The organism is Deinococcus arcticus (assembly GCF_003028415.1).
GTDB classification, from domain to species: domain Bacteria; phylum Deinococcota; class Deinococci; order Deinococcales; family Deinococcaceae; genus Deinococcus; species Deinococcus arcticus.
In genome coordinates, this window is record NZ_PYSV01000004.1 from 110,332 (window position 1) to 164,560 (window position 54,229).

The 54,229-nt window shown below is 70.2% G+C and carries 56 protein-coding genes, 2 tRNA genes and 1 other RNA gene (2 of these 59 running past the window's edge); 38 read left to right on the forward strand and 21 right to left on the reverse strand.

Annotated features, from left to right (window positions below):
- The 5 genes from C8263_RS05615 to C8263_RS05635 all read left to right on the forward strand — a co-directional run.
- Positions 1–612, forward strand: the 3' portion of a protein-coding gene (locus C8263_RS05615) for an SPFH domain-containing protein (RefSeq protein ID WP_107137141.1). Its footprint begins 297 nt before the window's first position; 612 of the gene's 909 nt are visible here — the last part of the coding sequence; its start codon lies off the left edge, out of view; the stop codon is at positions 610–612.
- Positions 612–794: a type II toxin-antitoxin system antitoxin gene (locus C8263_RS05620; RefSeq protein WP_107137142.1), complete on the forward strand. Its 183-nt coding sequence runs from the start codon at positions 612–614 to the stop codon at positions 792–794. Before C8263_RS05615 ends, C8263_RS05620 begins: the two co-directional genes overlap by 1 nt.
- A 119-nt stretch (positions 795–913) precedes the next feature.
- The gene (locus C8263_RS05625) at positions 914–1,525 is read left to right on the forward strand and encodes a deoxynucleoside kinase (protein WP_107137143.1); all 612 of its coding nucleotides are present in this window, start codon (positions 914–916) and stop codon (positions 1,523–1,525) included.
- A gap of 163 nt (positions 1,526–1,688) precedes the next feature.
- Positions 1,689–2,312 carry a deoxynucleoside kinase gene (locus C8263_RS05630; protein ID WP_107137299.1) on the forward strand — a complete coding sequence of 208 codons (624 nt, stop codon included), beginning with the start codon at positions 1,689–1,691 and terminating at the stop codon, positions 2,310–2,312.
- A 43-nt stretch (positions 2,313–2,355) separates the two neighbouring features.
- Entirely contained in the window at positions 2,356–2,991 is a 636-nt protein-coding gene (locus C8263_RS05635; protein ID WP_107137144.1) for a hypothetical protein, read from the forward strand.
- A 12-nt stretch (positions 2,992–3,003) separates the two neighbouring features.
- Here the strand turns inward: C8263_RS05635 and C8263_RS05640 are convergent, their stop codons facing one another.
- Positions 3,004–6,291, reverse strand: coding sequence for an ATP-binding protein (locus C8263_RS05640; RefSeq protein ID WP_107137145.1), 3,288 nt, complete (start codon positions 6,289–6,291; stop codon positions 3,004–3,006).
- 101 nt (positions 6,292–6,392) lie between these two features.
- Between C8263_RS05640 and C8263_RS05645 the strand changes: the two genes are divergently transcribed.
- From C8263_RS05645 to C8263_RS05670, 6 genes are all read left to right on the forward strand, one after another.
- Positions 6,393–7,859, forward strand: coding sequence for a UDP-N-acetylmuramoyl-L-alanyl-D-glutamate--2,6-diaminopimelate ligase (locus tag C8263_RS05645; RefSeq protein ID WP_107137146.1), 1,467 nt, complete (start codon positions 6,393–6,395; stop codon positions 7,857–7,859).
- A gap of 327 nt (positions 7,860–8,186) precedes the next feature.
- Entirely contained in the window at positions 8,187–10,235 is a 2,049-nt protein-coding gene (locus C8263_RS05650; protein WP_107137147.1) for a DUF3160 domain-containing protein, read from the forward strand.
- A 22-nt stretch (positions 10,236–10,257) separates the two neighbouring features.
- Positions 10,258–11,157, forward strand: a complete 900-nt coding sequence (locus C8263_RS05655; RefSeq protein WP_107137148.1) for a CapA family protein — start codon at positions 10,258–10,260, stop codon at positions 11,155–11,157.
- Positions 11,151–11,765, forward strand: a complete 615-nt coding sequence (locus tag C8263_RS05660; RefSeq protein WP_233218661.1) for a hypothetical protein — start codon at positions 11,151–11,153, stop codon at positions 11,763–11,765. Before C8263_RS05655 ends, C8263_RS05660 begins: the two co-directional genes overlap by 7 nt.
- Before the next feature lie 356 nt (positions 11,766–12,121).
- Positions 12,122–13,525 carry an RtcB family protein gene (locus C8263_RS05665; protein ID WP_107137149.1) on the forward strand — a complete coding sequence of 468 codons (1,404 nt, stop codon included), beginning with the start codon at positions 12,122–12,124 and terminating at the stop codon, positions 13,523–13,525.
- 306 nt (positions 13,526–13,831) lie between these two features.
- A complete protein-coding gene (locus C8263_RS05670) occupies positions 13,832–15,016 on the forward strand; it encodes a sugar ABC transporter substrate-binding protein (RefSeq protein WP_107137150.1) in 1,185 nt (394 codons plus the stop codon).
- A 339-nt stretch (positions 15,017–15,355) separates the two neighbouring features.
- Here the strand turns inward: C8263_RS05670 and C8263_RS05675 are convergent, their stop codons facing one another.
- Positions 15,356–16,012 (reverse strand): HAD-IA family hydrolase, encoded by a 657-nt coding sequence (locus C8263_RS05675; RefSeq protein WP_107137151.1) that lies wholly within the window; start codon positions 16,010–16,012, stop codon positions 15,356–15,358.
- Positions 16,013–16,098: 86 nt separating this feature from the next.
- Here C8263_RS05675 and C8263_RS05680 point away from each other — a divergent pair, with 86 nt between their 5' ends.
- Entirely contained in the window at positions 16,099–16,707 is a 609-nt protein-coding gene (locus tag C8263_RS05680) for a DedA family protein (RefSeq protein WP_107137152.1), read from the forward strand.
- Between the two features lie 108 nt (positions 16,708–16,815).
- Here the strand turns inward: C8263_RS05680 and C8263_RS05685 are convergent, their stop codons facing one another.
- Positions 16,816–19,038: an MMPL family transporter gene (locus C8263_RS05685; RefSeq protein ID WP_107137153.1), complete on the reverse strand. Its 2,223-nt coding sequence runs from the start codon at positions 19,036–19,038 to the stop codon at positions 16,816–16,818.
- A 144-nt stretch (positions 19,039–19,182) separates the two neighbouring features.
- Between C8263_RS05685 and C8263_RS05690 the strand changes: the two genes are divergently transcribed.
- Complete coding sequence (locus C8263_RS05690) at positions 19,183–19,560, forward strand: helix-turn-helix domain-containing protein (RefSeq protein ID WP_107137154.1); 378 nt, start codon at positions 19,183–19,185, stop codon at positions 19,558–19,560.
- Positions 19,561–19,605: 45 nt separating this feature from the next.
- On the opposite strand, the gene C8263_RS05695 is transcribed toward C8263_RS05690, so the two are convergent.
- Both C8263_RS05695 and C8263_RS05700 read right to left on the reverse strand, forming a co-directional pair.
- Entirely contained in the window at positions 19,606–19,797 is a 192-nt protein-coding gene (locus C8263_RS05695) for a hypothetical protein (RefSeq protein ID WP_146160602.1), read from the reverse strand.
- A gap of 49 nt (positions 19,798–19,846) precedes the next feature.
- Positions 19,847–20,626: an APH(3') family aminoglycoside O-phosphotransferase gene (locus C8263_RS05700; protein ID WP_408608039.1), complete on the reverse strand. Its 780-nt coding sequence runs from the start codon at positions 20,624–20,626 to the stop codon at positions 19,847–19,849.
- A gap of 157 nt (positions 20,627–20,783) precedes the next feature.
- Here C8263_RS05700 and C8263_RS05705 point away from each other — a divergent pair, with 157 nt between their 5' ends.
- The 4 genes from C8263_RS05705 (at position 20,784) to C8263_RS05720 (ending at position 23,735) form a co-directional block, all read left to right on the forward strand.
- Positions 20,784–21,491 (forward strand): YqhA family protein, encoded by a 708-nt coding sequence (locus tag C8263_RS05705; RefSeq protein WP_199188321.1) that lies wholly within the window; start codon positions 20,784–20,786, stop codon positions 21,489–21,491.
- A 194-nt stretch (positions 21,492–21,685) separates the two neighbouring features.
- Positions 21,686–22,576: a hypothetical protein gene (locus C8263_RS05710; RefSeq protein WP_107137157.1), complete on the forward strand. Its 891-nt coding sequence runs from the start codon at positions 21,686–21,688 to the stop codon at positions 22,574–22,576.
- Complete coding sequence (locus tag C8263_RS05715; protein ID WP_107137158.1) at positions 22,573–22,935, forward strand: hypothetical protein; 363 nt, start codon at positions 22,573–22,575, stop codon at positions 22,933–22,935. Before C8263_RS05710 ends, C8263_RS05715 begins: the two co-directional genes overlap by 4 nt.
- 86 nt (positions 22,936–23,021) lie before the next feature.
- Positions 23,022–23,735 carry a CDP-alcohol phosphatidyltransferase family protein gene (locus C8263_RS05720; RefSeq protein ID WP_233218662.1) on the forward strand — a complete coding sequence of 238 codons (714 nt, stop codon included), beginning with the start codon at positions 23,022–23,024 and terminating at the stop codon, positions 23,733–23,735.
- A 26-nt stretch (positions 23,736–23,761) separates the two neighbouring features.
- Here C8263_RS05720 and C8263_RS05725 read toward each other — a convergent pair whose 3' ends face one another.
- A complete protein-coding gene (locus C8263_RS05725; RefSeq protein ID WP_233218663.1) occupies positions 23,762–24,433 on the reverse strand; it encodes a DUF2270 domain-containing protein in 672 nt (223 codons plus the stop codon).
- 239 nt (positions 24,434–24,672) lie between these two features.
- On the opposite strand from C8263_RS05725, the gene C8263_RS05730 reads away from it, so the two are divergent.
- Positions 24,673–26,037: a S8 family peptidase gene (locus C8263_RS05730; protein ID WP_107137161.1), complete on the forward strand. Its 1,365-nt coding sequence runs from the start codon at positions 24,673–24,675 to the stop codon at positions 26,035–26,037.
- 80 nt (positions 26,038–26,117) lie between these two features.
- Here the strand turns inward: C8263_RS05730 and C8263_RS05735 are convergent, their stop codons facing one another.
- From C8263_RS05735 to C8263_RS05745, 3 genes are all read right to left on the reverse strand, one after another.
- Positions 26,118–26,771, reverse strand: coding sequence for an MBL fold metallo-hydrolase (locus tag C8263_RS05735; RefSeq protein ID WP_107137162.1), 654 nt, complete (start codon positions 26,769–26,771; stop codon positions 26,118–26,120).
- Between the two features lie 197 nt (positions 26,772–26,968).
- Positions 26,969–27,904 carry a DNA polymerase III delta subunit-related protein gene (locus tag C8263_RS05740; protein WP_107137302.1) on the reverse strand — a complete coding sequence of 312 codons (936 nt, stop codon included), beginning with the start codon at positions 27,902–27,904 and terminating at the stop codon, positions 26,969–26,971.
- 205 nt (positions 27,905–28,109) lie between these two features.
- Positions 28,110–28,862, reverse strand: a complete 753-nt coding sequence (locus C8263_RS05745) for a metallophosphoesterase family protein (protein WP_107137163.1) — start codon at positions 28,860–28,862, stop codon at positions 28,110–28,112.
- A gap of 302 nt (positions 28,863–29,164) precedes the next feature.
- Here C8263_RS05745 and C8263_RS05750 point away from each other — a divergent pair, with 302 nt between their 5' ends.
- The 3 genes from C8263_RS05750 to C8263_RS05760 all read left to right on the forward strand — a co-directional run bounded on the left by C8263_RS05750 (position 29,165) and on the right by C8263_RS05760 (position 31,224).
- Entirely contained in the window at positions 29,165–29,659 is a 495-nt protein-coding gene (locus C8263_RS05750; RefSeq protein WP_233218664.1) for a YciE/YciF ferroxidase family protein, read from the forward strand.
- Between the two features lie 189 nt (positions 29,660–29,848).
- Complete coding sequence (locus tag C8263_RS05755; protein WP_107137164.1) at positions 29,849–30,052, forward strand: DUF2171 domain-containing protein; 204 nt, start codon at positions 29,849–29,851, stop codon at positions 30,050–30,052.
- A 5-nt stretch (positions 30,053–30,057) separates the two neighbouring features.
- Positions 30,058–31,224: a pyridoxal phosphate-dependent aminotransferase gene (locus C8263_RS05760; protein ID WP_107137165.1), complete on the forward strand. Its 1,167-nt coding sequence runs from the start codon at positions 30,058–30,060 to the stop codon at positions 31,222–31,224.
- A gap of 52 nt (positions 31,225–31,276) precedes the next feature.
- Here C8263_RS05760 and C8263_RS05765 read toward each other — a convergent pair.
- A tRNA-Pro gene (locus tag C8263_RS05765) sits at positions 31,277–31,353 on the reverse strand.
- 104 nt (positions 31,354–31,457) lie between these two features.
- On the opposite strand from C8263_RS05765, the gene C8263_RS05770 reads away from it, so the two are divergent.
- Entirely contained in the window at positions 31,458–32,693 is a 1,236-nt protein-coding gene (locus tag C8263_RS05770) for an aminopeptidase (protein ID WP_233218665.1), read from the forward strand.
- 77 nt (positions 32,694–32,770) lie between these two features.
- On the opposite strand, the gene C8263_RS05775 is transcribed toward C8263_RS05770, so the two are convergent.
- Positions 32,771–33,493: a carbonic anhydrase gene (locus C8263_RS05775; protein ID WP_233218666.1), complete on the reverse strand. Its 723-nt coding sequence runs from the start codon at positions 33,491–33,493 to the stop codon at positions 32,771–32,773.
- Positions 33,494–33,552: 59 nt separating this feature from the next.
- Between C8263_RS05775 and C8263_RS05780 the strand changes: the two genes are divergently transcribed.
- Together C8263_RS05780 and C8263_RS05785 are read left to right on the forward strand one after the other, a co-directional pair.
- On the forward strand, positions 33,553–33,918 hold the full coding sequence (locus tag C8263_RS05780) for a hypothetical protein (RefSeq protein WP_107137168.1): 366 nt from the start codon (positions 33,553–33,555) through the stop codon (positions 33,916–33,918).
- A gap of 77 nt (positions 33,919–33,995) precedes the next feature.
- Positions 33,996–34,181, forward strand: a complete 186-nt coding sequence (locus tag C8263_RS05785; RefSeq protein ID WP_107137169.1) for a hypothetical protein — start codon at positions 33,996–33,998, stop codon at positions 34,179–34,181.
- A gap of 75 nt (positions 34,182–34,256) precedes the next feature.
- On the opposite strand, the gene ffs is transcribed toward C8263_RS05785, so the two are convergent.
- Both ffs and C8263_RS05795 read right to left on the reverse strand, forming a co-directional pair.
- Positions 34,257–34,355: signal recognition particle sRNA small type (gene ffs, locus C8263_RS05790), an RNA gene on the reverse strand.
- A gap of 116 nt (positions 34,356–34,471) precedes the next feature.
- Positions 34,472–34,555: transfer RNA gene (locus C8263_RS05795), tRNA-Leu, on the reverse strand.
- Between the two features lie 181 nt (positions 34,556–34,736).
- On the opposite strand from C8263_RS05795, the gene rpsO reads away from it, so the two are divergent.
- Positions 34,737–35,012, forward strand: coding sequence for a 30S ribosomal protein S15 (gene rpsO, locus C8263_RS05800; RefSeq protein WP_107137170.1), 276 nt, complete (start codon positions 34,737–34,739; stop codon positions 35,010–35,012).
- A 67-nt stretch (positions 35,013–35,079) separates the two neighbouring features.
- Here rpsO and C8263_RS05805 read toward each other — a convergent pair whose 3' ends face one another.
- Positions 35,080–35,529 carry a gamma-glutamylcyclotransferase family protein gene (locus C8263_RS05805; protein ID WP_107137171.1) on the reverse strand — a complete coding sequence of 150 codons (450 nt, stop codon included), beginning with the start codon at positions 35,527–35,529 and terminating at the stop codon, positions 35,080–35,082.
- A 41-nt stretch (positions 35,530–35,570) separates the two neighbouring features.
- Between C8263_RS05805 and C8263_RS05810 the strand changes: the two genes are divergently transcribed.
- Complete coding sequence (locus C8263_RS05810) at positions 35,571–36,011, forward strand: NUDIX hydrolase (RefSeq protein WP_107137172.1); 441 nt, start codon at positions 35,571–35,573, stop codon at positions 36,009–36,011.
- Positions 36,012–36,027: 16 nt separating this feature from the next.
- Here the strand turns inward: C8263_RS05810 and C8263_RS05815 are convergent, their stop codons facing one another.
- Entirely contained in the window at positions 36,028–36,723 is a 696-nt protein-coding gene (locus C8263_RS05815) for an XRE family transcriptional regulator (protein WP_107137173.1), read from the reverse strand.
- Positions 36,724–36,858: 135 nt separating this feature from the next.
- Here C8263_RS05815 and C8263_RS05820 point away from each other — a divergent pair, with 135 nt between their 5' ends.
- The 6 genes from C8263_RS05820 to C8263_RS05845 all read left to right on the forward strand — a co-directional run bounded on the left by C8263_RS05820 (position 36,859) and on the right by C8263_RS05845 (position 44,216).
- Positions 36,859–37,215, forward strand: coding sequence for a hypothetical protein (locus tag C8263_RS05820; protein WP_146160603.1), 357 nt, complete (start codon positions 36,859–36,861; stop codon positions 37,213–37,215).
- 167 nt (positions 37,216–37,382) lie between these two features.
- A complete protein-coding gene (locus tag C8263_RS05825) occupies positions 37,383–38,504 on the forward strand; it encodes a S1C family serine protease (protein WP_233218667.1) in 1,122 nt (373 codons plus the stop codon).
- Between the two features lie 108 nt (positions 38,505–38,612).
- A complete protein-coding gene (locus tag C8263_RS05830) occupies positions 38,613–39,083 on the forward strand; it encodes a multidrug DMT transporter (protein ID WP_107137176.1) in 471 nt (156 codons plus the stop codon).
- A gap of 73 nt (positions 39,084–39,156) precedes the next feature.
- A complete protein-coding gene (locus C8263_RS05835) occupies positions 39,157–39,816 on the forward strand; it encodes a hypothetical protein (RefSeq protein WP_107137177.1) in 660 nt (219 codons plus the stop codon).
- A 79-nt stretch (positions 39,817–39,895) separates the two neighbouring features.
- Positions 39,896–42,343, forward strand: a complete 2,448-nt coding sequence (locus C8263_RS05840; protein ID WP_107137178.1) for a glutamine--tRNA ligase/YqeY domain fusion protein — start codon at positions 39,896–39,898, stop codon at positions 42,341–42,343.
- Positions 42,344–42,419: 76 nt separating this feature from the next.
- Positions 42,420–44,216: a WD40 repeat domain-containing protein gene (locus C8263_RS05845; protein WP_146160604.1), complete on the forward strand. Its 1,797-nt coding sequence runs from the start codon at positions 42,420–42,422 to the stop codon at positions 44,214–44,216.
- A 176-nt stretch (positions 44,217–44,392) separates the two neighbouring features.
- Here the strand turns inward: C8263_RS05845 and C8263_RS05850 are convergent, their stop codons facing one another.
- On the reverse strand, positions 44,393–45,817 hold the full coding sequence (locus C8263_RS05850) for a tetratricopeptide repeat protein (RefSeq protein WP_107137180.1): 1,425 nt from the start codon (positions 45,815–45,817) through the stop codon (positions 44,393–44,395).
- A gap of 83 nt (positions 45,818–45,900) precedes the next feature.
- On the opposite strand from C8263_RS05850, the gene C8263_RS05855 reads away from it, so the two are divergent.
- Entirely contained in the window at positions 45,901–46,371 is a 471-nt protein-coding gene (locus C8263_RS05855; protein ID WP_107137181.1) for a hypothetical protein, read from the forward strand.
- Positions 46,372–46,486: 115 nt separating this feature from the next.
- Complete coding sequence (gene ftsH / locus C8263_RS05860) at positions 46,487–48,358, forward strand: ATP-dependent zinc metalloprotease FtsH (protein ID WP_107137182.1); 1,872 nt, start codon at positions 46,487–46,489, stop codon at positions 48,356–48,358.
- Between the two features lie 229 nt (positions 48,359–48,587).
- Here the strand turns inward: ftsH and C8263_RS05865 are convergent, their stop codons facing one another.
- The 4 genes from C8263_RS05865 to C8263_RS05880 are packed head-to-tail and all read right to left on the reverse strand — an operon-like array spanning position 48,588 to position 50,497.
- The gene (locus tag C8263_RS05865; RefSeq protein WP_107137183.1) at positions 48,588–48,968 is read right to left on the reverse strand and encodes an ACT domain-containing protein; all 381 of its coding nucleotides are present in this window, start codon (positions 48,966–48,968) and stop codon (positions 48,588–48,590) included.
- 38 nt (positions 48,969–49,006) lie between these two features.
- A complete protein-coding gene (locus C8263_RS05870) occupies positions 49,007–49,528 on the reverse strand; it encodes a DinB family protein (protein WP_107137184.1) in 522 nt (173 codons plus the stop codon).
- Positions 49,529–49,532: 4 nt separating this feature from the next.
- Positions 49,533–50,015, reverse strand: coding sequence for a DinB family protein (locus tag C8263_RS05875; protein WP_107137185.1), 483 nt, complete (start codon positions 50,013–50,015; stop codon positions 49,533–49,535).
- Positions 50,015–50,497 (reverse strand): DinB family protein, encoded by a 483-nt coding sequence (locus C8263_RS05880; protein WP_107137186.1) that lies wholly within the window; start codon positions 50,495–50,497, stop codon positions 50,015–50,017. Before C8263_RS05880 ends, C8263_RS05875 begins: the two co-directional genes overlap by 1 nt.
- An 87-nt stretch (positions 50,498–50,584) precedes the next feature.
- Here C8263_RS05880 and C8263_RS05885 point away from each other — a divergent pair, with 87 nt between their 5' ends.
- The 3 genes from C8263_RS05885 (at position 50,585) to C8263_RS05895 (ending at position 53,387) form a co-directional block, all read left to right on the forward strand.
- On the forward strand, positions 50,585–51,550 hold the full coding sequence (locus tag C8263_RS05885) for a helix-turn-helix transcriptional regulator (RefSeq protein WP_107137187.1): 966 nt from the start codon (positions 50,585–50,587) through the stop codon (positions 51,548–51,550).
- A gap of 3 nt (positions 51,551–51,553) precedes the next feature.
- On the forward strand, positions 51,554–52,000 hold the full coding sequence (locus C8263_RS05890; RefSeq protein ID WP_107137188.1) for a (4Fe-4S)-binding protein: 447 nt from the start codon (positions 51,554–51,556) through the stop codon (positions 51,998–52,000).
- Positions 52,001–52,079: 79 nt separating this feature from the next.
- Positions 52,080–53,387 carry a thymidine phosphorylase gene (locus C8263_RS05895; protein WP_107137189.1) on the forward strand — a complete coding sequence of 436 codons (1,308 nt, stop codon included), beginning with the start codon at positions 52,080–52,082 and terminating at the stop codon, positions 53,385–53,387.
- A gap of 342 nt (positions 53,388–53,729) precedes the next feature.
- Here the strand turns inward: C8263_RS05895 and C8263_RS05900 are convergent, their stop codons facing one another.
- The gene (locus C8263_RS05900; protein WP_233218668.1) at positions 53,730–54,110 is read right to left on the reverse strand and encodes a cell division protein FtsB; all 381 of its coding nucleotides are present in this window, start codon (positions 54,108–54,110) and stop codon (positions 53,730–53,732) included.
- Between the two features lie 67 nt (positions 54,111–54,177).
- Between C8263_RS05900 and C8263_RS05905 the strand changes: the two genes are divergently transcribed.
- A protein-coding gene (locus tag C8263_RS05905) for an acyl-CoA thioesterase (protein ID WP_107137190.1) crosses the window boundary here: on the forward strand, positions 54,178–54,229 show its beginning. It continues 395 nt past the right edge of the window; the window shows 52 of its 447 coding nt (coding positions 1–52); its start codon is at positions 54,178–54,180; its stop codon lies off the right edge, out of view.

Here is a 54,229-nt window from a genome sequence, read left to right on the forward strand (position 1 = left end):
TACTGGACCAATCCGCTGACGGTGCGCAAAAGTGTGAGCCTGCGCATTCGCAACTTCAACAGTGAGCGGCTGAAGGTGAATGACGCGGGCGGCAGCCCCATCGAGATTGCAGCCGTGATCGTGTGGCGGGTGGTGGACACCGCGCGGGCCACCTTTGACGTGGAGGACTACGCCGAGTTTGTGGCCATTCAGGCCGAAACCGCGCTGCGCCACCTGGCCAGTCAGTACCCCTACGACGCCTACGAGGACGACCGCATGAGCCTGCGCGCCCACGCCGACGAGGTGGCCGAGGCGCTGGGCGGCGAGCTGGCCGCCCGGTTGCGGCACGCCGGGGTGGAGGTGCTCGAAGCGCGGCTGTCGCACCTGGCCTATTCGCCGGAAATTGCCGGCGCCATGCTGCAGCGCCAGCAGGCCGGCGCCGTGATCGCCGCGCGGGCCCAGATTGTGCAGGGGGCGGTGGGTATGGTGGAAATGGCCCTGCGCCAGCTGTCAGAGCAGGACATCGTGACGCTGGACGAGGAGCGCAAGGCCCAGATGGTGAGCAACCTGCTGGTGGTGCTGACCAGCGAACGCGGCACGCAGCCGGTGGTGAACGCCGGCAGCCTGTACTAGTGGCCCGCAAGAACTTTCCCCTGCGCATCAGCCCCGAGCTGTACGCCGCGCTGGAGCGCTGGGCCGCCGACGACCTGCGCAGCGTGAACGCCCAGATCGAGTACCTGCTGACCCGCGCGGCGCGCGAGGCCGGGCGCCTGAAACCCCCGGACCCGCCCCGGCATGAGCCCAAAGACGAGTGAACTTCTGCCCCCGCCGGCCACGTTGATGCAAGCGGGGGCCCTGCCTGTTCCCCCCACCCCCTGTCAAGGCCCTTCATCCACCCTTCACCTGGGGCGGGGGCGCTATGCTCTGGCCTGTCATGTACGTTGTCGTCGAAGGCCCCATCGGGGTGGGAAAAACAAGCCTCGCTGGGCGCCTGGCCGCGCGCTACAGCGCCGAGCTGAACCTGGAAGTGGTGGAAGAGAACCCCTTTCTGGCCAAGTTCTACGCGCAGCCCGAAGCCTACGCCTTTCAGGTGCAGGCGTTCTTTCTGCTCTCGCGCTTCAAGCAGCTCTCGGCGCTGTGGCAGCCCGGGCTCTACCGCGACTCGGTGGTCAGCGACTACCTGTTCGACAAGGATTTCATCTTTGCGGCCATGAACCTGCGCGACGCCGAGTTCGCGCTGTACGAGGACCTGTACGCGCACCTCTCGCCCCGGCTGCCCACCCCGGACCTCGTGGTGTACCTGCGCGCGGATACCGATGAGCTGCTGCGCCGCATCGCCCGGCGGGGCCGCCCCTTCGAGCAGGACATGAAGGCCGCGTATCTGGCCGAGCTGACCGCCCGCTACGACGAGTATTTCCGCACCTACGCCCACCCGCTGCTGACCATTGACGCCGCCGGGCTGGATTTCGTGAACAACCCCGAGGACGAAACGCGCATCCTCTCGCGCATCCACGAGGCCCTGCGCGCCGGGCAGGCGGCGGACTGATGGGGGGGAATGGGCGAAGGTTGATGGTTGATGGAAGCCCGCAGGTGGCCAGCGGTCCAGAGGTTCAGCGGTCCAGGCGCCGGCGGGCGGTGGCCTCGCCCGGCAGTGCTGCGCTGCCCCTACCCCCCACCCCCCAGCCCACACCCGCGTGCGGAGCGCGCTGATGTACCTCGCCATTTCCGGCAACATTGGCAGCGGCAAAAGCACCTTGACGCGCATGCTGGCCGGGCGCTACGGGCTGCGGCCAGTCTATGAGCCGTATGCGGACAACCCGTACCTGGAAGACTTCTACCAGGACATGCGGCGCTATTCCTTTCACTCGCAGGTGTATTTCCTGTCGCGGCGCTTGGAACAGCACCTGAACCTGGTGACGGGCGCGCGGTACGTGATTCAGGACCGCACGGTGTTTGAAGACGCCAACATCTTTGCGCGCAACCTCTTTGAAAGCGGCCAGATGGAAGCGCGCGACTGGGCCACCTACTGCGGGCTGTACGAGGGGGTGCTGCCGGCCCTGCGGGTGCCGGACCTGCTGATTCACATTGACGCCTCGCTGCCCACGCTGAAAAAACGCATTGCCCAGCGTGGGCGCACCTACGAGCAGGACATCCCGGACGATTATCTGGGGGGCCTGAACCGGCTGTACGAGAGCTGGGTGGCGGGGTTTGACGCCTGCCCGGTGGTGCGCGTGCCGGGCGATCAGCTGGATTTCGTGGCTGATCCACAGGCGTTTGAATGGGTATGCGCGCGGGTGCAGGGCCACGGCTTTGGCCTGCCGCTGCTGCGCTGAGGCGGGCAACGACTCTCATGACGCGGCGCGCTACCCTTCAGCCATGACTGGCCCGGTGCTGCTCCGCTCCGCGCTGCGTCTGACCCTCCTGGGCCTGACGCTGCTGGGCGGCGCGCAGGGGCGCAGCGCAGCCCCCGGCCCAGGCTGCCCCGAGCACTGGAGCGCCCTGAATCCGGCCGACCTGCGCGCGACGCGGGTGAGCGTGCGCCGCGCCCCCCTGACCGACGCCCGCGGTCAACCCGGGCCGCACAGCCTGTCCCAGGGGGAGGCGGTGCTGCAGGGCCCCGCCGTGGGGGGGCGGCGCTGCACCTACGTGCCGGGCGACGCCAGCCGCAGCGGATTTCTCAGGCCCGGCGACACCGAGCCGCTGCCCACCCCCACCGCGCCGGAGAACGGCACCTGGGAGCGCGACGCCAACGCCGGCTTGACCGTGACGGGCAAGCCGGGCAGCCTGATGCTGACCGGCACTGGCCTGTTTGCCACGGCCAGCGGCGGCGTGAACGTGAGCCATCTGAACGGCCCGCTGCGCCGGGGTGAGAGCGCGCGGCGCTGGGTGTACAGCGACGGCGACTGCACCCTGACCCTGTGGCCGGTGGGCCCATGGCTGCTGGTGCAGGACAACCTCAAATGCGCGGGGGCGAACGTGACCTTCGCGGGACTGTACCGCCACGTGCGCTGAGCGCCCGCTTCATTACCCGGCAGCGGCGGCCAGCTCGGGCGGCACCTCGCCCAGCGCGGCCTGAAACAGCGTCTGCACGCGGCGCAGGGTGCGGGCGTGGGCCTCGCGGTCGCCCAGGCGCCCAAAGGCGTTCAGCAGGGCGCAGGTGGCCTCTACATCCAGGGGATCGTGGGCCAGCAGGCGGCGCAGGTGGGGCAGGCCGCCCAGGGGATCGCGGGCGGTCAGGCGCAGCACTGCGGCCCGCCAGCGGTCGTGCAGGGCGGCGCGCAGTTCGGCGGCGGCCGGCAGGTCCACATCGTTCAGGAAGGGGCCGGTGTACAGGGCCGCGGCCCGGGCGTCCTGGCCGCCGTGCAGGGCGGCCAGAAATTCGTCCAGATCGGCCTGCACCGCAGCCAGGGCATACCCCTGGGGCGTGCGGGTCAGGGCCGCCGCGTCGCCCAGCGCTTCGCGCAGCCGGGTGCGGGTCTTGCGAAAATTGGCCTCGGCGCCCGCCTCGTCGGCCTCGGGCCACAGCGCCAGGGCCAGGGCCTCGCGCCCCAGGGCCGGGTGGGCCGCGCCGCCGTAATGGGCACACACCAGCAGCGCCAGCAGTTCCTTGACCTTGCGGGCCCGCCAGGGCCGTGCGCCGCCGGGCTGCTCCACCCCCACGTTCCCCAGCAGCCGCAGCCGGGCGCGGGGGGCTGGGGCCTGGGCGGGTGCGGGCGCGGCCTCCAGGGCGGCCACCACCGCCGGAAAGCAGGCGCGCACGAACTGCAGGTGGCCTGCACCGTCCACCGCCTGCAGCGCGGCCAGCCCCTCGTGCCAGTCGGGGGCCCCGTCCTGGCGCCGCTGAAAGCGCCACACCGCGCGGGTCAGGGCCAGTTCGCCCAGCACGCTGCGGTGCTGCGCCGCCTGGGCCAGGGTCAGGGCCTGCGCCAGTTCCGGCGCTGCTGCGGCCGGGTCGCCCCGGTGCAGGTGCGCCTGGGCGCGAATCAGGGCGGCGCGCGCCTGCAAGCCGGCGCCGTCGTCCGGGCGAATGCGGGCCACCTCGCGCAGGGCGCCCCCGGGCTCGCCCAGCAGCAGGTGCACGCGGGCGCGGGAATTGGGGTGATCGGGATAGAAATCGTGGTCCGGCTGGCCCAGCTCGGCGCGGGCCTCGTCCAGGCGCCCCAGCAGCGCCAGCGCCTCGGCACAGTCGCTGGGATTGGCGCCGCCCACGCTGGGCCACACCGCCGCCGAGCGCCGCATGAGCGCCAGGGCCTGCTCGGCGTCGCCGCGCCACAGGCGGCACAGCCCCAGGTTCCACAGCAGCGCGCCCTCCACCCGTGCGTTGCCGCTGGCCACAGCCCGGTGCAGCTGGCGCCACGTGCCGGCCTCGGCCGCCGGGTAGTCACCCTGCATCAGCTGCAGGTACGCCAGATTGCCCTCCACCACCATCAGGCTGGCCACGTGGCCCTGGCGCACAATCAGGTCGTGGGCGGCGCGCAGGTGGGCCTCGGCCTCGGGCCACAGCGACATGTGAATGGCGCTGCCCCCCACCGAACTCAGGGTGCGCCAGCAGCGCTCGGCCACCGCCCCGGACGGTGCAGGCAGGCCCGCCATCAGGGCCGCTGCCTCGCGCCCCAGGTGCAGGCACAGGTGGTAGTCGCCCCGGCGCTGGTACAGCCGCGAGAGAATGTCCAGCAGGGTCATGCGCCGCAGTGGACCGTGCGCGCCGCTCAGGGCCCGGCGCAGTCCCGCTTCGGCCTCGTCCAGCTCACCCTGGTTCAGCAGCGTCCGGTACAGCACGTCTTCCAGCATCAGGTGGGTGGCGCTGTCGCCTTCCCCGCTGGTCTGTTCCAGGGTCCAGCGGCGCAGCCCCAGCCGCGCCGCCGCCAGCGCCTGCGGCAACTGCCCCCGTTCGGCCAGCGCCTGGGCCCGCAGGGCCAGCTCGGCCAGCGGCTGGGCCGCCGGGTCGCCACTGGTCGCTTCCAGCACCGCCTGCCACTCGCCCAGGGCGTCCAGGGCACCGACCAGCGCGGCCTGGGCGCGGGCGTGGTCCGGCTGCTCGTCCAGCAGCGCGCGGGCTTCACGCACCACTTCATGGGGGGCCGCGCGGGCCTGGGCCAGCGCCAGGGCCTGTTCGGTCAGGGCGCGCGCCCCGGGCAGCCCCGCGTGCCGGGCGTGGCGGGCGCGGGCCAGGAGGTCCAGGGCTGGCGTCTGGGCGGCGCGGGCGTGCAGGGCTTCCAGCGCCGCCCAGTCCAGTTCGGCGCGCACCAGCGGCGCATACAGGGGATGGGCGCAGGCGTAGCGCGCGCCGTCTGGGCCCTGCAGGGCCACCAGGCCCCGGTGCAGCAGCCAGTCGCGGGCCTGGACAAACGCTTCGGCGCTCAGGCCGGAGACGCGCCGCCAGACCTCCGGGGGCGTGGGGGCGTCCAGCACCGCCAGGGCGCTCAGGGCGGCCCAGGGCGCGCGGGCGGCGCGGGGCGGGCGCAGCCGCTCGCGCAGCACCGCCTCCAGCGACGCCGGCAGCGACCCGGCGGGCGGCGCCGTGAACTGCCAGTGGTGCTCGTGCGGGCGCAGGGCGCCGCGTTCGCGCAGCACCCGCAGCAGTTCGGCGCTGCGCAGGGGATGGCCCTCGGCGTGGGCCAGCAGCCACTCGGGCAGGCCGGGCGGCGCCGGGCCCCCCAGGGCAGCGCGCAGCAGCGCCTCCAGGCCGCCCAGGTCCAGCGGAGCCAGCGTGAGGGTCGGCAGGTTGCCGGCGGCGGCGGCGCGGGCCAGCTGGGCGCTGCGGCCCAGCGCCTCGGCGCTGCGCGCGGCGTCGGGGTACTCGGCCAGTGGGCGGGTGGTGAGCAGCAGCAGGGCCGGGGCGCCGTCCAGCGCGAGGCGGGTCCACAGGGTATTCAGAAAGGCGCGGGTCTCGGGGGGCTGGTCGTGCAGGTCCTCCACGATCAGCAGCAGGGGCCGCCCCCTGCCCAGTGCGCCGGCCACCGCACGCGCCAGGGTGGCGGCGGGGTCGCTGGGCCCGGCCGGGGGCGGCACCGCCGCCGACCAGGGATGGTCCAGGTGGGCCCGGGCCGCCGCCACAAACGCCGGGTCGCGCGAGGCCAGCAGTTCAGGCAGGGCGCGCAGCAGCGGGCCCACCAGAGCGGGGGGCGCCGCCAGCGCCACCGCCGCCTGCAGGTCGCGCGCCGCCTCCTGCTGCAGGGCGCGCGCCAGATGGCTTTTGCCCAGCCCCGCCGCGCCCTCAAGCAGCAGCAGCGCCGGGCCGCTGCCCGCACAGATCCCGGCCCAGGCTGAGCGCAGCCGGGCGTGAATCTCGGGGTGAATGGGCTCGGACAAGCGGGGAGCGCCTCCTGGGGTTCAGTGTGCCGCACCTTCGCCGGGCGCCACAAGCCGCCGTCAGGGGACTGGGGGCGCGCGCATCTGGCATCATGCGCCCCATGCGCCTTGCCGAGCTGGCCGCCGCCCTGGACCTGAGTGCTCCTGCCGTCAACCCCGAGGTAACGGGCGTGACCCACAACGCCGACTGGGCAGCGCCGGGCTTCGTGTTCGTGGCGATTCGCGGCGCGCGCTTTGACGGCCACCAGTTTCTGGACCGGGCGGCCCAGGCGGGGGCCGTGGCCGTGCTGGGCGAGGGCCTGCCGGAAGGCGTGACCTCGCCCCTGCCGTACCTGACGGTGCCGGGCGCCCGCGCCGCGCTGGCCGACGCCGCCGCCGCGCTGGCCGGGCACCCCAGCCGGGCCCTGCGCGTGGTGGGCGTGACGGGCACCGACGGCAAGACCACGACGAGCTGGCTGACCCGCCACCTGCTGCGCGCCGCTGGCCTGAACACGGGCCTGCTGAGCACCGCCGGCTACGAACTGCCGGACGGCCAGCTGCGCCACTTTCCCGCGCACTTCACCACCCCCGAGGCGCCGCAGGTGCAGGCCACCCTGGCCGAGATGGTGGCGGCGGGCGCGCAGGCGGCGGTGCTGGAAGCCAGCAGCCACGCCCTGGCCCTGGACCGGGTGCGCGGCGTGGCGTGGTCGGTGGGCGTCTGGACCCATCTGAGCCCCGAACACCTGGATTTTCACGGCTCCATGGACCGCTACTTTGCCGACAAGCGCCGCCTGATCGAGCGTTCGCCCTGTGCGGTGCTGAACGTGGACGACCCCTGGACCGCGCAGCTGCGCGGCGTGGCGCCCCAGGAGATCACCTACTCTGCCGAGGGCCAGCACGCCGACTGGCGCGCGGGCGGCGTGGAAGAGCGCTCCACGGGCCTGCATTTTCATGTGGTCTCGCCCCTGGGTGAATTTGACGCGCAGCTGCCCATGATCGGCCGCTTCAACGTGGCCAACGCGCTGGCAGCCCTGGCGGCGTCGGCGCACCTGGGGGCCAGCGTGGAGGCGCTGCGCAGCGGGCTGGCCTCCTTTGCCGGGGTGCCGGGCCGCATGCAACTGGTGCCCGACACGCGGGGCCGCCGGGTGATCGTGGACTTTGCCCACACCCCGCCCAGCCTCGACAAGGCCCTGAGTACGCTGCGCGCCACCACCCCGGGGCGGCTGCTGGTGGTGATCGGCTCGGCGGGCGGCCCGCGCGATCCGGGCAAGCGCGCGCCGCTGGGCGAGGTGGCCACCCGGCTGGCCGATCACGCCTTTTTCACTGAAGAGGACTGCCGCGACACGCCGCTGAACGAGATCCTGGCAGAGATGGAGCGGGGCGCGCGGGAAGCCGGGCGCAGCAACTTCACCCGCGTCCCCGACCGCCGCGAGGCCATCCGGGCGGCCATTGCCCAGGCACAGGCCGGCGACACCGTGCTGCTGGCCGGCAAGGGCCCCGAGGACACCCTGGAACGCGCCCACGAGACACTGCCCTGGAACGAGACAGCACAGGCCGAAGCCGCGTTGCAGGACGAGGCGCCGCGCTAAGTCGCTCGCTGTTGATCTCAAGATCAACCGAGCGAAGCGAGTCTCGAAAAAAGGACGTTGCACCGGGCGTGGAGCCTGTTCGGTGCTCTCCTGAACAGTCGCAACGTGAGGGGCAACGTCAAGTGCCTCGCCCCTCCCCCAGGCCAACGGTTCAGAAGGGCGCAGCAACGTTTCCCTTCCTGGGGCAAGGCCCTTTGTTCGCTTCTCGCGCTGCGGCGCCGCTGTCCCCGCCCGCTCGGTTGATCGGGGGCTTGGCAGCGAGCGACTTCACTGGCCTGCCCGGCAGTTGCCTACACCGGGCACGGGGCGGCGTGGTATGACAGCCCCATGCGCCGCCTGACCCTCGCCCTGCTGCTGGCCCTGCCCGGCGCGGCCCTGACCTCTGTGGCCCAGGCCGCCCCCAGTCCCTACACCCTGCCCGTGAATCTCTCGGCTGTGAAGAACCAGGAACTGCTGCGTTCGGACCCCGAGGTGGGCACCCGGGGCCTGAGCCCCGCCCAGCGCGCGGCCCTGAGCAGGAACGGCTTTGTGATCGCCCCCGCCACCTGGGCGCACTTTGACGGAGTGTACGAGGCCACGCGCTACCTGAACCAGCCGGTGTTCGTGACCACCGATTCCATGCTGCACGCCTACCATCTGGTGTTCAGCAAGCTGCTGCGCGACCTGGAACGCGAATCCCTCTCGCCCGCCCTGCGGCGCATGACGGCGCTGCTGATCGCGGACGCCCGGCGCCAGTTCACGGCCCTGAAGGGCACGGCGCTCGAAGGCGACGCCCGCCGCGCCCTGGCGTACCTGGCAGTGGCCCAGGAACTCATTGACCCGGCCACCACCCCCCCAGCCGAGGTGGCGGCCCTGGTGAACCAGGAACTGAAACTGATCACGGCGCACGCGGGCCGGGCGACCTCGCCCATCTTTGCGGCCACCGAGCTGGAAGAGGATTACTCTCAATACGTGCCGCGCGGCCACTACACCCGCAGTGAGCCCCTGAAGCGCTACTTCCGCACCATGATGTGGCTGGGCCGGATGAACCTGCGGGTGCAGAGCCCCGGCGAGACCCGCGTGGCCGCGCTGCTGACCACCCTGGTGAGCGGCAATCCCGAGGCCCAGAAGCTCTGGGCGCGCGTGTATGACCCCACCGCCCTGCTGATTGGCCGCAGCGACGACCTGGATTACCGCCAGTACGCCGCCGCCCTGAAAGCTGCCACGGGCGGGCAGGTGCGCCGCCTATCAGACCCGGCCGTGCTGAGAACCTTCCAGGCAGCGCTGGCCCGGCTGCCCGCCCCGCAGGTGAACAGCCTGTTCGTGGAGGCCCGGCCCGGCGAGGGCCGCGAGGTGCGCGAGCGCGAGACCCTGGGTTTCCGCCTGATGGGCCAGCGCTTTACCCTGGACGGCGCGGCCTTTCAGCGGCTGGTGTACCGCGAGGTGGGCACGCAGGGCCAGGAGCGCTGGTTGCCGCGTGGCCTGGACCTGCTGGCGGCCCTGGGCAGCGACGCCGCGCTGAATGAACTGCGCCGCATGGGCGAGGACCGCTACGCCAACTACCTTCCGCAGATGACCAGGGTGCGCGCGGGCTTTGCCGCCCTGAAGGAGGCCGACTGGACCGCCAATGTGTACAGCGGCTGGCTGTACGCCCTGCAACCGCTGGCCCGGCCCGGGCCGCGCGACGCCCGCTATCCGGCGTTCATGCGCACGGCCGCCTGGACCCGCAAGGAGATGCTGACCGCCCTGGGGTCGTGGACCGAACTGCGCCACGACACCATTCTGTACGCCAAGCAGACCATGGCGGAGATGGGCGGCATTGAGGAGCCGCAGCCCGCGCGTGGCTACGTGGAGCCCAACGCCGCAGTCTGGACGCGGCTGCTGACCCTGGAGGCGCTGACGCGCCGGGTGCTGGCCGGCCAGGGCGTGCTGTCGGCGCGCACCCGGCAGAACCTGGACGAGCTGCGCTCCATGCTGACCTTCCTGAACATGGCGACCACCCGGCAGCTGGCCGGGCAGGCCCTGAGCGCCGACGATTACGAGCGCCTGCACCTGTACGGCGGCTGGCTGGAGCAGATGAAGCTGGCCAGCGCCGACCCTCAGGACGGCGAGAACGCCAGCCAGTTCGACGAGAACGACATGGCGGCCGTGGTGGCCGATGTGGCCACGGGAAACGGCCGGGCGCTGGAAGAGGCCACCGGCTTTATCCACGAGCTGTACGCCGTGGTGCCCGACGGGCGGGGCGGCCTGCAGGTGGCGCGCGGCGGCGTGTACAGCCAGTACGAATTCACCGTGCCCGCCGGGGGCCGCCTGACCAACGAGGCGTGGCGAGCGCAGCTGCGCAGCGGCAAGGTGCCGCCCACCCACCCGTGGCTGAGCGGCATCGTGGTGAAGTGAGCCCAGGCGCGCTCAGCACCCCGTGAAGCGACATGCCCTCTGGACCGCCGGGGCCGGCCTGCTGCTGCTTGCGCTGGGCGCCCTGCTGGTGTCCGGGGGCCGGGACCGCGCCCCCGGTGGCCCGGTGCTGGCCCTGGCGGGCGACGTGAGTCTGGCGCGCGGGGTGGCCAGTGCGAACGCCGACCACTGGCCCGGCGCCCTGGCGGCCCTGGCCCCGGCCCTGCGCGCCGACCTTACGGCAGCCAATCTGGAATCCCCCCTGACCGACGCCGCGCGGGCCACCCCGGGTATTGATCTGCGGGCGCCACGTGCCGCCGCCCTTGCCCTGGCTCCCTTCACGCACCTGGGCGTGGAGAACAACCACGCGCGTGACGGGGGCCCGGCCGGGCAGGCGCAGTCGCAGGCGACCCTGCGCGCCTCGGGCCTTACGCCCATCAGCCGCACCCCCACCCTGGCCCGGGTGGGCGGTGAACGCGTGGCCTTTGTGGCGTATCTGGATGCTGGCCACACGCCGCTCCCCCTGGCGGCCATCCGGCAGGCGGCGGCCCGGGGCGCCCGGGTGGTGGTGCTGCCCCACTGGGGCGAGGAATACGGCCTGACCACCGCCCGGCAGCGGGCCCAGGCCCGCGCCCTGGTGGCGGCCGGGGCCACGGTGGTGGCGGGCAGCGGGCCCCATGTGCTGCAGGGCCACGAGGTACTGCCTGGGCCCCGGGGTCCGGCGCTGGTGCTCTACTCCCTGGGCAACCTGCTGTTCGACCAGTCCCTGCCCGCCGCCCGGCTGGGTGCCGTGGTGCGCCTTCCGCTGGGGCAGGTGCAGCGGGCCTGCGCCGTGGCCACCCGCATCCGTGCCGGGCGCGCGCAGCCAGCCACCGGCGAGGCGAGGCGCACCGCCCTGCGCCGCCTGGGGCTGCCCCCATGCTGAGCGGGCCCGGGCGACTGTGGCTGGCCACGCTGCTGGCGCTGCCCCTGGTTCTGGCCGGCGGCGCCCAGCCAACCGTCGCCCGGCCAACCGTCTGGCACACCCTGACCCCGCAGGGGCAATGGGTGGCCGCTGGCCGGGTGCAGGCGCCCAGCGCCTGCCCCGCCCTGACCCTGCCCCCGGACTGGACTGTGCGTGGGGCGGCCTGGGGCGACGTGACCGGCGACGGTCAGCCCGAATGCGTGCTCTCGGTCTGGCGGCCCTGGCGTGACTGGCCCATAGGGCGCTGGGCGGCGGCCCCCACGCCCATCATGGGGAACCGCGACGCCCGGGGCCGCAGCGCCCACATTGCCGTGCTGCGGCCACTGCCGGGGGGGCGTTACCGGGAACTGTGGGTGGGCAGCGCCCTGTTTCAGCCGGTCTCGGGGTTGACCGTGCGCCCGGACGGCACGCTGGCCACGCTGGAAGTCACCTACGCGGCCCCGCAGGCCCCGGCCCACGCCCTGAGCGAGTGGCGCTGGACCAGCTTTGGCTTTCGCCTGTTGCGCCGCGTGCCGGTGCAGGCGCGCGAGGTGGGCCGGGATGCGCGCGGCTGGGCGGCGGTGCGCTAAGGGCCTCGCCCCTTCCATTCCCGGGGCAAGCCCCTGTGTTCGCCACTCGCGCTGCGGCGCCGCTGTCCCCGCCCGCTCGGTTGATCGGGGGCTTGGCAGCGAGCGACTTAACGCCCGGCCAGGGCCCGCCTCATCTGCCTGGGGGGCGGCGAGGGGTGAAATGGGCCATGCCACCCGCCGCCGCTGACGAATTGCGCTAGGCCGCCCTCGGCCGTCTGGCCGATGCCGCGCCGGGGCGCCGCGCGCCAGAGTGCAGGGTCACAGGAGGTGGCCCCATGCCCGACCCAGCCGACGACGGTGATCGTTCCTTCCCGCCTCTCTTCCCCGCCCCCTCTCCCCCCTGAAACGAGACTCCCATGAACGGCAAACACCTTGTGAAACTTGGCCTGGAGAAAAAAGCCATCGCCCTGGCGCAGACCGCCGCCGCCGCCCGCGAGAAAGCGGGCCTGGAACGCGACGAGATTCTCTCGGAACTGCGTGCGGTGCAGGCCAACCCCGACGCCTACCTGGCCGGCGGCGTGTACGCCGAGCTGGCCGCCGAACTGGCCGCCCAGCAGGCCAAACGTGATGCCCAGAAGGGCGCCGAACTGCGCCCCGCGCCTCTGCCCTACCCGGTATGGGGCGAGGACCTGATTGAAGCGGGCGCCCGCACCCAGATGGACGTGGCCATGCGCCTGCCGGTCAGCCGCGCGGGTGCCCTGATGCCCGACGCCCACGTGGGGTACGGACTGCCCATCGGCGGCGTGCTGGCCACCGAGAACGCGGTGATTCCCTACGGCGTGGGCGTGGACATCGGCTGCTCCATGATGCTGAGCGTGCTGCCCCTGCCCCCCCAGGGCCTGCACGCCGAGGACGGCAAGGCGCTCCTGCTCAAGCACACCCGCTTTGGGGCGGGCGTGGCCTTTGACAAGCGCGAGCGCGCCGACCACGAGGTGCTGCACGAGGACACCTGGCGCGAGCAGGCCCTGCTGCGCCACCTGTATGACAAGGCGGCCACCCAGATTGGCACCTCGGGCAGTGGCAACCATTTCGTGGAATTCGGCACCTTCAGCCTGCCGCAGCCGGACCTGGGCCTGGAAGCCGGCGAGTATCTGGCGGTGCTGTCGCACAGCGGCAGCCGGGGCTTTGGCGCGCAGGTGGCCGGGCACTTCACGGCGCTGGCCGAGCGCCTGCACCCTGGCCTGGCCCCCGAGGCCAAGAAGCTGGCGTGGCTGCCCCTGGACCAGGAAGAGGGCCAGGCCTACTGGCAGGCCATGAATCTGGCCGGGCGCTACGCGCTGGCCAACCACGACCTCATTCACGCCCGGCTGGCCCGCGCCCTGAATGTGCAGCCGCTGGCGCAGGTGCGCAACAGCCACAACCTCGCCTGGAAGCAGATGGTGGGCGAGCAGGAGCTGATTGTGCACCGCAAGGGCGCGACCCCCGCCGAGGCCGGGCAGCTGGGCCTGATTCCCGGCAGCATGGCCGACCCCGGGTACGTGGTGCGCGGCCGGGGCAACGCGCAGGCCCTGGGCAGCGCCAGCCACGGCGCCGGGCGCGTGCTGGGCCGCAAGGCCGCCGAGCGCACCCTGGTCAAGAAAGACGTGCAGGCGTACCTGCACGAGCGCGGCGTGACCCTGCTGGGCGGCGGCATTGACGAGGCCCCCCAGGCCTACAAACGCATTGAAGAGGTGATTGGCCGGCAACGCGATCTGGTGGACGTGCTGGGCACTTTCCAGCCCCGCATCGTGCGGATGGACACGGGCAGCGAAGACGTGTAGAGCCAGGTCTCAAGACCGGCTGATGGGAGCAGGGGTCGGACTGACTCTTGCCCCCACTTTCTGACAGCACACGGCCATCCACAAAGGAGGGAGAGTATTTCTCAGGCATGAGAAAGCTTGGTGGGACGCTGGCTTACCAGATGAAAACCCATTGGCTGACGTGGCGTTGACAATTTCGTAAGAATTCAGGGGAGAAGATGCGTCTCGGAACCCCTGTGGAACCGCTGCCAGCCGCGTGGCTGATTCCTCCTCCAGGCCAGATGCCTGGAGGGGCGCGCCGTGTCCACCCGGGGGACGAGGAGCCCCATGAACCGACTGCTGACCCTGAGCCTGCTGGCCCTGTCCACCCCCGCTTCGGCCGCCACCCTGACGGTCTGGAGCCACTTCACTGACACCGCCGAGGTGGCGTGGCTGAAGGCCCAGACGGCCAGTTACACCCGCCTGAGTGGCAATCAGGTCAAGATCGTGAATGTGCCGCTGGACAAGATGGCCGACCAGCTGATTGCCACTGCCAAGAAGGGCAAGGGCCCCGACCTGATCGTGACGCTGCCCCAGGACCGCTTTGGGCAGCTGGTCACGGCGGGCGTGCTGGAACCCATGGACGCCTACGTGGCGCGCCGGGGCGAGTTTGACCGCACCACCCTGACCGCCCTGACGTACCGGGGCAAGCTGTACGGCCTGCCCATGTTCGCGGAGTCCGTGGCGCTGGTGTACAACAAGAAACTGGTGCCCGTGGCCCCCACCAGCTGGAACGAATTTATCCGTGTGGCCCAGAAGAACACGGGCGGCGGAAAGTACGGCTTCCTGACCGACCTGAGCAACGCCTATATGCAGTACGGCCTGATCAGCGCCTACGGCGGCTACGTGTTCAAGAACAACAGCGGCACCCTGGACGTTGGGGACATCGGCCTGGCCAATGCCGGCGCCGCCCGCGCCCTGAGCCTGATGAACGACCTGCGCTTCAAGTACAAGCTGGTGCCCGAAGGCATGACCGGCGACAAGGCCAAGGCCGCTTTCCTGAAGGGTGACGCCGCCATGATCGTGACCGGGCCCTGGGACATGGGCGACATCAAGAAGGCCGGCATCAACTACGGCATCACGGCCCTGCCCACCCCTCCCGGGGCCCCCAACCCCTGGAGCCCCTTTGTGGGCGTGCAGGGGATCGTGATGAACGCCTACAGCACCAACAAGGCGGCGGCCGCCGAATTCGCACGCGGCATGGTGACCGGCGTGGCGCAGCTCTCCTTTAATCAGGCTGGCGGGCGCATTCCGGTGAACGTGAACGTGCGGCGCAACCTCGCGGCCAACCCGATTGTGAATGGCTTCGGGCGCGTGATCACCACCGGCACGCCCATGCCCAACGTGGCGGAAATGGGTCAGGTCTGGACCCCCTGGAGCGAGGCCATTGCCGAGGGCGTCAAGAAACCCGGCGCCAACGCTTCGGCACTGCTGACCAAGGCCGTGCAGACCATGAAGAAGAACATCAAGTAAGCAGCGCATAGCGCAGGCGGCCCCTGGGACTGTTCACAGGGGCCGCCTGCTGTCCTGGGCCTGTTGCTCAGTGGCTCGCCCCTGCCCCATTCCAACAGTTCACAACAGCGCAGAAACGTGTCCATTCCCGGGGCGAGGCACTGTGTTCGCCGCTCGCTTCGCTCGGTTGAGCGGGGGCTTGGCAGCGAACGACTTAAGGACGTTGCACCTCACGTTACGACTTTGCAGGAGAGCACCGCAAAGTCTCCACTCCCGGTGCAACGTCCTTTTTTCGAGACTCGCTCTGCGGCGCAGCTGTTCCAGTCCGCTCGGTTGATCTCAAGATCAACAGCGAACGACTTAGTTCTTCCCCGCCACCTGCAGCAGCGCGGCCAGCCCACCCTCGTAGCCCTCCAGGCGCGGCCACGCCGGGGGAAAAGGCTGGGTTCGGGTAACCTCGTTGGGCACCACCACCACGGCCATGCCTGCCGCCACCGCCGCCGTGGCGCCATTGAGGCTGTCTTCTACGGCCAGGCAGGCGGCGGGGTCCAGGCCCAGCTCGCGCGCCGCCAGCAGGTACAGTTCGGGGTCCGGCTTGACCCGGCGCACGTCGTCGCGGGTAGCCAGAGCGCTGAAGTGCTGCAGCAGGCCGTGGTGCGAGAGCCAGCGCGTCACCCAGGCCCGGTCGCTGCTGGTGGCCAGCGCCAGCGCCAGCCCCCGCTCGCGTACCTCGTCCAGCACCGCGCGCACGCCGGGGCGCACATCGGCCTCGGCCAGGGCGGCGTGCACCGACTCGCGCAGCTCCCCGTGGACGGCCTCGCGCCGCGCCTGCACGTGGTGGGGCAGGCCCGCCCAGGGATCAAAGGCGTCCCAGGTGCCAATCCCGCGCTGCCAGTCCTGCAACTGCAGTTCGCGCCCGTGGCGGCGGTACAGGGCCTGCCAGTGCTGAAATTCAGGCGTCTCGGTATCAAAGATGGTGCCGTCGAAGTCGAAGATCACGGCGCGCAGTGCGGTCATGGAGGCAGTGTAGAGGGCAGGTGCGTAAAGCGGACTTCACTTTCGGCGGACGCGCGCGCCCGGCAAAAGCCGCTACCCTCGGGGGTATGGCCGACTGGGTGCAGAACCTGATGGACAGCATGGGCTACGTGGGCATCCTGCTGCTGATGATCCTGGAAAACATTTTTCCGCCCATTCCCAGCGAGCTGATCATGCCGTCGGCGGGCTTTGCGGCTTCACGCGGGGACCTGAACCTGCCCCTGGTGATTCTGGTGGGCACGGCTGGCAGCGTGCTGGGCACCCTGCCGCTGTATTACCTGGGCCGGGCTTTTGGCGAGGAAAAGCTGGTGGCCTGGGCCGACAAATACGGCAAGTGGCTGACCCTGAGCGGCAAGGACATCCGCAAGGCCGACGACTGGTTTGACCGGCACGGTACCAAGGCGGTGCTGTTCGGCCGGCTGGTGCCGGGCATCCGCAGCCTGCTCAGCCTGCCGGCCGGCATGAGCGAGATGCCCATGGCCAAATTCCTGATCTATAGCAGCATCGGCTCGGCGGTGTGGGCGTCCATCCTGGCGGGCGCCGGCTACCTGCTGGGCGAAAACTACGACCGTGTGGAGCAGTACGTGGGCCCCGCCAGCAAGGTCATTCTGGCTGTGGTGGTGGTGGCCGCCGTGGTGTGGTTCGTGCGGCGCAAAAAGGCCCAGGGGCAGGGATAGGTTGTGGGGGGATGGGCAAAGGAGCCCACCCCCCACGCGCCTTGCTGAGCGCCCCACCACTCCCCCCGTCCGTCTTTTCCTACAACCCACACCCCACGTTCCATACCCCTAATGCTCCAGCCGGATGCGCGGCAACCGCCGCTCCAGCCACGCGGGCAGCCACCAGTTCCAGCGCCCGGCCAGCTTGAGAAACGCCGGGACCAGCACCAGGCGCACCAGGGTGGCGTCCAGCACCACGGCCACGGCCAGTCCCAGGCCAATGCTCTTGCTGGCGACCACACGGCCAAACACAAAGGCCGCAAAGACGATAAACATGATGATGGCCGCGCTGGTGATGATGCGGGCGGTGTGACCCACAGCCAGCACCACGGCCTCGTCGTTGCTGGCGCCGCGCAGGTGTTCTTCCTGCACCCGGGAAAGCAGGAAGATCTCGTAGTCCATGCTCAGGCCGAACATCACGGCAAACAGCAGCACTGGCAGGCTGGCGTCCAGCACGCCCACATCGGCGGGAATGCCCAGGGGACCGGCCAGAACACCGTGCTGCACCACCAGGGTCACCACTCCGGCGGCGGCGGCCACCGTCAGGGCGTTCATCAGGATGCTTTTGAGGGGAATGAGCAGGCTGCGAAAGGCCACCATCAGCAGCAGGAAGGTGCCTGCAAACACGGCGGCAATCACGGCCGGCAGCGCCCCGGTGATGGCCCGGCTGAATTCCTCGCCGCCAATGGGGGCCCCGCCCAGCAGGTACGGGTACCCGCTGGCCTGCAGGGTCTGGCGCAGCTGCCGCTCGAAGGAGGGAATCTCGGCGGCAGGCAGGTTACGCCCGGGCACCACAGTCACGCGCAGCAGGGTGCGGTCCTCACTGAACGAGCGCCGCGTGAGCACGCTCAGGGCCGCCAGTCCCCCTGAGTCGTTGCCGCCTGCGCTGGCCAGATCGGCGGGGGTTACAAAGGGGCTCAGCACGCCCTTCACCCCGGGCAGGGCCCGCAGCTTCTCGACCAGCGCCTGAAACCTCGCGCGGTCTTCGGGGCCGTAGCGCTGGCCCTGCAGATCCAGCACCACCTCGAACTGGCTGAGCAGGCCGCCGGCCCCCAGGGCTTCCACGTCTTTCAGGGCGTCGCGGCTTTCCACGCCCGGGCTCAGGCCCCAGGCCCCCGCGTAGCCGGTGCGCATGGTCAGGGCCGGGGCGGCCAGCAGCAGCAGCAGCGCCGACGACCCCAGCACCGCTGCCCAGGGCCGGGCCGTGACCCGCCGGGCAAACGCGGTCCAGGCCGCCGACGCCGCACCACTCTGGGCCCAGGTGAACTTGAGGATGCGCGGACTGTTCACCCGTTCGCCCAGCAGGGCCAGCAGGGCAGGCAGCACCGTCAGGCTGGCCAGCACCGTCAGCAGCACCGCCAGCACCCCCCCAATGCCAATGGAGCGCACAAAGGCGATGGGCGGCAGAATCAGCCCCGCCATGGCAATCGCCACCGTCAGGCCGCTAAAGGCCACGCTGCGCCCGGCGGTCTGCACCGTGCGTTCGGCGGCGCGCCGGGGGTCAGGGTCGCGGCGCAATTCCTCGCGGAAGCGGTTGACCATCAGCAGGGCGTAATCAATGCCCGCGCCCAGGCCCAGCATGGTAATCACGCTCTGGGCAAAGGTACTCACCTGCATCACATGGGTCAGGCCGTACAGGGTGGCCATCGCCACGCTGATGCTCAGCAGCCCCACCGCCAGCGGCAGCGCCGTGGCCACCAGCGCGCCGAAGACCAGCAGCAGCAGCCCGGCAATCAGCGGCAGGGCGGTCAGTTCACTGCGCTTGGTGTCCTGCTCGGCAAAGAAGGTGAAGTCGTCGGCAATGGCCTGCCCCCCGGTCACCCGCACGTCCAGCGCCGCGCTGTCCACACCTGCTGCGTAGGCCCGCACCCGCGCCAGGGTTTCGGTGGCGCCGTCTTCCAGCGGAATCTGGGCCAGCGTCAGGGCCAGGGTGCCGCCCGCGTCCTGGGTGGGCAGCGGGCCACCGGCCTGGGCGGGCACCACGCGGCTGACGCCCTCCACCGCCCGGAGCCCCTCGACCAACCGCTCGTAGGCGGCGCGCCCTGCCGGCGTGCCCAGGGGCGGCTGGCTGCGGGTGACCAGAATCGCCGTATTCGTGTCGCGCTCTCCAAAACGGTCGCGCAGCAGGGCAGTCACGCGCGTGGCCTCGGCGTCGGTCAGGCCGCCCGCCGGATCGGCGTTCAGGGCGGCCGGCGCGCGGGCCGCAAACGGCAGGCTCAGCAGCGCGGCCAGCCCCCACGCCAGCAGGGTCAGCCACGGATGCCGCGACACCACACGCCCCAGGGTCATCATGCCCGGAGTAGACCACGGCCCCCCGGTTCCCCGACTTCACCCGGGCTTACAGAAGCAACTGCCATCAACCAACACTATCTATTGACAGTTGATGGAATTTGACGCAAGATAGCCTCACCTGAAAGGAGGTGGCAGAATCACGGCATGACCACGGACGAGGTATTGACGCTCGAAGAACTCGCCGCCTTTCTCAAGGTGAGCGAAACGACGGCCTACGCGCTGGTGCGCGGCGGCGAGGTGCCCGGGCGCAAGGTCGGGCGGGAATGGCGCTTTCTGAAAGCGCGCGTGGTGGACTGGCTGATGCGGGCCGGCACCGAGGGAGACGACATGGACAAGACGGGTTTTGTGCAGCGCGACGAGTTGGGCGGCGAGTTCAAGCAGGAGGGTGGGCAGGAATATGTGGCGCTGTGGCTGCCCATCACCCGTGAGGAGAAGGCTGCGCAACTGGATAAGGCGGCGCGCGAGGGCGTGAATGTCAGCGAACTGGTGGCCAACTACCTGCGCGAGTGGGTCCGGGCGTAAGCAGAACGGGGGCAAGTGGGGGGGCAGAGCAGCGCCCGTGCCCCTCTACTTGCCCCTGGCGGCGGCCCGCTGACTGATGATGCTGCCCGTCAGCAGCAGCCCCCCGAGAAGGAGCAGGCTGGGCACCACGGCGAACCACAGCCCCATATCCTCCCCGGAGCCCATCGTGGCCGCCCAGATTCTGCCCAGGCCAAACAGCGCGCCCAGACCACACACACCGCTCAGGATCAACAGCACGACCCAGAGGAAATAGGGCCGCTTCCGGCGGGGCCTGGGCACGTCGCTCCTAAAACAGCTCGTCCAGCAGCGTGTAATAGGCCAGTTTGCCCGCGTCCACCAGGGCGCGGCCATACAGGTCGAGAAACATGCCAGCGTAGACCTCGCCCAGGTCGGCCCGCACGCTGCGGTGCGCCAGGGCCAGGTCGGCGTGGCGGTCGGCAATGCCGGCGCGGCCCAGGTCAATCAGGCCCTCCACGTATTCCCCGCTGACGATCAGGTTGTCCAGGGTGGCGTCGCCGTGGGTCACCACCAGATCCTCGTGGGCGGGGCGGGTGCGGACTAGCTCATTGAACACGCTCACGGCGCTCCGGCCCTGGCGCTCCTCGTCAAAATCGCTCTCATCCACCTGCCCGGCCTGCACGCGCTCGCGGGCCAGGGGCAGCGTAACGGCCAGGGTGGCGGTGAACGGGCAGTCGCGCACCGGCAGGGCGTGCAGTTCGCGCAGGGCGCGTGCCAGCAGGCCCACCACCCGCTCCGGGTGCAGCAGGGCGTCGGGGTGGCTCATGGGAATGCCGCTCAGGCGCGCCATGGCCAGGTACTCGGCCTCCGGGGTCACCTCGAAACCCAGCACAGCGGGCACCGGCAGGCGCCCGGCAAACCAGCGCAGGCGTTCGCGCTCCTGCTGCAGGCTGGGGGCCCCCTGTCCCCGGGGCTGCACCTTGACCACGTGCCGCGTGGAGCGCCACACCTGCGCGCCGCTCTGGCCACCTTCCAGCCGCTCCCAGCGGGCAGCGGGCAGCACGCGCCGCAGGGCGTCGGGCAGAATCAGTCGGGCCTCACGCGTCACGGGGCCCAGCATAGCCGCCCCCACCGGCGCCGTGAACCGGGGCAGCCCGCGCCACTCCGCCCGCCCCCGGGCCCTTTGTGGGGCGCCAGCGCGCGCGCAGAGGCTCAGGCAAGCGTAAAGGCGCGCCGCACCCGCCCAGCGGCCCGGGCGCCGCATCATGATCGGCGTGACCCGTTCCCCTGCCCCCGGCCCGGCCGCCTCGCCCCCCGCCGAGCCCTCCAAACGCGAGTGGTTCAGTGAGGTGATTGGCCGCACCCGCTTCGTGGTGCTGATTGCCGTGATTGCGGTGCTGCTGGTGTCGTTCAGCCTCTTTCTACAGGGCACGCTGCTGGCGCTGCAGACCATCTGGGAATCGTGGCGCGACACCTTCTCTGAGGGCATTGCCAGCCAGAAGGGCGAGCTGGCCGTGGAATTCCTGGAAATCGTGAGCACCATGCTCAAGGCCGTGGTGTTCTACCTGATTGGCGTGGGGCTGTATTCGCTGTTCATCACGCCCCTGAACCTCACCTCGGCGCTGGGGGTCGAGAGTCTGGCCGACCTGGAACAGAAGGTCGTGTCGGTGATTATCGTGATTCTGGGCGTGACCTTCCTGGAACACTTCGTGCGCTGGGAAAAGCCGCTGGACACGCTGTATTTTGCCGGGTCCCTGGCGCTGGCCGGCGGAGCACTGGTGTTCTTTCAGCGCGTTCACCGGGGCACAGGCGGCGACCTGGAACAGCCCGAATCCAAGCTGCGCGCCCGCCAGGAACTGTTCGAGTACCACACCGAGCAGCGCCACATTGAAGACCGCGACGTGGAACTGGCCGAAGCCGCCACCCAGGCCAAGCTGGAAGGCAAGGCCGACGCGCAGGAAGGCAGCGGGTAAGAAGGGCTGTGGGATGTGGGGTGCAGGAAGAGCAAGAGGAGGGGAAAGATCGGAGCAGCTGCGGGCACGGTTTGAGCCCTGAAAAGGCAAAGGGCCTTCTGGCACCATGAACGCCTGAAGCCTTCCCCGGTCCCCCGCCGTTCCCACATCCGACCACCCACACCCCACAACCCCTTGCGCGTACACTGGGCAGAATGAGGGTTGGTCTGCTTGAATCTCGCGCCGCGCGGCTTCCTGGTTACTGGGCGGCGTATTTAAAAGAACTGGGCGCCCAGCCCGTGAAGCCCGCCCTGGACGACGCCCGGGCCCTGGCGCTGGGGCGGCAGAGCCTGCCTGGCGAACCGGTGACGGTGCAGCTGGCGCTGGGGCGCATCCTGGCGCTGCCGAAGGTGGATCTGGCGCTGCTGCCGCAGTGGGCCTGGGTCAGCGGCGACAGCTGGAGCGAGGCGCTGCCCGAACTGCTGTCGCGGCGCATCAGCGGGCTGCCCACGCTGCTCTCGGTGCCGGACCAGCCGGATACCCTGGAAAGCGCCGCCGCCGAGATTGGCATGCGGGTGGCGCAGAACGCCGGGCAGGTGCGCCGGGCCCTGGAAAAGGTGCAGCCGCTGGCCAGCGACCCGCGCGCCGCACCCCCGGCGCTCAGCCGCGCCAGCCGGGTGACTGCGGCTGTGATTGGCCCGCGCGCCCTGCTGGGCGAGCCGCAGCTGCTCTGGCCGCTGCGCACGGCGCTGGACGCGGCGGAATTGCACGCGGTGTACAGCCATGAGCTGTCGGTGCCCGAGGTCCTCAGGCGCGCTGAACGCCTGCCCGAGGGCGAGCGCTCGGCTCCGGGCGACCTGGAACTGTTTGGGGCCACCTCGCTGCTGGGGGGTAAGGGGGCCGTGCGGGGCTTTGTGTTCGTGGCGCCGGCGCGCGACGGCGCAGCCCAGGCCGCCGCCGCGCGCCTGGCGGCGGCCCAGCACAAGCCCACGCTGCTGCTGACCCTGGATGACCCCGAGGGGGCCAGCTTTCCCGAACTAACCGCCTTCCGTGAGCGCCTGACGCTGGGAGCCCACGCGCGCCCCACGGACCCGGAGGCCCCATGACGCCCTGGCGCTGGCTGACCACGCCCGACCCCAGCCCCGGCTTCACCCCACCCAAGCTGCTGAAACTGCTGGTGCGTGTGCTGCTGTTCGCGGTGCTGGCCACCCTGCTGAGCAGCCTGCTGCAGCTCACGCCGCTGCGGCCCTACCTGAATACGTGGTGGGGCAGCCTGCTGTTCGTGCTGGCGCTGTATCTGCCCCTGTCGCGCTTTCTGAATGTGGACACCTTTGTGCCCCGGCGCCTGCAGGCCCGCGTGGACGCCCGCGCGGGTGAGCAGCGCCCCACCCGGACCCAGCGCCGCAAGGAACGCAACCGCTACGCGGGCGTGCGCAAAAGTGCGCCGCGTGGGGGGCGCCGGTAACCCCGGACCCTGCCCATACCTTCAAGGCCCGGCCTGCGCGGGAATGGGCCAGCGAGTCGCTGTTCCGGCCAGCGGCGCAGGTCCTGGTGCCGCCGCTGGCCCGCTGGCGGGTGAACCCGCTGCATGTGGTGCTGCTGCATACCGCGCTGGCCCTGTACGCGGCGGAGCTGATCCGGCGCGGCGATCGGCTGGCCCCGGCGCTGCTGTTGCAAGTCAAGACGCTGCTGGATGGTCTGGATGGTCAGCTGGCGCGCGCCACCGGGCAGACCACCGCCACCGGCCGTTACCTGGACACCGAGATGGATCTCGTGGCCAATGCCGCGCTGAACGTGGCGATCGCCGGCCGGACGGGCTGGGCCCTGACCCTGCTGCAAAGCCTGATCCTGAGCGTGGATTACCTGTGGGAGCGCGAATACCGCGCCGCCAGGGGCCAGATCTTCCGCGAGGCGCCTGCGCAGGCAGGCGACCACCCGCAGGTGCTGGCCCTGCTGGAAGCCGTCTACGCTGCCTACTTTGTGCCGCAGGAGCGCCTCCTGGCACGTCTGTTTGAAGCCCGGCTGCGCGGGGCCGCCGGAGGCACACCCACCCCGGCAGACCAACACGCCTACACGCCCCTGGGCGCCCTGACCCTCAGCGCCAATCTGGGGCTGGCCACCCAGCTGCTGGTGCTGGGGGCCTGCGTGCTGGCCGGGCGGCCCGGCTGGTACCACCGCAGCCTGGGCCTGCAGGCGGCGGCGCTGCTGGGCACGCAGCTGTGGCGCGAAGGCCGGGTACAGCGGCTCCGGGCGCGGCGGGCCTGAGCGCCACCCCGCTGCCCGTGTCCCGCCTATCCCTCTTCCAGCGGGTAGGTGCGCGCGGCGCGGGCGGCCAGGAACACCAGGTGCAGGTAAAACAGGCCCACGCCCAGAAACACGGCCCAGCCGGGGAAATTGCCAATATCGGCCAGGGAAAAGGCCTCGGGGAAGGTCATCACCCAGCCCTTGGGCTGCGCGAGGTCCAGCTTGGCCAGCCACGCCAGCAGCACGGCGGCGTAAATCCACAGGTAGTTGCGGCTCAGGCGCCAGCCCAGGGCGTCGGCGCGGGTCATGGGGCTGCGGGGCTTGCTCAGCTCGGCCAGCAGCAGCTGGTGCCAGCCCGGATCCACGCGGTCACCCAGCATGGCCGGGTAAAAAAAGCGCTCCATGATGCGCACGCGGTGGTGGGCGATCTCGAAGGTGCGAAAGCGCCGGGCTTCTAGGCGCAGGAAAAAGTAATTCATGAACATGGCGAACAGAAAGGTGGCGTGGCTGTTGTTCACGTCGCCCAGCGCAAAGGAGGCCAGACCGGCGGTGGTGACCACCGACCAGTTGGTGGTCATGTCCAGCCGCTGGCGGTAGGCGGTCATCTTGCCCACCTCGGCGCGGTACAGGTGAATCAGGGCGTTGGCGGCGTTCGTGGTGTAACTGACGTCGCTCAGGCCACTGGCCACGGCCCCCGGGCCGCCCCCGGTGCCCGGCACTAGCCTCGCCCCCTGTGCATGGCGACAGGGTAGCGCGCGCGGCCTTGAGCGCCCCTTTACCTGCGCTCCATCCGCCTTCATTTGCCGGAGATTTCACAGCCCCGGGGGCCGGGGGGCCGCTACAGTCCGGCCCATCTCACTTCTTGCTGCGTGTGGCCGGGGCCCTCTGGGCCTGAACGGTCGCCGCGCGCCCAGTGTTCCGGTTCGGCCAGGGGTCGGCCCGGTGCCCGGAGGTTTTCATGAATGCACGCCTGCCCCTGCTGCTCACCCTGACCGCCCTGCTCGCCGCCTGCGGCCAGTCGCCCACCACGGCGCCAGACCTGGGCGCGGCCCCAGACAGCGCCCCTGTGACTGCGGCCGGGCAGTTTGAAGCGGGCGAGGTGATTGTGCAGCTGCGCGGCGGCCTGAATGCCCAGGCTCTGGGTGCCCTGAGCAGCCTGGGCGTGCAGTCGCTCGAAACGCTGGCCACGGTGAACGGCGCGGCGCTGCTGCGCGCCCAGATCACCGATGGGCAGAGCGTGACGGCCAAGGTGGCGCAGCTGTCGCAGAGCGCCCTGGTGCGCTTTGCCGAGCCCAACTGGATTTACCAGCATCAGGCCACCCCGTCGGATCTGTACTACACCAACGGGACCCTGTGGGGCATGGCGGGAGACGCCAGCACCCCCGCCAACGCTTACGGCAGCCAGGCCGCTGAAGCCTGGGCGCGCGGCAGCGTGGGCAGTGACGGCGTGTACGTGGGGATTATTGACGAGGGCTATCAGTTTGACCACCCGGACCTGAAGGGCAACGCGTGGCTCAATCCGTTTGACCCCGCCGATGGCCGCGACAACGACGGCAACGGTTACGTGGACGACACGCGCGGCTGGGACTTTGCCAACCGGGACAACACGGTGTACGACGGCGGCACGCGCGGCAGCCAGGACGCTCACGGCACCCACGTGGCCGGCACCATTGGCGGCACGGCCAACGACGGCGGCGTGGTGGGCGTGAACCACAACGTCACCATGATCAGCGGCAAGTTCCTGGGGCGCCGGGGCGGCAGCACCGCCGACGCCATCAAGGCCGTGGACTACTTCACCGACCTGAAGACCCGGCACGGCCTGAACATCGTGGCCACCAACAACTCCTGGGGCGGCGGCGGCTACTCGCAGGCGCTGTACGAGGCGATTGTGCGCGGCGCCAAGGCCAACATCCTGTTCATCGCGGCGGCCGGCAACAGCGGCACCGACAATGACGCGGCGGCCAGCTACCCCAGCAACTACGACACCACCGCCGCAGCCGGCTACGACGCCGTGATTGCCGTGGCGGCCATTGACAAGGCCGGCGCCCTGGCCAGTTTTAGCCAGTACGGCAGGACCAGCGTGGACATTGGCGCGCCCGGCGTGGCGATTATGAGCAGCGTGCCCTACAACAGCTACAGCAGCTACAACGGCACTTCTATGGCCACGCCGCATGTGGCGGGCGCCGCCGCGCTGTACGCCAGCACCCACCCGGGTGCGAGCGCCCAGAGCATCCGCGCCGCCATTCTGGGCAGCGCCGTCCCCACCGCCAGCCTCAGCGGCAAGACGGTCACGGGCGGGCGCCTGAACGTCAGCGGCTTCTAAAGCCGTGTCTTCCCGCGCGGTCTCCTGCAGAGGGGCCGCGCGCCTGCTGGGTCTGCGGCCTGGCTGGACAGCAAACAGCTTTACTGCAAAAACGGATTCGTGCGCCGCTCGGCGCCCACCGTGGTGCGCGGGCCGTGGCCGGGATAGACCGCCGTGTCGTCGGACAGGGTCAGCAATTGCTCCCGGATGCCCTGCAGTAGCTGCGGACCGTGACCGCCGGGCAGATCGGTGCGGCCAATGCCGCCCTGAAACAGCGCGTCGCCCGCCACCACAAAACCTGGGCCCACGAACACCACATGCCCGGGCGCGTGGCCGGGGAGAAAGCGGGTGCTCAGGGTCAGGTCACCGGCCTGGAAGGTCTGGCCCGGGGCAATCTCCTGGTCAGGGTCGGCCGGCTGGGTGAAGGGCAGGTTCCAGCGGGCGGCGCTGGCGGCTCCCAGGCGGTACAGGGGCAGGTCGGCGGCGTGCAGGCACACCGGCACGCCCAGGGCCTCGCGCAGCGGCTGCACCGCGCCAATGTGGTCAAAGTGCGCGTGCGTCAGGAGAATGGCGCGCACGGTGACGCCGCTGGCCTCCACCAGTGCCTGCAGCCGCCCGGCGTCGTCGCCGGGGTCAATCAGAAAGCCCTCGTTCTGTGGGCCCGCCACCAGCACCGCGTTTTCTTGCAGGGGCCCGGTCGGCAGGGTCCACACGCGCGCCGCGCCGTGGGTGAAGGGGGCAGGAAAGCGGGTCATGTGCGGCAGTGTACGTGCTTCCTCGGACGGATTTCCCTCTCGCTGTACGGCGGCGCTGATTCAGACGGACTGCCGTCCATTTCCGTCACATCCGGGAAGAAGGGGGATGTTCCCCGCCTTCGGCGCTGTTCCAGCCCAATTTCCGGAAATCCGCACCTTTCCTGCTCCCTCCGGTCGAAAAAATTCCGGAATGCGTCTCAGCTGTAGCCGAACGCCTCTCGCAGACTCAGGGCGAACACCTGAAAGCTCAGGCTGGGGCTGGCGTAGGCTTCCAGGGCGTCTTGCAGGGCGCTCAGGGCGGCGTCGGCGCGGGCGCGCTCGTGGGGGGGCGCCGCGCGCCAGGAAAACCGCAGGGCTTCGGGGTGCCAGGGGCCCCAGCGCTTTTCCAGGCCTTCGGTGGCCTCCAGGGCGCTCAGCAGCCCACGCTCCAGGCCCTGCGAGAGGGTGCGGGCGTCCTCCAGCGCGGCCTGCACGGGGGCCGGGTCGGCCAGCACTCCGGCGCGGCCCGCTGCAAAGGCCACCAGTGTGGGGTCAGGTGCCGCGCCCCCCAGCACCAGGGCCCGTTCCAGCAGGGCGTCGGGCAGCGGCGAAACACTCAGCCGGGCGCTGCGGCTGACGATGGTGGGCAGCACCGCGCGCAGGTCCTCGGCCAGAAACACGAACAGCGCGCGGTGCGGCGGCTCCTCCACCAGCTTCAGCAGGGCGTTGGCGGCCTCCTGGCCCAGGTGCTCGGCGCCGTCCACGATCACCACGCGCCGCCTGAAGGTGGGGCGCACCTCCAGAAACTCGAACACGTGCGTGTCGTACTCGCGGCCCTTGTCGCGGGCCTCCAGAATCGCGCCGATGGGAATGAGCTTGCGCCGCGCCGCCTTGCCAGTGGTCGTGGTGGCGCGCGGCTCGATCAGCAGGATGTCTGGGTGTGCCCCGGCGGCGTGCGCCCGGCAGGCGGCGCAGGCGCCACACGCCTCGCCGTAGGGGCCGCGCGCGCCCTGACAGTTGTGCTGCGCCGCCACCGCCTGCGCCAGGGCGCGCTTGCCCACCCGCGCCGGGCCGGTCAGCAGCAGGGCATTGCCCCCAAAGGTGCCGGTCTGTTCCAGCAGGGCGGCGTGCGGTTCGGGCAGGGGGGCGCTCATGGCCCCGTGTCCCAGGACATCCAGGCTCATACGGATTCCGTCCATTTCCGGAACATCCGGGAAGAAGGGGGATGTTCCGCTCCTACGGAGCCTTTCAGGTCCAATTCCCGGAACTCCGTATTTTTCCTTCTCTGCTCCGCAGCTCTTCGAGTCCCTCTGGTCGGAAAAATTCCGTAACGTGTTACAGAATTTTTCGGAATCCGTATCACTTGCCAATGGCCAGGCGGGCGGCCAGCACCTGCGGCAGGCCCGCTTCCAGCGCGGCTTCCTGGGCGCGTTCCACGTCGTAGGTCACGCGAAACACTTCAAAGTGCGCCCGCGAGGAATCGTAAACGGCGTAACTGGCCTGCGGATTGCCGTCGCGCGGCTGCCCCACGCTGCCGGGGTTCAGGATCACGCGCGTGCTGGGGGGCACCATATAGCTGCCCCCGTCCTGAAAGTGCTGCACCTTGATCCAGTCGCCCACCGGCGAATTCAGGGTGGCGTACACCGCCGGGTTGTGGGTGTGGCCCACAAAGGCCAGCCGCCCCTGCCACTGGGCAAACGCCTCTCGGGCGGCAGGCACCGAATCGGCGTAGTCGTCCAGGCTGCTGGGCGTGCCGTGGCGGTAGCGGGCTCCCACATCGGGGTCGTCTATGCCGTCGCGCCACAGCCGCACCCAGGCGATGTCGCGCTCCGAGAGCCGCTCCAGCTGCCAGCGCAGGGCCATGGACACCACGCTGTCCTTGGCCTCGCGGCGCCCATCGGCGTATTGCAGCAGCATGTCGTCGTGATTGCCCAGAATGCACACGGCGTCCAGGTCGCGCAGCACGTCCAGCACCTCGCGCGGGTGGGGACCGTAGCCCAGGGCGTCACCCAGGCTGATCACCTGGTCGTAGCGGCGCGTGGCGGCGTCGGCCATCACCGCCTGGAGGGCCGTGTGGTTGGCATGAATGTCAGACAGCAGCAGCAGCCGCACCCGGGCATGATACCGCGCGGGCGCCCCGGTACAGGGCCGCACCTCACCTTGCCCCTGCGTGCCCCAGCAGGTCTGGGCGCCTTGAGGGTCCCTTGACCCGAGGCCGCGCTGGCCCGGGGCGCCGCTTAAGCGGTCTTCATCTGACTGGCGAGGACCTTTAGGCCCCGCGCCGGATGATTCGGCAGACCTCATCCGAACGGGGTGAGTGAGAGCTGGGCGGGGTCCGGGCGTGGCGTTGACCACTCAGTTCTTTGCCGGGTGGAACACGAAACAGACGGAATCCGGAACCAAGGAGGGTGCATATGACGGCCATGAAGAACCTGCATGATCTGTACGTCGAACAACTCAGGGACCTCTATTCCGCCGAAACCCAGCTGGTCGAGGCGCTGCCCAAGATGGCCCAGGCGGCGGCCAACCCGCAGCTGCAGCAGGGCTTTGTCAAGCACCTCGCCCAGACCCAGCAGCAGGTGCAGCGCCTGGAAACGGTCTTTGCCGATCTGGGCGAGGCCCCCGGCGGTCACACCTGCAAGGCCATGCAGGGCCTGATTGCCGAGGGCAACGAGATGATTCAGGAACAGGCCGCCCCCGAGGTCAAGGACGCGGGCCTGATTGCCTGTGCCCAGCGCGTGGAGCACTACGAGATTGCCGGCTACGGCACCGTGGCCCGCTACGCCGAGGTGCTGGGCCGGCAGGGCCACCTGGAAGTCCTGCGGGTCTCTGAAAACGAGGAAAAGGCCACCGACAGCGAGCTGAGCCTGCTGGCCGAAACCATCAACCAGGCTGCTGCCCGCGCCTGACCAGAGCGCCTGGGCCGTCCGGCGCACCAGCCAGGACGGCCCGCCCTGTGTGAGGCAGTGTGCCGGACAGCGCAGAAGCATTGGCGGCACTGAAGTGTGCGCCTCATCTGCGCCCAGCAGCGGTGGACCAGAGTAAAAGCCAGCCGGGGGCCCGCCCCAGAAGCGCGGTCCCCTCCAGGAGGTGGCTTCATGAATGAGATTGCCCAGGACATGCCTATTTTCTGTGCCGACGGTGTGCAGCACGGCGCGGTGGTGGAAGTGGACCGTGAATACATCCGCATGCGGCTGCCGGATGACAACCGCGACCATTTCGTGCCGCTCAGTGCGGTGGCCCGTGTGGACGGCGCCGTTCACCTGAACCTCAGCCACCACGATCTGCTCGCCACGCTGTAACACGCATGGGCACCGGCACTCGCCCTGCCCGTCTGCGCCACATCCAGGGCATCGGCGTTGATCGCATGGGCTCGCTGGCCGACGCCCATCCAGAGCGGGACTTTCTGCGCCTGGAAAATCTGGATACCGATATTCCCCCGGATCCGCAGGCGGTGGCCCGCACCCAGGCCTCTGCCGAGCGAGACGCTGACAACAGCTACCTGCCCTTCGTGGGTCAGACGCGGCTGCGTGAGGTGGTGGCCACCCACGCAGCGCGGCTTTCGGGGGTGCCCTATACCGCCGACAATGTGATTATCAGTGCAGGCGGCCTGTCGGGGCTTCTCAATGTGCTGCTGGCGCTGATCGAGGTGGGCGACGAGGTGATCGTCACGGACCCTACCTACGCGGGTCTGATCAACCGGGTGCATCTGGTGGGGGGCATCCCCCGCTTCGTGCCCTTCATCTTCCAGCCGGGCGGCGAGTGGACCCTGGACCAGGACGCCCTGCGTGCCAGCATCACGCCCCGCACCCGCGCGCTGCTGCTGATGTCGCCGGCCATGCCCTCTGGGGCCGTGCTGACCCAGTCCGATTGGGACGTGGTGGCAGAGCTGTGTACCGCCCGCGACCTGCTGCTCATTGTGGACAGCGCCATGGAACGCCTCGTGTTCGATGGCCGCGCGGTGCTGGCCCCAGCCGGGTGGCCGGGCATGGCCGGGCGCACCATCAGTGTGGGCTCGGCGGCCAAGGAGCTGCGCCTGATCGGCTGGCGCGTGGGCTGGATTGTGGCCCCAGGGGCGCTGATTCCAGATCTCGTGGCGGTTTCGCTGGCGAATGTGGTGGTGCCGGTGGGCCTGGCCCAGGACGCGGCGCGTGTCGCCCTGGAGCGCTCGTGGGAGACGCTGCCCGCCTACGTGGCCGAGCTGCAACAGCGCCGGGACGCCACCTTACAGGCGCTCCAGGGACTGCCCGTGGGTCGACCGGGCGGCGGTTGGTCGCTGCTGCTGCGCACCTCCGACTTTGGCTTGACGGGCGAGGCACTCTCGCAGCGGCTGCTGGACGCCAATGTCTGCGCCACCGCCATGACTGGCTGGGGCCAGACCCATGGAGCGCAGTATCTGCGGTTCGTCTTTGCCAACGAGCCGGTTGGCCGCCTGAGCCTGTTGCGAGAGCGGCTGATGGCAGCGCTGCCGTAGCTCCAGCCGGCACCACGAAAAAAAAGCCCCTCGAAAGAGGAGCTTTTCATGCTGGTCGAGGCGGCGAGATTTGAACTCACGACCCCTACCACCCCAAGGTAGTGCGCTACCAGGCTGCGCTACGCCTCGACGGCCAGCCACAGAACTATAGGCAAAGGGGGGGCAGCCGTCAAGGGCCGCGTCCGGTCAGGGCAACCGCCCCGGGCCGGAGGGCCGCTATGCTGCGCCCTGACATGACACTTTCTTTTGACGAGAAACTGCGCAACTATGCGCGGCTGGCGGTGCGGGTGGGCCTGGGCGTGCGTGAGGGCCAGCGCGTGCTGGTGCAGGCCCCGGTGGAAACGGCGGCGCTGGCCCGGCTGGTGGTGCGCGAAGCCTACGCAGCGGGCGCCAGCTTCGTGGATGTGCGCTGGGACGACGACGACGTGCAACTGGCCCGCTTTGAACTGGCCCCGGACGGCAGCTTCGAGCAGATCAGCCGCTGGCGGGTGGACGCCGAGATCGAAACCGCCGAGGCGGGCGGCGCCGTGATTGCCATCCGCGCCACCAACCCCAACCTGCTGGGGGGCGTGGACGCCGAGCGCGTGGCCACCCACCAGCGCACCCTGGCCGCCTACCGCCGCCCCTACACGGCGCAGGTGATGACCAACCGCCTGAACTGGAACCTGATCAGCGCCCCCGTCTCTGGCTGGGCCGAGCTGATGTTCCCCGACGCCAGCGCCAGCGAGGCTGTGCAAAAGCAGTGGGACGCCATCTTTGCCGCCACCCGCGCCGATCAGCCCGACCCGGTGGCGCTGTGGCAGACGCACCTGGCCGACCTCAAGCGCCGCCGCGACCTGCTGACCCAGAAGGGCTACCACGCCCTGCACTTCCAGGGCGGCGAGACCGACCTGACCGTGGGCCTGGCCGACGACCATGTGTGGGGCGGCGGCGCAGCCGACACGCCCGGCGGGATCACCTTCACGGCCAACATTCCCACCGAGGAAGTCTGGACCGCCCCGCACCGCGAGCGCGTGGACGGCACCGTGGTGAGCACCAAGCCGCTGTCGTACAACGGCACGCTGATTGACGGCATCCGCATCGAATTCCGGGACGGGCGCATTACCGGGGCCAGCGCGCGCCAGGGCGAGGCGGCGCTGCTGAAGATGATCGAGACCGACGAGGGCAGCCACCGCCTGGGCGAGGTGGCGCTGGTGCCGCACTCCAGTCCCATCAGCCGCTCTGGACTGTTTTTCTACAACACCCTGTACGACGAGAACGCCGCCAGCCACATCGCCATCGGCAGCGCCTACCGCTTCAACGTGCGTGGCGGCGTGGACCTGACCCTGGACGAATTCCTGGCCAGGGGCGGCAACGACTCCCTGACCCATGTGGACTGGATGATTGGCAGCGCCGAGATGAACGTGGACGGCCTGACGAAAGACGGCGGGCGCGAGCCGGTGATGCGGGACGGTGAATTTGTAATTTAAGCCAATGGCGGATGGCACATACCAAATGGCCCAGGCATTTTTAAGCCACCGGCCATCTGGTATGTGCCATTGGCCCCTTACGGGCGAAGATCCTCTTCCTCGGTCAGAAAGTCCACGGCGCCGCTGCCGATCTCGTAATAGGCGCCAATCACGCGAATCTGCCCGGCGCGTTCGGCCGCGCCAATCACCTCTTCCTGGCGCAGGCGGTGCACCTGATGCCGGACGTTGTGCAGCACCGCCTCGCGCATACGGGCCTTCTTGTCGCGGATGGCCGGCATGGCGCGCAGGCTGGGTTGAATGCGCCGGATCAGGGCCAGCAGGTGGCGGGGTTCATCGGCCAGCTGGGCCTCGGGCAGCAGGGCGGCGGCCACCGCGCCGCAGGCTTCGTGGCCCAGCACCACAATCAGGTGCACGTCCAGATGGCGAATGGCGTATTCCAGGGTGCCCAGGCCCGATTCGCTCACCACGTTGCCCGCCACGCGCACCACGAACAGCTGCCCCAGGCCCTGATCGAATACCAGTTCCACCGGCACCCGGCTGTCGCTGCAGGCCAGCACCGCCGCGTAGGGGGTCTGGCCCATGATCTGGGCGCGGCGCTCGTTGGCGCTGACCTCGGGGCGGGTGGCCTGCCCGCCGAAAAAGCGGGCGTTGCCGTCTTTCAGGGCCTGAATGGCCGCGTCCGGGGTGGCCACATCCGACTGCTTGAGATCGGCGATGTCCGCCATGCTGGCCCCGCGCCGGATGGCATCCAGGATGCGGCGCTCCAGGTCGGGGGCGATGTGGGCGGCGGTCTCATCCATGCGCGGCATGGTAATGTCCGCGCCGCGTTCACGGCTGCACCGGGTCTATCCTGGGGCCCATGAGCGACGCCGACCTGTCCCTGGCCGACCTGCTGGAACGCTACGCCACGCTGCGCGACACCCTGCTGGGACTGGAAGCCGAGCGCGACGAACTGGGCGCCCGCATCAAGGCCGCGCTGCAGGGCGGCCAGCAGGCTGAGACCGAGCTGTACCGCGCCGCCCTGAAGGTCTCGCGGCGCGTGGAATATCCCATGGACCGCTTCCGGGACACCTTCGGGGACGCGGCGGCGCTGGAGGCCGCCACCATTGACCGCAAAAAAGCCGAGGCCCTGGCCAGCGCCGGCGACCTGGACCCCGAACAGCTGCGCACCCTGGCCGTGGTGAAAGAAACCCAGGCCCTGGTGCTGCAGCCCAAGACCCGCTGAGTGGCTTGCCCACACCGCTGACCGGCCCCTGACCGGGCGCAGACCCCACGGTGACCGCGCGGGCGCACCCTGAGGCCATGAACCCGAACCCTCTGTTTCTCCTGTCACTGCTGCGCCCGGGGCCGCGCCCCACCCCAGCCTTGGGGCACCCCGCCCCGCTGGCCGAGCACTTTACCCTGCAGGCCCACGTGTACACCGAGCGCGAGGCCCGCCACGCCCGGCTGCAGCAGGCCCAGAGCCCCCTGGACCGCCTGACCCGCTGACCCCACCCACAACGCGCGGCGCGCGGCCCCAGAAGTTGGGACCGCGCGCCGTCATGACTTGAAAAAAAGAAAAAAGCATTGCCGGTAAGCAGCGGCACCCGCAAATCATCCCTTATGGCTGCTGCCTTCCGGCCCTGACCAGGTTCAGGCGTTCACGCTGCGCTGCGCCAGCAATGCGCACCGAAGATAGCACAGCTCCGGGCCACCGCGAAAAGGGCGCGGGGCCGCGCCGGCAAGCGCCAACGGCCCAAGAAAAAGCGCCGGCACCCAGACTGGGCCACCGGCGTTCGTGGTGCTCGGGATGGGACTTGAACCCACACAGCTAAGCTACACGCCCCTCAAACGTGCGCGTCTACCAATTCCGCCACCCGAGCATCTCAGAGAGGCGAAGCCATACTAGGGGGGAGGGGGGCCGGTGTCAAGGTGAGGGGCCTTGTTTCTGTCCCCGGGCGTGCTATCCTCGCGTTTGCCGCCGCGAACGGTCGGGCCCTGTGCCAAGGCACAGTTTTTGCCGGGCTGGCGCGTGCGGGACGCCCACAACACGAGAGGTTTTCCATGATTGACAAGAAGCAGACCATCCAGAGCCACGCCAAGCACGGCACCGACACCGGCAGCACCACGGTGCAGATTGCCCTGCTGACCGAGCGGATCAACAACCTCTCAGGGCACCTGACCGCCAACAAGAAGGACAAGCACGGCCAGCGCGGCCTGCAGCTGCTGAACGGTCAGCGCCGCCGCCTGCTGAAGTACCTGGAGCGCACCAGCTACGACGAGTACATCGCCCTGACCGATCAGCTCAAGATCCGCCGCGGCCAGCGCATCGTCCGCTAAGCGCACCGGCTTGAACGCCGCCATCCTGCCGGGCAGGGTGGCGGCTTTTTGTGGCCCCTGCGCTGCCCTACCTCTCGCCGGGCGCCGGGCGGTCCCGGCCGGGCACCGCGCGCCAGTCGCCGCTGGGCACAGGCTGGGCGCCGGGTTGCCCCAGCCGCTCGGCGCGGGCATACACGTACACCCAGCCCGGCGCCTCTCCCCCACTGTCCAGCTGCAGCGTGACCAGCGACCGGGTGTACAGGGGCGGCGTCTCGTGCAGGCCCTCCAGGTCGTCCAGAAACGGCAGGGCCACGCGCCATGCGGCTGGGGTGTAGGTCAGCAGCTGGCCGCGCACGGTGGCCCCCGGGGGGCCCGGCACCAGCGCAGGGTAGGCTTCCGGGCTCAGGTGGTACAGGGCGTAGCCGCGCAGGCCAGCGCCCTGGGCCAGCACCGCGCCGCCCCGCGTGGCCACGTGGGCGTTTCGTTCGCCGGGCATCAGGGTGCCGTACACAAAGACGCTGCAGGGCCCTGGGGTCATGGCTGCCACTGTAGCGGGGACACCTGGCCTATGGTGGGGTGATGTCTCTGCGCCAGTGTGCCGCCACCCTGCTCACCAACCCTCTGGGCCAGTGTCTGCTGGTGCAGCAAAGCTATGGCCTGCGCCTGTGGGGCTGTCCGGGCGGGGTGATGGACCCCGGCGAAACCGCCCCCGAGGCGGCCGTGCGCGAGGCGCGTGAAGAGGTGGGCGTGGAGGTGGAACTGACCGGGCTGGTTGGCCTGTACCGCCTGCAGGGCGGCGGCTGGCCCGACATTCTGGCCTGGGTGTTCGCCGCGCAGATCGTGGCAGGCACGCCCCGGCCCGACCCGGCGGAAGTGGCCGCCCTGGGCTGGTTTGGCCCGGGGGACCGGCCCGGCCCCCTGCTGCCCGATGCCGGCGCGGCGCTGGATGACTGGGCGGCCGGACGCGCGGGCGTGGTGCGAACCGTGCAGCGCACCCTGACCCTGCCGCCGCTGACCTGAACGGCTGCCGGCCGCGCTACAGCCGCTGCCCGCGCGGCTGGTGAAAATACACCCGCCCCACCACCGTGGCTTCCTCGGGCTTGACGGGCGGGTGGTCGGGATTGTCGCTGCTCAGCCACAGGTGCTCGCCGTAACGGCGCAGGCGCTTGACGGTCAGGCCCAGGCCCGGCACATGCAGCACGTAGATGCGGCCCTCACGCAGGTCCAGGTCGCCGGGGTCCACATACACGCGGTCCCCGGGGCGAATGCCGCCCGCCTCGGTGCTCATGGAGTCACCCTGCACCTCCAGCACCAGCATCCCGGGGCGGTGGTCGCGCAGCGGCACGAGTTCGTAGTCAATCACGCGGCCCTCGGCCTCGGTGGTGGGCAGCCCCGCAGTGGCCAGGGCGCGCACCGGCACCCGCACCAGTTCCAGGGTGCCCAGCACGTCCTCGCTGGGGTGGGGGGCCAGGGGGCGCAGGCCGGTGCGCGCCGTCCACTCGCTCAGCGACAGGTTCAGCGCCCGGCGCAGGGCGTCCTGCCGCGCGGGGGTCAGGGCGCTCAGGGCGCGTTCGCCGCGCTCCAGACGGCTCAGGTACGGCTGGGTCACCCGCCCGGCCTCGCCGCCGTGCTGCGCGGTCAGGGCGCACAGTTCGGCCTGCCCCAGCCCCTGGCGCCGCCGCTGTTCACGCAGCCAGGGAGCCAGGTCGGGGCCAGAGGCGGGCAAGGTCATGAGCGCAGTGTAAACGGCCGCCCGGGAGAGAATGGCATAGGCGCACCTTGTTTTATGCCTATGGACATATTATGCTCTGAGCAGATCGTGCGGCGTCTATTCGTGGGCTTTTCTTTCCTGCCGTTGGAGGCCATCATGCCTGACCCGTCTTCCCTGCCCCCTGCGCTCAGCACCCTGGCGCCCCTGCTGCTGCTGGCCTTTGCAGCAGGCAGCTTTACCCAGCTCACCCGCGTGCTCTCGCGCCCCGGGCGCCAGTCCGCGCGCCGCACCGCCGCGCAGGCCCTGGCGGCGGGCGTGGCCGCCCTGACCGTGAGTGCGCTGCTGAGTGCGGCGCTGCCCTCGCCTGTGGCCCCGGCGCTGCTGCTGGCGGCGGCCTGCGTGACGGGCTGGAGCGGTCCGGCCATTCTGGCCCGGCTGGGCGTCCTGATGGAGCGGCAACTGGGGCTGCGCCCGCCTCTGCCCGGTTCAGTGGACCGCGAACCGGAGCACTGAGCCGAGATTCCACGCCAGCAAGCCCTGTTGATGAAAAAGGCTGCACTCTGCATGAAATCCAGCCCAAGTCACATAGAAATATTGGCCACATCATTGACGCAGTGGGTGGCGGACAATGCGGCATGAACCTCAGGTCAGCTGCGGGCGGCGCAGTCCGCCCTTTCCTTGTGGCCCTGCTTACGGGCCTGCTCACGGCAGGCAGTGCCCAGCAGGCTGCGCCTGTCCCCAGTCCTGCGGCGCCGGGCCAGAATGTTCAGGACCGGCGGGTGCGCGCCGCGGCGCCCGCGCCCCTCAGTGCGCAGGAGCAGGCCACCCTTCAGGCCCTGGTGGGCCGCGTGCGCCCGGCCACCGTGCGGGTAGAGCAGTGCCCCACCCCCGCCTGCACCACCCGCGACGGCGTGGGCACCGGCGTGCTGATCTCGGCCGATGGGCTGGTGCTGACCGCCTACCATGTGATTGAGGGCGCCACCGTCCTGAGCGTGCAGACCGAGAACCGCACCCGTTACCGCGCCGAGGTGGTGGGCTACAACGACCAGGACGATCTGGCGCTGCTGCGGGTGCAGGTGCCGGCGGGGACGCCCTTCCTGCCGCTGGCCACTGCGCGACCGGCCGTGGGCGATATTGCGCTGGCGATTGGCAATGGGGGCGGCGCTTTCCTGAAAACCAAGGTAGGCCGCCTGACGGGGCTGGATTCGGACGCGGGGCGCGCGGATTTTCCCCCCGGCACCCTGGAACTGAACGCGCCGCTGGTGCCTGGCGACAGCGGCGGCCCGGTGGTGAACACCCGGGGCGAGGTGACGGGCATTGTCAGCTACGTCAGCGTGAATCCGCAGGCCCGGCAGCCGCAGTCCTACGCGGTCCCCGTGACTGCTGCTGATCCCCGGCTGGCCCAGATGAAGGCGGGCGTGAAGCTGGACGCCCCGGTGATCGGCATTTTTCTGGGCGGTCCCTTCTCGGACCTGTTTTTCCTGCCTGCCGAGGGCTTTCGCAAACTGGCGCCGCTGCTGAAGCTGGGCGACACCCCCGGCGCCTTTTTCACCAGCATCTCGCGGGGCAGCCCTGCCGAGAAGGCGGGCCTGCGCCCACTGGTGCTCAACGACGACGCCGAGCGGATCTCGGGGGACATTGTGACCGCCGTGAACGGCAAGCGCATCGTGAACTTCGGCGAATTCCAGTACGCGGTGCGTGCCTACAAACCCGGCGACACAATCACCCTGAGCGTGCTGCGCGACGGCAAACCGCTGGAGATCAAGCTGACCCTGGCTGGCCGCAGCACCCTGCGGAACTGAGGGCGCGCCACGCCGTGGGGGCCTCCGGGCCCCCCTTTGGGTGCATAGGCATCTTCATACTCTCGTAACACACCTTGACAATTCTGCCTAGAGCAGAATAATGCAGCTATGGATACCCTGAAAAAAGCCGGAGCCATGCTGGCTCACCTGGAGCTGTTTCACCGCATGCTGGATCTGCGCGGCCTGCTGCAACTGGCCGCCCACATGGAAGAGCGCGGCGACCGCGTGACCCTGATCAGCCCCGGGAGCATCACCCTGATTGGCGCCGAGATGCACAGTGACGCCCAGGTGACCACCGCCAAGGGCGCGGTCATCGAGGCCGCCACCGCTTACCGCGTGCTGCAGGGCCTCAAAGGCCACGAGGCCCCCGAATACGCCGTGACCCGTGAGGAACTGGGCGCCCTGAACGCCCGCGCCGTGGCCGAACTGGGCGAGAGCGACGCCCTGCGCGCCTTTGAAGCCACCCTGACCCGCATCTCGGCCGCGCCGGGTGCCCCCACCGAGCCCGCCGGCGAGCGCCCGGGCCGGGGCCGCCGGGCCGCCGAGCCCGAGGCAGGCAGCGAGCAGCCGGCGGCCTGAGCGCACCCACTCGGCTTCGCTGCTCGCCACACATCATCAGCCGCGCTTCACCTGCGCCCGCTAGGGTAAGGAGGTGAAGCGCGGCGCCCTGTTGGCTGTCCTGATTTCTTCCCTGGCCGGCGCCGCTTCGGTCCCGGACCTGCTGCTGGGCGGCGATTACGCCCGTGCCTACGAGGCGGCCCAGGCGGCGCGCGACCCGCTGAACGCCAGCCGGGCCGCTGCCGCGCAGGCCGAGTACCGCGCCGGTGGGCGCGACTGGGTGGCCCGCGCCGTGGAGGCCGGGCGGCAGGCCACGCGCGAGCAGCCCCGCAGTCCGGACGCCGCCCTGGCCCTGGGCAGCGCCCTGGGGTTGCAGGCCCGCGCCGGGGGCTACACCCTGGGCGCCCTGAGAACCGCCCACGAAGCCCGCGACGCCCTGGACCGCGCGCTGGCCCTGGCCCCGGCGCGTCCCGACGTGCAGGCGGTGCTGGCCGAGTGGCACGCGGGCGCCTGGGCGCGGGCCCGCATCTTTGGCGGCGGCAACCCGGACCGGGCGCGTACCCTGGCCCTGGGCGCCGTGCGCGCGGCCCCGGACAACATTTTTGTGCAGACCCACGCGGGGCTGGCCCTGGCCCTGCTGCGAGACCCTGGCGCCCGCGCGGTGCTGACCCGCGCCGCCGCGCTGGAGGCCCGCAGCGCCCTGGACCGCGACCTGCAGGTGCAGGCCCGGCAGGCCCTGGGCCCCCAGCCCTGAGCCTGCACCCAACACCCGGACGCACGAAACACGGGCACGAAACCCAGGCCACAACCACAGGGCCGCTATCCTACGGGGTATGACGGCCCCCGAGTCCCCTGCCCCCGGCGCCCCGCGCGTGGCCCCCAACTTCATCACCGAGATCATTGAACGCGACCTGCGCGAGGGCAAGTACCCGCAGGTGGTCACCCGCTTTCCGCCCGAGCCCAGTGGCTACGCGCACCTGGGGCACATCTTCGCTTCCTTTCTGGATTTCCAGACTGCCGTGCAGTACGGCGGGCGCTACCACCTGCGCATGGACGACACCAACCCCGAACTGGCCACCCAGGAGTACGCCGACGCCATAGCCGAGGACCTGCAGTGGCTGGGCTGGAACTGGGGCGAGCACCTGTATTACGCCAGCGACTACTTCGGGCGCTATTACGAGTACGCCGAGCAACTGGTCATGCAGGGCGACGCCTATGTGGATTCGGTCAGCGGCGCCGAGATGGCCCGGCTGCGCGGCGACGCCAAGACCCCCGGTACCCCCAGCCCCTACCGCAGCCGTACCCCCGAGGAGAACCTGGACCTGCTGCGCCGCATGCGGGCGGGCGAGTTCCCGGACGGTCAGCACGTGCTGCGCGCCAGGATTGACCTGAGCAGCCCCAACATGAAGCTGCGCGACCCGGTGCTGTACCGCATTCTGCGCGGCACCCACTACCGCGCCGGCGACGCGTGGTGCATCTATCCCATGTACGACTTTCAGCACCCGCTGCAAGACGCCCTGGAAGGCGTGACCCACTCCATGTGCTCGCTGGAATTCGTGGACAACCGCGCCATCTACGACTGGCTGATGGACCGCCTGGGCTTCGAGCCGCGCCCCCACCAGTACGAGTTCGGGCGCCGGGGCCTGGAATACACCATCACCAGTAAGCGCAAGTTGCGTGTGCTGGTGGAAGAACGCGCCGTGTCAGGCTGGGACGATCCCCGTATGCCCACCCTGCGCGCCCAGCGCCGCCTGGGCGTGACGCCCGAAGCCGTGCGCGCCTTTGCCGCCCAGATTGGCGTGAGCCGCACCAACCGCACTGTGGACATCAGCGTGTATGAAAACGCCGTGCGCGACGATCTGAACCACCGCGCCCCGCGCGTGATGGCCGTGCTGGACCCGGTGCGCCTGACCCTGGAAAACGTGCCAGGCGAGCAGACCCTGCCCCTCCCCTACTGGCCCTTTGACGTGGTGCAGGGCAGCCCGGACGGTCTGGTGGCGCTGCCCACAGGCGAGCGCGTGGCGCCTGAACAGGCCACCCGCCCGGTGCCCCTGACCCGCGAGCTGTACATCGAGCGCGAGGACTTTCACCCCGAGCCGCCCAGGGGCTACAAGCGCCTGACGCCGGGCGGCACGGTGCGCCTGCGCGGCGCCGGGATTGTCCGCGCCGAGCGCTTTGAAACGGACGAACACGGACAGGTGACCCACATTCACGCCACCCTGCTGGGCGAGGACGCCAAGGCGGGCGGGGTCATTCACTGGGTCAGCGCTGAACGCGCCCTGCCGGCCGAATTCCGGCTGTACGACCGCCTGTTCCGCGTGCCCAACCCAGAAGCGGCCAACCCCGAAGACGCCGGCGCCGCCCCAGAAAGCCCCCACTTTGACCCCGAAGGTATTGGGCACGAGGACGAGAGCAAGCCGCCGACAGCTGACTTTCTGCGCCACCTCAACCCGCACAGCCTGAAGGTGACGCGCGGGTTTGTGGAACCCAGCGTGGCGGGCGACCCCGAGGACACGCGTTACCAGTTCGAGCGCCAGGGCTATTTCTGGCGCGACCCGGTGGACAGCCGCCCGGACGCCCTGGTGTTTGGCCGCATCATCACGCTGAAGGACACGTGGGGGAAGGCGGATGGTGGCCGGCCGATGGCAGAGGGCAAAGGCAAGAAGGTTGAGGGGTCCAGGGGTCCGGGGGCCGAGAAACAGCAGGAGAAGGCGGCCCCGCTTCCTGCCTCCCACGCTCCACTGCCCCCCGAACAGGAGGCCGAGGTGGCCCGCCTGACCGGGCTGGGGGCCGCCGAGGCCGACGCGCGCACGGCGGCGCGGGACGAGGCGCTGCGGGCCTTTGTGCAGGGGGCGGCGCCGGACGCCACGCTGGGGCAGGTGGTGTCGTGGGCGGTCAACGACCTCGCGCCGGGACTGCGCGCGGGCACGGTGAAGGTGGCAGCCGCCGCCCTCTCGCCGCTGGCGGCGCGGCTGGCGGCGGGCGAGCTGACCACCCGCGTGGCCCGCGACGTGCTGGCGCGCGCGGCGGCCAGCGGTGAAGCGCCGCTGAGCATCATTGAACGCGAGGGGCTGACGGCGGGCCTGTCTGCCGAGGACCTGGCGGCGGCCGTGGCCGGGGTGCTGGCGGCCAACCCCGACAAGGTGGCGGCCTATCACGCCGGCAAGACCGCGCTGATGGGCTTTTTTACCGGGCAGGTGATGCGCGCCACGCAGAACAAGGCCCAGCCGCAGGCGGTGGCCGAGGCCCTGACCCAGGCCCTGGACGCCCGCGCAGGTTAAGGTCCCCCGGGCACCCCCACAGGGGGCCGCGCAATCCAGCGTGCCCGGGAAGCGCGGCCCCTGTACAGTGGCCCTGATGAAGCCAAAGACCTCTCTTTCCCTTGCCCTGCTGCTGGGCACCGCCCTCTCGCTGGGCAGCGTCGCCAGCGCGCTGAGCCTGTCGGACCCCAAGGTATACACCGTGCCGGGGGCCAACACCCGTGTGGCCGCCTTCCTGCCTGGCGGCCAGGTGGCGGTGAACGCGGACAACGGGGTGCTGATCCTGGACCAGAATCTCAAGACGGTGCGCAGCTGGTACACCCTGCCAGACGAGGTGACCGGGCTGGTCAGCAGTCCCAACGGCGCGCGGGTGGCGGCCATGACGAGCAGCCGCTGGGCCGTGTGGGACGCCGTCACGGGCCGCGAGGTGCGCGGCGGCCAGAGCGTCTACGACACCCGGCTGGGCTTTGACGCTCAGGGCGAACTGCTGCTGCAGGATGACGGCACCCTCTACCGCGTGAACATTGCCAGTGGGCAGCGCCAGGAGGTCCTGGGCGACGGCGAACTGTACGACATGGCCGTGAGCCCGGACGGCACGCTGCTGGTGGCCCTGTACGAGGACCGCGTGGAACTGGTGCGCCTGAGCAGCGGCGAGGTGCTGGCCAAGGCGCCAGTCGAAGGCGAACCCTACGAGGTGGCCGCCACCTTTGCGCCGTCGGGTGAAGCGGCGGTGGTGCGCCTGGACGAACAGGCCCTGGTGCTGCGCGCCGGGCAGGCACCCACGGCCCTGGAAGACGGCGAGGACCTCTCGCAGCGCGGCAGCGTGGTGTTCCTCAACCCACAGCAGTTCGTCTATGCCCTGTACGGCGACGGTCAGCTGTACGACGCCCAGAGCGGCAAGATGGTGGGCGATCCCCTGGAATTCGACAGCGCTGGGCCCCTGGTGGCAGGCCCCGACGGCACGGTGCTGGCGCTGGGCCGCGCCGTGGGCCGCCTGAGCACCGCCAATCTGAGCGCCCCCGCGCGGCCCCAGGTGAACCTGCCGTCCAGCAACGCGCTGGTGGGCGCTTTCGTGGGCGGCGTGCCGCACGCCGGCGTGGCCGAATTCATCAACCTGAAAACGGGTACGGCGCTGAACGTGGGCAGCCGGGGCACCCTGTGGGCGGCTGAAGCCACGGGCGACAGCGTGTGGACCCTGGGCGGGGTCACGGTGAACGTGTACCGCGCGGGCAAGATCACGCGGGTGGGCACCCTGGACGAGGACGCCGAATACGAAACCCTGCGCGCCACGCCGGGGGGCCAGTTCGCGGCGGCCAGCGGCTACTACGGCGCGGCGCTGCTGGATGGCCGCAGCGGCAAGGTGCTGGGCAAGGTCACCGAAACGCAGCTGAAGGTGGAAGACATTCACGGCGCCCTGCCCACCCTGGACGGCAAGGGGCTGATCATCACGCCGCACGAGGGCGATCCCTTCCGCTACGACCTGGCCAGCAAGAAGCGCGCCACCGTCTTCAAGCTGCCCGCCGAGGCCGAGGTCTACGATCTGCACCAGAGCCCCGGCGGCACCCTGGCCGTGCTGTACGGCACGGAGGACGATGACCGCGTGGCCCTGGTCAAGCCCGGCGCCACCACCGCCTTCAAGACCCTGACCTTTCCCGGCTCGGTGCGCGCCCTGCGCTTCAGCCCCGACGGCAAGCTTCTGGCGGTGCTGACCGGCGACGCCCAGAACGCCCTGCAGGTGTACGACACCGCCACCGGCGCCGTGCTGGCCCGCGCCGGGTCCTTCAGCCTGCGCACCTCACTGCTGGTGTGGAACCCCGGCGGCACCGAGCTGCTGGTGGGTTCGGGCCTGCTGGGCCAGAGTGGCAGCGCCACGGTGTACACGGTCAGGAAGTAAGAGCCACGGGCTGTGGGCCATGAGCCACGGGGGCACAGCCCCGGGCTCATGGCCCTTCTCGTGGGCTGAGGGGTGAACAGACCTGGGGCAACCGTGGTTCTTCGCTGGACACCGGCAGGCGTGGGCGCCCCTCTCCCTCTGGCTCAAAGCCCATGGCCCACAGCCTCTTTCCTGCCCTAATTCAGCGTCCGGCCTCCCTGCGCGCCCTGCTGGGCCAGCAGCTCGCCGGCGCGGCGCAGGTGCTCTTGCAGGGTGCCGTGCCAGTCGTCGCTTTCAGGGGTGTGGCTCAGGGCCTGCTGGGCGTAGGCGTAGGCGGCAGCCGGGTTGGGAAAGCCCTGCTGGGCCAGCACGTCGGCCGCCATCTGGGACGCCGTGAGCCAGTCACGGCTGCCCGGCGCGGCCTCGCGGATCACGCGCTCGTAGTGCTCCAGGGCGTCGTCGAGCTGAAAATAATCCAGGGCCACGCTGCCCAGCACCAGACTGGCGGGAATCACCGCTCCCTGGGCCAGGGCCTGTTCGGCGGCCTGCTGGGCTTCGGGCAGGCGGCCCAGGCGGTAATCACACTCGGCCAGGTCTGCCAGCACCTCGGGCAGGTAGGGGTAGTCCGCTTCCGAGAGGGCCGCTTCCAGCTTCTCGCGGGCTTCCACGGGGCGGTCCAGGTCCAGCAGGGCCACGCCCAGTTCATGGTTGGCGTACGGGCGGTCGCCGTCCCCGGCCAGCCGCAGCGCCTCGGCAAAGGCGTCCAGGGCCTGCTCGGTCTGGCCCAGGTGGGTGAGCACCTGCCCGCGCACCAGCGCCACGCCGTAACTGGGGTCACCATACTGGGCTTCCAGGCGCGCGGCCTCGCGGATCATGTCGTGTGCCGGCGCCGGCTGGCCCAGGTTCAGCAGGGCCTGGGCGCGCAGGTAGTGCCAGGTGGCGAGATTCAGGCCCTGTTCCTCGGCCTCGTCGGGGGCGGGGCGCGCGGCGTACAGGGGCCGGGCCTGATCCAGCGCGGCCTTTGCGGCCTCGGGCTGGCCCAGTTGCAGGTGCAGCGCCGCCTGTTCCTGCAGCATCACCGCGCGGTTGATGCCCGAGGCCAGATGCGCGGCCTCGGCGTACAGCCCCGCCGCCTCGGCGCTCTGGCCCAGGCTCTCGTGGGCGTCGGCCTCCCAGGAACGCAGGCGCCAGCGCAGGTGCAGCGGCAATTCGGTGCTGGCCACGTGCACTTCCAGCGCCTCGGCCGGCTTGCCGGACAGCGCCAGGGCGCACAGGGCGTGAAAGCGCACCAGCGCGTCCGGGCTCTCGCGCACCGCCTGGGGAGGCGGGGGGGCTTCCTCGCCGCGGGTGCGGGCGTCCAGTTCGGCCCACAGGGCGACAGACAGCGCGTCCTCGCGCCGCGCGGGGTCCAGGGTGCGGGCCTCGCGCAGCGCCGCGCCCAGTTCAGCCAGGGCGGCGTCGCCGTACAGGGCGTGCAGGTGCGCCAGATACAGCGCCAGCCGGGCCCGCTCGGGCTTCCCGGCCTCGCGCATGGCGGCTTCCAGAATGCCAAAAGCCGCGTCGTAGTCGCCCCCCGCGAGCGCCGCGCACACTTGCTGCCAGGTGGTGGCTACGTCAATCATTCTCTGGCAGGATACTGCGCCGCTCCCCGGTTCTCCCTCTTTTGCCGCTTGCGGCGTGCGGGCATGTGGGGTCTGATGGCCGCATGACCCACCGCACCCGCGCTTCGCGCTCCTCTGCCTCAGGCTGGCCTGTGCTGGGTGGCCTGCTGGCCCTGGGCCTGTTTGCTGTTCTGGGCCTGCTGGGCTGGCAGGCGCTGGCCCGCAGCCAGAGCGCCCCGCTGAGCGCCGCCGAGTTCCGTTCGCTGCTGGAGGCCGGGCAGGTGGAGCGGGTGGTGGTTCGGGGCGAGGTCGCCCAGGTGAGCCTGCAAGGCCAGCGCCGCACCCACCGCCTCGCCTGGCCAGATGGCCGCCCTGGTTCTCCAGACGGCCCGCTGCTCCGGGCGCTGGACCGGCAGGACGTGGAAGTGCGCTTCGAGCAGCGCGCCCCGTGGCTTGCCCTGCTGCTTGGTGCGCTGCCGCCCCTGCTGGCTCTGGCACTGTTCGTGGCCCTGCCGCTGACGCTGCTGGGGTTGCTGCTGTGGCGGCTGCGGGTGGCGCGGCCAGGGCAACGCTAAAGAGCAGGTGTAAGACGGGACTCACTCACGCACCTTGAGTCTGGTAGACTCAAGTTCAGCGGGCGAGGCCCGCCCTGTTCCCCATTCCCCCTTCTCCCCATTCGGAGGACTGTTCTTGAAACGGCTCAATCCCTGGCTGATCGTTCTGTTTGTCCTGGCCCTGTTCCTGATGTTCTCGCAGGCGCCCATCAGTGGACGAACCAGCGTGAGTTACGACCAATTTAAAGATCTGCTGGGTGAGGGCAAGGTGGCCCAGGTGGTGGTGCGCGAGAACAACGCCACGGTCACCCTGAAAGCACCCACGCAGATCACCGTGCCCGGCCCGGCCAACCAGGCGCCGCGCACGCCCACGGTGGAGAACTTCACGGTGCTGCTGCCCAACAACCAGGCCATCCGCGACGAGACGCTGATCCCGGAGCTGGAGCGCCAGGACGTGCAGCTGCGCTTCGAGCGGCCCAGTCAGTGGCTGGGCATCCTGCTAAACTTCCTGCCCATCATCCTGCTGTTCGCCATGATGTATTTCTTCTTCATGCGGGCCCAGGGCGGCCAGAACGGCGTGATGCAGTTTGGCCAGAGCCGCGCCAAGAAGTACGGTAAGGAAAACCGCGTGCCCACCAAGTTCACCGATGTGGCGGGCCACGAGGAAGCCAAGCGCGAACTGGTGGAAGTGGTGGACTTCCTGAAGAACCCCGGCAAGTATCACCAGATTGGCGCCGAGATTCCCAAGGGCGTGCTGCTGGTGGGCCCTCCCGGCACGGGGAAAACGCTGCTGGCGCGCGCCATCGCCGGTGAGGCCGACGTGCCGTTCTTCAGTGTCAGCGCCTCGGAGTTCATGGAGATGTTCGTGGGCGTGGGCGCCAGCCGCGTGCGCACCCTGTTCGAGGACGCCCGCAAGAGTGCCCCGGCCATCATGTTCATTGACGAGATTGATTCGATTGGCCGCAAGCGTGGCGCCGGCATTGGCGGCGGGCACGACGAGCGCGAACAGACCCTGAACCAGATTCTCTCGGAGATGGACGGCTTTGATAAGGCCAGCAGCGTCATCGTGCTGGGCGCCACCAACCGCCCCGACGTGCTGGATCCCGCCCTGCTGCGCCCCGGGCGCTTTGACCGGCAGGTGACGATTGACCTGCCCAACCTGAAAGAGCGCGAGGCGATCCTGAAGGTGCACCTGCGCAACAAGCCGATGGCGCAGGGCGTGGACGTCAACGAGATTGCCAAGAGCACCCCGTACTTCTCGGGGGCCGACCTGAAGAACGTAACCAACGAGGCCGCCCTGGAAGCCGCCCGCCTGAGCAAGACCCAGATTGACATGAGCGACTTCTACCGGGCGCTGGACAAGATCACCCTGGGCCTGGAAAACGGCTCGCTGACCATCAGCGACCAGGAAAAGAAGGCCATTGCCTACCACGAGGCCGGGCACGCCGTGACGGCCGCCGTGATTCCGGGGAGCGACAAGCTGCAGAAGGTGAGCATCATTCCGCGTGGCCGCGCGCTGGGCGCCGCGTTCTACCTGCCCGAAGAGCAGGTACTGATGAGCAAGGAGCGCCTGGAAAACCAGCTGGTGGTGGCTCTGGGTGGGCGCGCCGCCGAGGAAGTGTTCATGGGCAGCGTGACCAGTGGCGCCGCCGACGACTTCCGCAAGGCCACCAACATCGCCCGGCGCATGGTGCTGGAGTGGGGCATGGGCGACAACTTCAAGAACATGGCGCTGACCACCGACAGCGGCCCCGTGTTCCTGGGCGAGGACATGGCCAAGCCCAAGGCGTTCAGCGAGCACACCAGCCAGCTGGTGGACGAGGACGTCAAGCGCATCCTGACGCGTGCCTACGAGCGCGCCCGCGACCTGGTAACGCAGTACCGTCAGGCCATGCATGAGGTGGCCGAGGCCCTGCTCTCGCAGGAACTGATTACCGGCGACGTGGTGCGCGAGGCCGTGTCCCGCGTGGGCGGCGAAACGCAGCCCATGCCCCAGACGACCGCGTAACCTCCTTGCGCCTGAAGCCCCCTGCTCCGCGCAGGGGGTTTTTGTTATGCCGCGAGGCCCTGCGCAGGCAGGGAGTGGGCACAGAGCCCTGCTGGCCCGCGCCTTTGACGAGGACCTGGGGTCTGCGGTGTCTGCCGAGGAGGGGCACGCTCTGCCCGGCCACACGAACGTCCTGCTGCGCAAGGCTCTCGGAAGAACCGGGAACCCATGAGCCTTCCCTCTGGCCGCTTCAGCAGTCAAGCACGGTATGGCCAGCGGCCCGCAGGGCAGCCGTGGCCCCGGCCTGCTGGGCCTGTTTGACCAGCACGTAATCGGTATCGAAGGTGCTGAGCGCAAAGATGCCCACCCCGGCGTCGCGCAGGGGGCCAAGCACGCCCGCCAGAATGCCGGTCAGGTGAAAGGGAAAGGGGCCATGGAGCTTCAGCGCCACCCAGCCGTCCGCAGCGGTGGCACCTGGGGGCACCTGGTCTTCGGCGCAGACCAGCGAGAGTTCGTCGGGGGTGCGGGTCAGGGACCAGAACGCCCCGGCCAGCGTGGGCAGGGGCGCATCTGGGGGCAGCTGCACCACGGCGTAGCGGCCCGGCAGCAGCGACAGGGTCTGGGGGGTCATGGCCCTATTGTGCCCGTGCAGGCTGGGCGCGCCCGGGTCTACTCGCGCCAGATGGCCCAGTGCTCTTCCAGGGCGTCCATCTCTTCTTTGCTGTGGCCCCCCTGGCGCAGCAGCGCCATGATCTGGCCCCGGTGGTGGCTGTCGTGGACCACCGTGTGCATCAGGAAATGCACCGGGTGGGCGCGGTAACTGCCTTCATTCCAGGGGTCCGCGAAGGGCTCGCCAGACGCGAGATGCGCCTGCACGGCCTTCAGGGCCGCCTCGTCCCCGGCAGTGAAGGCCGCGCCCAGGTCACTGGCTGGGGCGTTCTGCCAGCGCCACATCGGGTCACCGTCCGCGTCTTTCTGGGTGGGGTCCAGCAGCACCATAGCGTGGTCGCGCGACAGGTTCCACAGCCAGCCTACCCGGAAACCCGCCATATGGCGCAGGTGCCGCTCAATGGTCCAGCCCCCGTGGCCGTCGCTGAGGGAAAAGTCTGCCGGGCTCAGCGCCCCCAGGAGGGCCGCGTTCACGCGGGCGTTGCGGCGAAAGGTTTCCAGCGGCAGGGCAAGGTCGGCCATACATTCATTCTCCTGAAAAGGCAGGGGGCGGGGTACGGTCCCAGAACTCCGGCGGTTCAAGACCCAGGGCCCGCAGGTACACGTACCCCTGGGCGCGGTGGTGCACCTGGTTGTCAACGGCGCCCAGTGCGGCGTCCAGGCCACTCAGTTCGCCCCAGCCGGTGCGGTGTGCGCCCAGATAGGCCGCGTCGGGTACCCCCGGCAGTTCGCGCGCCAGCTGTGCGGTCTGGGCGGCCCAGGCGGCGCGCAGGGCTGCCGGGTCCCGCCCGGTCGGCGCGGACCAGCGGGGCTCGCCCCATATGCCGCTTCGCAGCCCCTGCAGCACATACCCGGTCTGACCATGGACCTCCCAGAGCATGGCGCCGAAGGACCGCAGCGGCGGCGCAGGCGAGAAGGTCAACAGCGCCTCGTCCGGGTACAGCGCCAGGGTGCGGGCGGTCAGGTGGTGGTGCCCCAGCCAGTGGGCGGCCAGCGCGGCGCCCAGCATCAGCGCTCGTAAAAGGCGGGGGGCTCTACACCCAGGGCCCGCAGATACACGTACCCCTGGGCGCGGTGGTGAATCTCGTTGTCCACCGCGTAGATCGTGGCCACCCAGCCGGGCATGTTCCCCCACGGCAGGGTGTGCAGCGCGCTGAAAAAGGCGGGGTCAGTGCCAGCGCCCACCTGCGAGAGCCGCTCATCCAGGGCGTCCCACTCGCGCAGCAGCTCGGCCTGGGTGGCGGGGCCAGCCGCCCAGTCTGGCTCGGGCCACTGCCCCGTGTCCATGGCCTGCACCGTCATGGCGCTCAGCAGATGAATTTCGGTGGCCTGCACGCCAAAGGGCCGCATGCCGCCCACGCTGAAGGTGAACAGGGCTTCTTCCGGGAATGCGGCGATCACGCGGCGGGTCAGGGCGCGGTGCCCCTGCCAGTGCGACACGAAATCTGAAATGGACAGGGCGGGGGCCGTCGGAAGGGCAGAGACAGTCATACTTGAACCTCCTGGGGTTGAATCTGCCCCCAGCGTAATGGTGATTCCCGTCAGGGTGTGTCGTGTTTGGGGTGTAGGCTGGGGCCCATGTACAACCCGGCCATGCGGGTGCTGACGGTGCTGGAACTGCTGCAGGCGCACGAGACTGTGACCGGCGCGGAGCTGGCCCGCCGCCTGGAGGTCAGCCCGCGCACGGTGCAGCGCTACGTGACCCGCCTGCAGGACCTGGGCATTCCGGTGGAAGGCCGCCGGGGCGTGGGCGGGGCCTACCGGCTGAGGCCGGGCTTTCGCCTGCCGCCTCTGATGTTCACCCCGGACGAGGCGCTGGCCGCCGCCCTGGGCCTGCGCGCCCTGCAACAGCTGGGCCTGGGCGCCCTGGCCCCCGCTGCCGAGAGCGCCGGGGCCAAGCTGGCCCGCAGCCTGCCCCAGGGCCTGCGCGACGATGTGCGGGCCCTGGAAGGCAGCGTGGAACTGGACGCCTCGCCCTGGACGGTGGGTGTGGAGGTGGCGGTGCTGGCGCCGCTGCTGCGCGCCGTGCGCGCGGCGCGCACGGTGCAGCTGACCTACACGGCCCTGGACGCGCCGCCCAGCACGCGGCAGGTGGACATCTACCGGGTGGTGCATTTTGACGGCCGCTGGTACGCCGTGGGCTGGTGCCACCTGCGCCGCGAGAAGCGCTCCTTTCGCGTGGACCGCATAGGGGCGCTGGAGGTGCTGCCCGCCACCTTCACGCCCCCCGCCGACTTCGATGCCGCTGCCTACCTGCGCGCGCAGCTGCGCGCCCCGCCCACCGCCTATACCGTGAGTGTGTGGCTGAACGCACCCGCGGAGCACCTGCGCGGCCGGGTGTCGCTGTGGGGCAGCGAGCTGGAAGCCGAGGAACAGGGCACCCGCCTGCGCTGCCAACGCGAGCACCTGCACTCGTTTGCCGCCTTTCTGCTGGGGCTGGGCTGCGACTTCCGCATCGACAGCCCCCCGGAACTGCACGCCGAATTTGCCCGCTTGCACGCGCGCTGCGCGGCCTACGCACAGTCCTCGGAGCCGCTACACTGACCCATGACGACCCTCCCCACGAACCAGGACCTGGCCCAGGGCAAGGCGTACGTGGCCCCGGGCATCACGGTGTACTACGACGCCCGGCGCTGCGTGCATGTGGCCAACTGCGTGCGCGGCTTGCCGGAAGTCTTCAGGCCCGGCGAGCGGCCCTGGATTCAGGCGGCCCAAGCCGGGGCCCTGGCGGTGGCGGCGGTGGTGCGCACCTGCCCCACGGGCGCCCTGCACTACGCCCTGGACAGTGAAGGCCCCGAAGCGCCCCAGGCGCCCACCACGGTCACCCCGCTGCCCGACGGGCCGCTGGTCCTGCGCGGCAACCTGATCCTGCAGACCCCGGGCGGCGAGGTCCGCGACGTGCGCGCCGCCCTGTGCCGCTGCGGCCAGAGCGGGAATAAGCCCTACTGCGACGGCACCCACGCGCAGGTGGGGTGGAAAAGCGGAGAGGGGTAGCAGCGGCAACCGGCAGCTCTGGTGAATTTGGCCGTGCCACACGCGCCACGGCCCCAGGAGAACTGCTCTAGACTGGCGCATGACTTCCCTTCTCAACATCCCCGACCTGATTCGCAAGAAGCGCGACGGCGAGACCCACACCCGCGCCGAACTGGAGCAGCTGGTGCTGGGCTACACGCGCGGTGAGGTGCCCGACTATCAGATGAGCGCTTGGCTGATGGCCGTCTACCTGCGGGGCATGCAAGAACAGGAAACCGCCGACCTGACCATGGTGATGGCCCAGAGCGGCGACCTGATGGACCTGGGCACCCTGGAGCGCACCGTGGACAAGCACTCCACCGGCGGCGTGGGCGATAAGACCAGCCTGATCCTGACGCCCATGCTGGCCGCGCTGGGCCTGACGGTCGCCAAGATGAGCGGGCGCGGGCTGGCCCACACGGGCGGCACCATTGACAAGCTCGAAAGCGTTCCCGGCTGGAGCCCGGAACTGGGAGAAGAAGCGTTTCTGCGTCAGGCGCGCCAGACGGGCCTCGCCCTGGTGGGCCAGAGCAAGGACCTTGCCCCGGCCGACGGCAAGCTGTACGCCCTGCGCGACGTGACCGCCACGGTGGACTGCCTGCCCCTGATCGCTTCGTCCATCATGAGCAAGAAGCTGGCTTCGGGCGCGCAGACGGTGGTGCTGGACGTGAAGGTGGGCGCCGGGGCGTTTATGCGCACGCTGGAGGATGGCCGGGGCCTGGCGCGCGCCATGGTGGATATTGGCACCCGCGCGGGGCGGCAGGTGCGCGCGGTGCTGACCGACATGGACACGCCCCTGGGCTTTATGGCGGGCAACAGCCTGGAAGTCCTGGAGGCCCTGGACACCCTGCGCGGCGAGGGCCCCCACGACCTGACCGAGCTGTGCGTGGCCCTGGCCGTGGAAGCCCTGGCCGCCCACGGCGAGGACGAAACCCAGGCCGAGGCCAGGGCCCGCCAGACCCTGCGAGACGGCAGCGCGCTGGCCAAGTTTCGCGCCTTTGTGGCCGCGCAGGGCGGCGACGCCACGTACGTGGACGACCCCAAGAAATTTGACGTGGCCCCTGGCCGCGCGCAGGTGCTGGCCCAGACCGCCGGCTTCGTGCAGAAGGTAGACGCCCTGAGCGTGGGCCGCGCCGTGCTGGCCCTGGGCGGCGGGCGCGAACGCAAGGGTGAAGCCATTGACCACGGCGTGGGCGTGGAACTGCTGAAGAAGCCCGGCGAGGCGGTGGCGGCCGGCGAGGCCGTCCTGCGGATCTACCACAGAGACGGGCGCGGGCTGGACACTGCCCAGCGCCTGCTGGAAGGGGGTCTGGCGGTCAGCGAGACGGCCCCCGCCGCCGAACCGCTGATTCTGGACCGCGTGAATTGAGGAGGCCATGAGCTATGGGCCGTGAGCCATGAGGGAGGACCGGGAGAGGATGCCCGGTTCTCTTCCTTTCATACGGGTTCCGAATAATTCCGTGACGTGTGACGGAATTATTCCGACCGGAGAGAGCAGGAAAGAATGCGGATGTCCGGGAATTGGGCTGGAACAGCGCCGAAGGCGGGGAACATCCAGTTCTTCCCGGATGTTACGGAAATGGACGGCAGTCCGTATCAGGGGAGAAGCGCCTGTGTTTGGCTCTGCCGGCGCCAGGAAAGAACGGCCCCACCTGCCCCCAGACCCCAAAGCCCAAGGCTCATGGCCCAAAGCCCACGGCCCAGTGCCCCTTCACGGCACCCGCAGCGCCTTGCAGTTCTCGCCGGGCAGGCGGGGGGGCGGGGCGTCACTGGACACGACGACCTTCTCGGTTTTGCCCACGTAGCCCCTGCAGCGGGCCAGCTGTTCCAGGTACGCGGGATCGTTGGCGGCCCGAATGGCGTCTTGCAGCACACGGGCGTCCTCTTCCAGGGCAGCCACGCGCACCAGGGCCTGGCGGGTCTCGGCCGACCAGGTGGCGCTGCGGTAGAGCATGTGCCCCAGCTGAAAACTCAGTTGCACGATGCCCAGGGCCGCAAGCACACTGGCCACCATCATGCTCAGGGGCAGGCGCTGCACACGCCGCCACCAGGCGCGCCGCGCCGGGCGGGGGGGTGGGGGCGCGTCCGTCACGCCCGGCAGGATAGTGCATGGGCACGGGAACAGATGAGCCGGCGGGTGCGCCGCTACACTGGGCCGCATGACGGGAACCTCTGAACAGGGCTCGGCCTCGGCGCGCGTGCCTGCGCTGA

Excerpts from the sequence above, each read along its gene's own strand:
- C8263_RS05625 (WP_107137143.1), top strand. The coding sequence starts at position 914 with ATGTACGTTGTCGTCGAAGGCCCCATCGGGGTGGGAAAAACAAGCCTC.
- C8263_RS05630 (WP_107137299.1), top strand. The coding sequence starts at position 1,689 with ATGTACCTCGCCATTTCCGGCAACATTGGCAGCGGCAAAAGCACCTTG.
- C8263_RS05635 (WP_107137144.1), top strand. The coding sequence starts at position 2,356 with ATGACTGGCCCGGTGCTGCTCCGCTCCGCGCTGCGTCTGACCCTCCTG.
- C8263_RS05645 (WP_107137146.1), top strand. The coding sequence starts at position 6,393 with ATGCGCCTTGCCGAGCTGGCCGCCGCCCTGGACCTGAGTGCTCCTGCC.
- C8263_RS05650 (WP_107137147.1), top strand. The coding sequence starts at position 8,187 with ATGCGCCGCCTGACCCTCGCCCTGCTGCTGGCCCTGCCCGGCGCGGCC.
- C8263_RS05660 (WP_233218661.1), top strand. The coding sequence starts at position 11,151 with ATGCTGAGCGGGCCCGGGCGACTGTGGCTGGCCACGCTGCTGGCGCTG.
- C8263_RS05665 (WP_107137149.1), top strand. The coding sequence starts at position 12,122 with ATGAACGGCAAACACCTTGTGAAACTTGGCCTGGAGAAAAAAGCCATC.
- C8263_RS05670 (WP_107137150.1), top strand. The coding sequence starts at position 13,832 with ATGAACCGACTGCTGACCCTGAGCCTGCTGGCCCTGTCCACCCCCGCT.
- C8263_RS05675 (WP_107137151.1), bottom strand. The coding sequence starts at position 16,012 with ATGACCGCACTGCGCGCCGTGATCTTCGACTTCGACGGCACCATCTTT.
- C8263_RS05680 (WP_107137152.1), top strand. The coding sequence starts at position 16,099 with ATGGCCGACTGGGTGCAGAACCTGATGGACAGCATGGGCTACGTGGGC.
- C8263_RS05685 (WP_107137153.1), bottom strand. The coding sequence starts at position 19,038 with ATGATGACCCTGGGGCGTGTGGTGTCGCGGCATCCGTGGCTGACCCTG.
- C8263_RS05690 (WP_107137154.1), top strand. The coding sequence starts at position 19,183 with ATGACCACGGACGAGGTATTGACGCTCGAAGAACTCGCCGCCTTTCTC.
- C8263_RS05705 (WP_199188321.1), top strand. The coding sequence starts at position 20,784 with ATGATCGGCGTGACCCGTTCCCCTGCCCCCGGCCCGGCCGCCTCGCCC.
- C8263_RS05710 (WP_107137157.1), top strand. The coding sequence starts at position 21,686 with ATGAGGGTTGGTCTGCTTGAATCTCGCGCCGCGCGGCTTCCTGGTTAC.
- C8263_RS05715 (WP_107137158.1), top strand. The coding sequence starts at position 22,573 with ATGACGCCCTGGCGCTGGCTGACCACGCCCGACCCCAGCCCCGGCTTC.
- C8263_RS05730 (WP_107137161.1), top strand. The coding sequence starts at position 24,673 with ATGAATGCACGCCTGCCCCTGCTGCTCACCCTGACCGCCCTGCTCGCC.
- C8263_RS05735 (WP_107137162.1), bottom strand. The coding sequence starts at position 26,771 with ATGACCCGCTTTCCTGCCCCCTTCACCCACGGCGCGGCGCGCGTGTGG.
- C8263_RS05740 (WP_107137302.1), bottom strand. The coding sequence starts at position 27,904 with ATGAGCGCCCCCCTGCCCGAACCGCACGCCGCCCTGCTGGAACAGACC.
- C8263_RS05750 (WP_233218664.1), top strand. The coding sequence starts at position 29,165 with ATGACGGCCATGAAGAACCTGCATGATCTGTACGTCGAACAACTCAGG.
- C8263_RS05755 (WP_107137164.1), top strand. The coding sequence starts at position 29,849 with ATGAATGAGATTGCCCAGGACATGCCTATTTTCTGTGCCGACGGTGTG.
- C8263_RS05760 (WP_107137165.1), top strand. The coding sequence starts at position 30,058 with ATGGGCACCGGCACTCGCCCTGCCCGTCTGCGCCACATCCAGGGCATC.
- C8263_RS05770 (WP_233218665.1), top strand. The coding sequence starts at position 31,458 with ATGACACTTTCTTTTGACGAGAAACTGCGCAACTATGCGCGGCTGGCG.
- C8263_RS05775 (WP_233218666.1), bottom strand. The coding sequence starts at position 33,493 with ATGGATGAGACCGCCGCCCACATCGCCCCCGACCTGGAGCGCCGCATC.
- C8263_RS05780 (WP_107137168.1), top strand. The coding sequence starts at position 33,553 with ATGAGCGACGCCGACCTGTCCCTGGCCGACCTGCTGGAACGCTACGCC.
- C8263_RS05785 (WP_107137169.1), top strand. The coding sequence starts at position 33,996 with ATGAACCCGAACCCTCTGTTTCTCCTGTCACTGCTGCGCCCGGGGCCG.
- rpsO (WP_107137170.1), top strand. The coding sequence starts at position 34,737 with ATGATTGACAAGAAGCAGACCATCCAGAGCCACGCCAAGCACGGCACC.
- C8263_RS05805 (WP_107137171.1), bottom strand. The coding sequence starts at position 35,529 with ATGACCCCAGGGCCCTGCAGCGTCTTTGTGTACGGCACCCTGATGCCC.
- C8263_RS05810 (WP_107137172.1), top strand. The coding sequence starts at position 35,571 with ATGTCTCTGCGCCAGTGTGCCGCCACCCTGCTCACCAACCCTCTGGGC.
- C8263_RS05815 (WP_107137173.1), bottom strand. The coding sequence starts at position 36,723 with ATGACCTTGCCCGCCTCTGGCCCCGACCTGGCTCCCTGGCTGCGTGAA.
- C8263_RS05820 (WP_146160603.1), top strand. The coding sequence starts at position 36,859 with ATGCCTGACCCGTCTTCCCTGCCCCCTGCGCTCAGCACCCTGGCGCCC.
- C8263_RS05830 (WP_107137176.1), top strand. The coding sequence starts at position 38,613 with ATGGATACCCTGAAAAAAGCCGGAGCCATGCTGGCTCACCTGGAGCTG.
- C8263_RS05840 (WP_107137178.1), top strand. The coding sequence starts at position 39,896 with ATGACGGCCCCCGAGTCCCCTGCCCCCGGCGCCCCGCGCGTGGCCCCC.
- C8263_RS05845 (WP_146160604.1), top strand. The coding sequence starts at position 42,420 with ATGAAGCCAAAGACCTCTCTTTCCCTTGCCCTGCTGCTGGGCACCGCC.
- C8263_RS05850 (WP_107137180.1), bottom strand. The coding sequence starts at position 45,817 with ATGATTGACGTAGCCACCACCTGGCAGCAAGTGTGCGCGGCGCTCGCG.
- C8263_RS05855 (WP_107137181.1), top strand. The coding sequence starts at position 45,901 with ATGACCCACCGCACCCGCGCTTCGCGCTCCTCTGCCTCAGGCTGGCCT.
- C8263_RS05865 (WP_107137183.1), bottom strand. The coding sequence starts at position 48,968 with ATGACCCCCCAGACCCTGTCGCTGCTGCCGGGCCGCTACGCCGTGGTG.
- C8263_RS05870 (WP_107137184.1), bottom strand. The coding sequence starts at position 49,528 with ATGGCCGACCTTGCCCTGCCGCTGGAAACCTTTCGCCGCAACGCCCGC.
- C8263_RS05875 (WP_107137185.1), bottom strand. The coding sequence starts at position 50,015 with ATGCTGGGCGCCGCGCTGGCCGCCCACTGGCTGGGGCACCACCACCTG.
- C8263_RS05880 (WP_107137186.1), bottom strand. The coding sequence starts at position 50,497 with ATGACTGTCTCTGCCCTTCCGACGGCCCCCGCCCTGTCCATTTCAGAT.
- C8263_RS05885 (WP_107137187.1), top strand. The coding sequence starts at position 50,585 with ATGTACAACCCGGCCATGCGGGTGCTGACGGTGCTGGAACTGCTGCAG.
- C8263_RS05890 (WP_107137188.1), top strand. The coding sequence starts at position 51,554 with ATGACGACCCTCCCCACGAACCAGGACCTGGCCCAGGGCAAGGCGTAC.
- C8263_RS05895 (WP_107137189.1), top strand. The coding sequence starts at position 52,080 with ATGACTTCCCTTCTCAACATCCCCGACCTGATTCGCAAGAAGCGCGAC.